This window comes from Lactiplantibacillus sp. B652 (assembly GCF_023806745.1).
In the GTDB taxonomy this organism is placed as follows: domain Bacteria; phylum Bacillota; class Bacilli; order Lactobacillales; family Lactobacillaceae; genus Lactiplantibacillus; species Lactiplantibacillus pentosus.
This window is the reverse complement of the sequence record NZ_JAMSKY010000003.1, coordinates 173,015-230,685: the sequence shown is the minus strand read 5'-3', so window position 1 is coordinate 230,685 and position 57,671 is coordinate 173,015. Positions and strand designations below refer to the sequence as shown.

Annotated in this window: 47 protein-coding genes (1 of these 47 cut by a window edge); 4 read left to right on the top strand and 43 right to left on the bottom strand. The window is 47.6% G+C overall.

Annotated features, from left to right (window positions below; all coding sequences use genetic code 11):
• Window positions 1-710 carry the 3' portion of a pyruvate, water dikinase regulatory protein gene (locus MZO40_RS05875; protein WP_252133155.1) on the top strand. 109 nt of this gene lie to the left of the window's left edge, so only the last 710 of its 819 coding nucleotides appear in the window; its start codon lies beyond the left edge, outside the window; its stop codon occupies window positions 708-710.
• Between the two features lie 80 nt (window positions 711-790).
• On the opposite strand, the gene MZO40_RS05870 is transcribed toward MZO40_RS05875, so the two are convergent.
• The 7 genes from MZO40_RS05870 to hisS form a co-directional block, all read right to left on the bottom strand.
• The gene (locus MZO40_RS05870) at window positions 791-1,510 is read right to left on the bottom strand and encodes an SDR family oxidoreductase (protein WP_105961710.1); all 720 of its coding nucleotides are present in this window, start codon (window positions 1,508-1,510) and stop codon (window positions 791-793) included.
• Between the two features lie 67 nt (window positions 1,511-1,577).
• Window positions 1,578-2,474 (bottom strand): deoxyribonuclease IV, encoded by an 897-nt coding sequence (locus MZO40_RS05865; protein ID WP_082230229.1) that lies wholly within the window; start codon window positions 2,472-2,474, stop codon window positions 1,578-1,580.
• A 123-nt stretch (window positions 2,475-2,597) separates the two neighbouring features.
• Window positions 2,598-3,752, bottom strand: coding sequence for a CDP-glycerol glycerophosphotransferase family protein (locus MZO40_RS05860; RefSeq protein ID WP_105961709.1), 1,155 nt, complete (start codon window positions 3,750-3,752; stop codon window positions 2,598-2,600).
• Between the two features lie 469 nt (window positions 3,753-4,221).
• On the bottom strand, window positions 4,222-5,097 hold the full coding sequence (locus tag MZO40_RS05855; RefSeq protein ID WP_003638919.1) for a YitT family protein: 876 nt from the start codon (window positions 5,095-5,097) through the stop codon (window positions 4,222-4,224).
• Window positions 5,098-5,302: 205 nt separating this feature from the next.
• Window positions 5,303-5,833, bottom strand: coding sequence for a peptide-methionine (S)-S-oxide reductase MsrA (gene msrA / locus MZO40_RS05850; RefSeq protein WP_050338519.1), 531 nt, complete (start codon window positions 5,831-5,833; stop codon window positions 5,303-5,305).
• Window positions 5,834-5,916: 83 nt separating this feature from the next.
• Window positions 5,917-7,722, bottom strand: coding sequence for an aspartate--tRNA ligase (aspS, locus tag MZO40_RS05845; protein ID WP_003638921.1), 1,806 nt, complete (start codon window positions 7,720-7,722; stop codon window positions 5,917-5,919).
• Between the two features lie 46 nt (window positions 7,723-7,768).
• Entirely contained in the window at window positions 7,769-9,049 is a 1,281-nt protein-coding gene (gene hisS, locus MZO40_RS05840) for a histidine--tRNA ligase (protein WP_050338517.1), read from the bottom strand.
• A gap of 391 nt (window positions 9,050-9,440) precedes the next feature.
• Between hisS and MZO40_RS05835 the strand changes: the two genes are divergently transcribed.
• Together MZO40_RS05835 and MZO40_RS05830 are read left to right on the top strand one after the other, a co-directional pair.
• Window positions 9,441-10,289 (top strand): N-acetylmuramoyl-L-alanine amidase, encoded by an 849-nt coding sequence (locus MZO40_RS05835; RefSeq protein ID WP_101873389.1) that lies wholly within the window; start codon window positions 9,441-9,443, stop codon window positions 10,287-10,289.
• 1,361 nt (window positions 10,290-11,650) lie between these two features.
• Entirely contained in the window at window positions 11,651-12,493 is an 843-nt protein-coding gene (locus MZO40_RS05830; protein WP_105960978.1) for a fructosamine kinase family protein, read from the top strand.
• A 159-nt stretch (window positions 12,494-12,652) separates the two neighbouring features.
• Here MZO40_RS05830 and MZO40_RS05825 read toward each other — a convergent pair whose 3' ends face one another.
• The 8 genes from MZO40_RS05825 to MZO40_RS05790 form a co-directional block, all read right to left on the bottom strand.
• Entirely contained in the window at window positions 12,653-13,276 is a 624-nt protein-coding gene (locus tag MZO40_RS05825; RefSeq protein WP_252133154.1) for an HAD family hydrolase, read from the bottom strand.
• Between the two features lie 72 nt (window positions 13,277-13,348).
• Complete coding sequence (gene dtd / locus MZO40_RS05820) at window positions 13,349-13,795, bottom strand: D-aminoacyl-tRNA deacylase (RefSeq protein ID WP_050338513.1); 447 nt, start codon at window positions 13,793-13,795, stop codon at window positions 13,349-13,351.
• Between the two features lie 9 nt (window positions 13,796-13,804).
• Window positions 13,805-16,072, bottom strand: coding sequence for a bifunctional (p)ppGpp synthetase/guanosine-3',5'-bis(diphosphate) 3'-pyrophosphohydrolase (locus MZO40_RS05815; RefSeq protein ID WP_050338512.1), 2,268 nt, complete (start codon window positions 16,070-16,072; stop codon window positions 13,805-13,807).
• Window positions 16,073-16,152: 80 nt separating this feature from the next.
• Window positions 16,153-16,488, bottom strand: a complete 336-nt coding sequence (locus tag MZO40_RS05810; protein WP_003638928.1) for a hypothetical protein — start codon at window positions 16,486-16,488, stop codon at window positions 16,153-16,155.
• Window positions 16,489-16,558: 70 nt separating this feature from the next.
• Window positions 16,559-17,311 (bottom strand): 16S rRNA (uracil(1498)-N(3))-methyltransferase, encoded by a 753-nt coding sequence (locus MZO40_RS05805; protein ID WP_088771175.1) that lies wholly within the window; start codon window positions 17,309-17,311, stop codon window positions 16,559-16,561.
• A gap of 12 nt (window positions 17,312-17,323) precedes the next feature.
• Complete coding sequence (gene prmA, locus MZO40_RS05800; RefSeq protein WP_050338510.1) at window positions 17,324-18,274, bottom strand: 50S ribosomal protein L11 methyltransferase; 951 nt, start codon at window positions 18,272-18,274, stop codon at window positions 17,324-17,326.
• 294 nt (window positions 18,275-18,568) lie between these two features.
• On the bottom strand, window positions 18,569-19,183 hold the full coding sequence (locus tag MZO40_RS05795) for a DNA-3-methyladenine glycosylase (RefSeq protein ID WP_105961305.1): 615 nt from the start codon (window positions 19,181-19,183) through the stop codon (window positions 18,569-18,571).
• Between the two features lie 187 nt (window positions 19,184-19,370).
• Complete coding sequence (locus MZO40_RS05790; protein ID WP_003638932.1) at window positions 19,371-19,661, bottom strand: hypothetical protein; 291 nt, start codon at window positions 19,659-19,661, stop codon at window positions 19,371-19,373.
• A gap of 257 nt (window positions 19,662-19,918) precedes the next feature.
• Here MZO40_RS05790 and MZO40_RS05785 point away from each other — a divergent pair, with 257 nt between their 5' ends.
• Window positions 19,919-20,209 carry a hypothetical protein gene (locus tag MZO40_RS05785; protein ID WP_050338509.1) on the top strand — a complete coding sequence of 97 codons (291 nt, stop codon included), beginning with the start codon at window positions 19,919-19,921 and terminating at the stop codon, window positions 20,207-20,209.
• Between the two features lie 284 nt (window positions 20,210-20,493).
• On the opposite strand, the gene lepA is transcribed toward MZO40_RS05785, so the two are convergent.
• From lepA to MZO40_RS05645, 28 genes are all read right to left on the bottom strand, one after another.
• Entirely contained in the window at window positions 20,494-22,329 is a 1,836-nt protein-coding gene (gene lepA / locus MZO40_RS05780; RefSeq protein ID WP_003638935.1) for a translation elongation factor 4, read from the bottom strand.
• A 281-nt stretch (window positions 22,330-22,610) separates the two neighbouring features.
• Window positions 22,611-23,888, bottom strand: coding sequence for a D-alanyl-lipoteichoic acid biosynthesis protein DltD (dltD, locus tag MZO40_RS05775; protein ID WP_105960985.1), 1,278 nt, complete (start codon window positions 23,886-23,888; stop codon window positions 22,611-22,613).
• Window positions 23,885-24,127, bottom strand: coding sequence for a D-alanine--poly(phosphoribitol) ligase subunit DltC (gene dltC / locus MZO40_RS05770; RefSeq protein WP_082230227.1), 243 nt, complete (start codon window positions 24,125-24,127; stop codon window positions 23,885-23,887). Before dltC ends, dltD begins: the two co-directional genes overlap by 4 nt.
• Window positions 24,128-24,151: 24 nt before the next feature.
• The gene (gene dltB / locus MZO40_RS05765) at window positions 24,152-25,366 is read right to left on the bottom strand and encodes a D-alanyl-lipoteichoic acid biosynthesis protein DltB (protein WP_003638938.1); all 1,215 of its coding nucleotides are present in this window, start codon (window positions 25,364-25,366) and stop codon (window positions 24,152-24,154) included.
• Window positions 25,363-26,889: a D-alanine--poly(phosphoribitol) ligase subunit DltA gene (dltA, locus tag MZO40_RS05760; protein WP_105960984.1), complete on the bottom strand. Its 1,527-nt coding sequence runs from the start codon at window positions 26,887-26,889 to the stop codon at window positions 25,363-25,365. The genes dltB and dltA overlap by 4 nt, the downstream gene beginning before the upstream one ends.
• A gap of 40 nt (window positions 26,890-26,929) precedes the next feature.
• On the bottom strand, window positions 26,930-27,079 hold the full coding sequence (locus tag MZO40_RS05755; protein WP_003638940.1) for a teichoic acid D-Ala incorporation-associated protein DltX: 150 nt from the start codon (window positions 27,077-27,079) through the stop codon (window positions 26,930-26,932).
• Window positions 27,080-27,110: 31 nt separating this feature from the next.
• The gene (locus MZO40_RS05750; protein ID WP_252133153.1) at window positions 27,111-28,286 is read right to left on the bottom strand and encodes a serine hydrolase domain-containing protein; all 1,176 of its coding nucleotides are present in this window, start codon (window positions 28,284-28,286) and stop codon (window positions 27,111-27,113) included.
• 436 nt (window positions 28,287-28,722) lie between these two features.
• Window positions 28,723-29,865: a molecular chaperone DnaJ gene (gene dnaJ / locus MZO40_RS05745; RefSeq protein ID WP_003638942.1), complete on the bottom strand. Its 1,143-nt coding sequence runs from the start codon at window positions 29,863-29,865 to the stop codon at window positions 28,723-28,725.
• 101 nt (window positions 29,866-29,966) lie between these two features.
• On the bottom strand, window positions 29,967-31,835 hold the full coding sequence (dnaK, locus tag MZO40_RS05740; protein ID WP_105960982.1) for a molecular chaperone DnaK: 1,869 nt from the start codon (window positions 31,833-31,835) through the stop codon (window positions 29,967-29,969).
• A 40-nt stretch (window positions 31,836-31,875) separates the two neighbouring features.
• The gene (gene grpE, locus MZO40_RS05735) at window positions 31,876-32,484 is read right to left on the bottom strand and encodes a nucleotide exchange factor GrpE (RefSeq protein WP_122217889.1); all 609 of its coding nucleotides are present in this window, start codon (window positions 32,482-32,484) and stop codon (window positions 31,876-31,878) included.
• 20 nt (window positions 32,485-32,504) lie between these two features.
• Complete coding sequence (gene hrcA, locus MZO40_RS05730; protein WP_003638945.1) at window positions 32,505-33,548, bottom strand: heat-inducible transcriptional repressor HrcA; 1,044 nt, start codon at window positions 33,546-33,548, stop codon at window positions 32,505-32,507.
• Window positions 33,549-33,979: 431 nt separating this feature from the next.
• Window positions 33,980-34,690 carry an acetolactate decarboxylase gene (gene budA, locus MZO40_RS05725; RefSeq protein WP_252133152.1) on the bottom strand — a complete coding sequence of 237 codons (711 nt, stop codon included), beginning with the start codon at window positions 34,688-34,690 and terminating at the stop codon, window positions 33,980-33,982.
• A 3-nt stretch (window positions 34,691-34,693) separates the two neighbouring features.
• Window positions 34,694-35,692, bottom strand: coding sequence for a riboflavin biosynthesis protein RibF (gene ribF / locus MZO40_RS05720; RefSeq protein WP_105960980.1), 999 nt, complete (start codon window positions 35,690-35,692; stop codon window positions 34,694-34,696).
• A 12-nt stretch (window positions 35,693-35,704) separates the two neighbouring features.
• Window positions 35,705-36,628 (bottom strand): tRNA pseudouridine(55) synthase TruB, encoded by a 924-nt coding sequence (truB, locus tag MZO40_RS05715; RefSeq protein ID WP_105960979.1) that lies wholly within the window; start codon window positions 36,626-36,628, stop codon window positions 35,705-35,707.
• A 1,401-nt stretch (window positions 36,629-38,029) separates the two neighbouring features.
• Window positions 38,030-38,554, bottom strand: coding sequence for a shikimate kinase (locus MZO40_RS05710; RefSeq protein WP_105920094.1), 525 nt, complete (start codon window positions 38,552-38,554; stop codon window positions 38,030-38,032).
• Between the two features lie 6 nt (window positions 38,555-38,560).
• A complete protein-coding gene (locus MZO40_RS05705) occupies window positions 38,561-39,658 on the bottom strand; it encodes a prephenate dehydrogenase (RefSeq protein WP_105961146.1) in 1,098 nt (365 codons plus the stop codon).
• Window positions 39,655-40,959: a 3-phosphoshikimate 1-carboxyvinyltransferase gene (gene aroA / locus MZO40_RS05700; protein ID WP_105920010.1), complete on the bottom strand. Its 1,305-nt coding sequence runs from the start codon at window positions 40,957-40,959 to the stop codon at window positions 39,655-39,657. Before aroA ends, MZO40_RS05705 begins: the two co-directional genes overlap by 4 nt.
• Window positions 40,960-40,971: 12 nt before the next feature.
• A complete protein-coding gene (locus MZO40_RS05695) occupies window positions 40,972-41,499 on the bottom strand; it encodes an amino acid biosynthesis protein (protein WP_088771166.1) in 528 nt (175 codons plus the stop codon).
• 9 nt (window positions 41,500-41,508) lie between these two features.
• On the bottom strand, window positions 41,509-42,678 hold the full coding sequence (gene aroC, locus MZO40_RS05690; protein WP_105961147.1) for a chorismate synthase: 1,170 nt from the start codon (window positions 42,676-42,678) through the stop codon (window positions 41,509-41,511).
• Complete coding sequence (locus tag MZO40_RS05685; protein WP_105961148.1) at window positions 42,671-44,128, bottom strand: MFS transporter; 1,458 nt, start codon at window positions 44,126-44,128, stop codon at window positions 42,671-42,673. Before MZO40_RS05685 ends, aroC begins: the two co-directional genes overlap by 8 nt.
• Before the next feature lie 1,275 nt (window positions 44,129-45,403).
• Window positions 45,404-45,757, bottom strand: coding sequence for a 30S ribosome-binding factor RbfA (gene rbfA / locus MZO40_RS05680; protein WP_003638955.1), 354 nt, complete (start codon window positions 45,755-45,757; stop codon window positions 45,404-45,406).
• 22 nt (window positions 45,758-45,779) lie between these two features.
• Window positions 45,780-48,371, bottom strand: coding sequence for a translation initiation factor IF-2 (infB, locus tag MZO40_RS05675; protein WP_101873376.1), 2,592 nt, complete (start codon window positions 48,369-48,371; stop codon window positions 45,780-45,782).
• Window positions 48,372-48,385: 14 nt separating this feature from the next.
• Complete coding sequence (locus tag MZO40_RS05670; RefSeq protein WP_003638957.1) at window positions 48,386-48,691, bottom strand: ribosomal L7Ae/L30e/S12e/Gadd45 family protein; 306 nt, start codon at window positions 48,689-48,691, stop codon at window positions 48,386-48,388.
• Entirely contained in the window at window positions 48,681-48,980 is a 300-nt protein-coding gene (rnpM, locus tag MZO40_RS05665) for an RNase P modulator RnpM (RefSeq protein ID WP_003638958.1), read from the bottom strand. Before rnpM ends, MZO40_RS05670 begins: the two co-directional genes overlap by 11 nt.
• 41 nt (window positions 48,981-49,021) lie before the next feature.
• On the bottom strand, window positions 49,022-50,284 hold the full coding sequence (gene nusA / locus MZO40_RS05660; protein WP_088771162.1) for a transcription termination factor NusA: 1,263 nt from the start codon (window positions 50,282-50,284) through the stop codon (window positions 49,022-49,024).
• Window positions 50,285-50,304: 20 nt separating this feature from the next.
• Window positions 50,305-50,781 carry a ribosome maturation factor RimP gene (rimP, locus tag MZO40_RS05655; protein ID WP_050338489.1) on the bottom strand — a complete coding sequence of 159 codons (477 nt, stop codon included), beginning with the start codon at window positions 50,779-50,781 and terminating at the stop codon, window positions 50,305-50,307.
• Window positions 50,782-51,256: 475 nt separating this feature from the next.
• Entirely contained in the window at window positions 51,257-55,570 is a 4,314-nt protein-coding gene (locus tag MZO40_RS05650) for a PolC-type DNA polymerase III (RefSeq protein ID WP_105922300.1), read from the bottom strand.
• 376 nt (window positions 55,571-55,946) lie between these two features.
• Window positions 55,947-57,656 (bottom strand): proline--tRNA ligase, encoded by a 1,710-nt coding sequence (locus MZO40_RS05645; RefSeq protein WP_105961149.1) that lies wholly within the window; start codon window positions 57,654-57,656, stop codon window positions 55,947-55,949.
• Window positions 57,657-57,671: the final 15 nt, after the last annotated feature.

Here is a 57,671-nt window from a genome sequence, read left to right as displayed (position 1 = left end):
GTTTTCCATTTGTCCGGACCGACTCGCTACTACAAACGGTGCTCGCCCAAGCACTCAAGGAACATGCAGCTATCTTCCACACCTTCGTGGACCGGCGCTTGAGCCAAGTCGTTAACCACTACTGCGAAGCACATGACTTGCCCTACTATGACGTCATCACGCCCGCGCTAGACACGTTCTCACAAATCACACACGTTCAGCCGTCGAATCATCCTGGGACGGTCCACGCGCTCAACACGAATTATTTTGACCGGATCAACGCGATTGAATTTGCCGTGACCTATGATGATGGTAAGAATCCGAGTGGCTTTCTGGAAGCCGACGTGGTCTTATTAGGGGTTTCACGGACTTCTAAGACACCACTATCACTCTACTTGGCCAACCGCAAATTAAAAGTCGCCAACTTACCGCTCGTGCCACAAGCCCAAATTCCCGACGAAATCTGGAAAGTGGATCCGAAGAAGATTTTCGGCTTGACTAACGATCCCGATAAATTAAATGATATTCGGCGTCAGCGGATGGTCCAATACGGCTTGAATCCCGATACGATGTATTCTAATACCGATAAAATCAAAGCTGAATTGGACTACGCCGATAAAATCTTCAAAAAGATTGGTTGCCTCGTAATCAACGTTGCCAACAAGTCGATTGAAGAGACCGCTACCTTGATTACTGAAAGTCTAAACACTGATGGCACTGGTGAAAATTAGACTTGGTTAATACAAAACCGTTGCCTTCATCATTTGAAGGTAACGGTTTTTTCGTGCCATCAATTAAGCGGCACACCACGCTAAAGCAAGTCGACGCCACCATCAACATGTAAGACTTGGCCCGTCACAAACTGGTTCTGCATCAAATACACATAGGCGGAAGCGACTTCAGCTGGCGTGGCCACCCGTTTCAAAGGATTGCCCTGACTAGCCGCGGCAGTCTGAGCCGATAACTGGTCAGCTGATAATCCACGCCAAAGCCCGGTCGGCGTCCATGTTGGTGCCACGGCGTTAACGCGGTGGTCTGGGCCCATCTCAACGGCTAACCCAGCCACCAGCGTATTGATGGCCTGATTCCCAACAATGGCGCCAGAAGCGTTATCCGGTCGACCACCCGCCCCAGAAGTCATGATGAGACTGCCATGCAGCGCCAAGTGCTGGCTAGCCAACTGGGCCAGTTGTAAATTTGCGAAGAACTTGTCTTCAATCGTTTTACGAATTGCCGCGACTGAATTATCTAAGAAGCCGCCACCCATGGCCCCACCAAGCATGGAAACGATATGGTCAAACTGTAATTGTGCAGTGAAGAACGCCGTCAATTGGTCGTGATCCTGTGCATCCAAAGCAGTTCCTGTCACGCGGTCCGGTGCTGCCAACGTCGTACAAGCAGCTTGAACATGCTCAGCTGCATGCCCAATCAGATGAACTTGCGCACCCGCTTGCAGCGCTTGCCGCGCGATTTCTAATCCAAACCCAGACGTTCCGCCGACGATTAAGACGCGTTGTTTGTTAAGTGTCATGATTAATTTCCTCCTAAATGAAAATAAAAACGATAATCGCAATCGATTATCGTTCAATTCTGATTAATTAACGTTGTGCTTCAATATCTTCAATCAAATGGGCATTAAATTGGCCCGCCCGAAGCATCGCGATTTCATATTTATACGGCGGTAGCTGATGTTTCTTATCTTCACCGACATACGGTGTTTCCAAAATCTTGCTGACTGCTTCCAGTTGTGGATGATGGGCGACATAATTGAGCGCATCAAATCCGATCGTCCCCATCCCAATATTCGTATGGCGGTCTTTGTGCGCCCCTTGGGGATTTTTGGAATCATTCAGATGGACCACGCCCAGCCGGTCTAACCCGATGACGTGATCAAATTCATTCAAGACACCGTCAAAGTCGTCCTTGATGGCATAGCCGGCATCACTCGTGTGACAAGTATCAAACGTTACCGATAATTTTTCATTATAAGTCACGCCATCGATCATTTGCGCCAACTCTTCAAACGTCCGACCAACCTCGGTGCCCTTACCAGCCATTGTTTCCAGCGCAATTTGCACGTGTTGTTCTGGCCGAATCACGGTATTGAGTCCCTTAACGATTTGGGCGATGGCTGCGTCTGGCCCCGCACCAATGTGGGCTCCGGGATGCAAGGTCAGTTGTGTCGCGCCAACCGCATCGGCCCGTTGAATTTCTTGGTAGAGAAATTCCGTCGCAAATTCAAAATAACCGGGCTTCTTCGTGTTACCGAGATTAACAATGTACGGCGCGTGGACCACGATTTGCTGCAAATCATTGGCCGCAATCACCGGCTGTGCCTCGTCAATCTTCAACTCTTCAATCGGCTTACGCCGGGTGTTTTGAGGTGCACCCGTATAAATCATGAACGTGTTGGCCCCATAACTCACTGCTTCGTTGGCTGACCCCAGTAACATGTCGGGTGCCTTCATCGAAACGTGTGACCCTAATCTCAACATTTTCGGTCCCATCCTTTACGCTAGTTTGACGTTACTGGTCTACACCTGAACGTCGCATATACAATCATTATACACATTTTCCGCCACAAGCAGGAGCATCTGCGCTTAATTGCCCAAAGCGATTCACTGTTCGTGCGTCGTGGTATGCGGATAAAAATAAGCCAATGTTCGCTCACCGGCATGCCCGTCATTGCGCGTGTTCCATAATTGGTTAAAATTAGTCAACTGCATCGGCTGTGCCGGCGCTGCCAAGACTTGGTTCAACTCGGCCATCGTCGTCACCATTGGCCCCGGCGCCCACTCCTTGAAATCCGCTTGTAAGCCAACTTCTCGTTCATAATGTTGCCAATCAAAGACATAAAAAATCATTTTTTGGCAATTTGGTAAGAGCGCATAGTCAAAAACGACCGATGAATAATCACTAATAAGGGTGCTTGCGACCGTCAACAATTCATCCGTACTAAATTCTGGAACCAACGTCACCTGGTCAGGAAAGCGGGCTTGCAAGTCGCGCTCCTGACTGGCGAGGTGCGGATGCAATTTGATAATCAGCCGTTGATTGGCCCGCAACTGCAATTGGTCAAAATCCGTTGGCAATGCAAATTGCACCCCCGCCCGATAAGTTGGCGCATACAAAATAACTTCCTGTTGTTTAAAATCTGGGTAACGCTGATAAATAGCCGCAGCCGTCTGCTGAACCCATTTTGACTGCCGATAACGGTCTGAACGCGGATACCCGAGCACCCGCATCCGTGCCATCGGGACATGGTAACTGTCCGCAAAGACTTGCCCCATCTTGTCCGCACCGACAACGTAATCGGTAATCTGATTATAGACGGCTTGAAACCGCCGTTGGTCCCCAGCTGAACGTTTGACCGTCTGCGGGTCGCCCCACCCAAAGGTCTTCACCGCCCCAGCCGCATGCCAGAGCTGGATCATGCGCTGATTTGGCCGTCTAGTCAGACCAGCGGTAAACGCATAGTAGTTATCCAGATAAATATCGGCTGCCCGGGTCAAAACGGGTACCCCGTGCAAGGCAAAGCCGATCGAGTCTTGAAACGGCTGCGTTGCGATGCCTTCCGCTGCCAGCTGTTTAGCACCGGCTTGCGCACCCGGTAAATAATAGACCGTCACCCGCTGTGGCAATCGGTCAGCCAACTGTCGAATGAAGTCTAAATTGTCGGCAAAGCTCATCAGATAGATCACCTGATCCGTTGATTTGAAGTGTGCCAACCATGAGACGATCCGCACTAACCAAATATAAATTATTTTTTTCACGCTTGTCTTCCCTTCATTGCCATGTCAATGCATACGATACGTTTCATTCATATTGCAGCTCACGCGAAAGACCGGTATTTAAGACGTGGGAGGTTAGCTTAAATCTGTGTCCTCACCGGCCATTGTCCAGAATACTTGTAAGCCGCTGTATGACGAACCTACAACTGCAGTTTTACGCTAATTCGCTTTGTTTCCAGCGGGTCTATGCTGGCTGTTTTGAACTAAAAAATTGGCATGCTTTGAACATGATTCGTGCTAAATAACAACTAGCACAATGCGTGTGTATTATATAACAAATTGTTATTTCCAAGCTAGTCCTTTGGGCCGGTTCGAACACCTGACAACCATTGATAGCCGGCTGCTGGCACAAAAATTTACAATAAAAAAGCCGCGCATTTAGACCGTAATAACTGCTAAATGCGCGGCGCTTAACTTCATCATAGCTGATAAGTCATGTTGATACCCATGACTATGGTTTTGGCTCGTAAAAATGCCCCAAAATCTTGACAGTGTCGGAAATGCTGACAAAGGCGTGCGGGTCTGATTCCGCCATCGCCGCCTTCAGCTCACCCATTTCATAACGCGTGATAACCGTAAAGAGAATCGTCTTATCATCGTGTTGATAGGCCCCTTCAGCGTTATGGACGATGGTCACCCCGCGACGAATGCGGTTTTGAACACTATCGATCACCGTTTTCGGTCGACTGGTAATAATCATCACCTGCATCTTTTGTTGGCGAGTATAAGTCATATCCATGACGCGGCCGTTGACAAACAAGCCCAATGCGGAGTAGAACGCGTATGGCCACCCGTAAACAAAGCCGGCCGCGATGACGATAATCGAGTTGAAGGCCATGTTGATGGTCCCGATGCTACGCCCAGTTTTGCGACGTAACACGATTCCAATAATATCTAGCCCACCGGTCGAAATCCCGTTTTTGAGCGCCGTCCCAGTCCCAAAACCGTTGACCGCACCCCCGAAAATCGCACAAATAATCGGGTCATGGGTTAAGCCAACTGGGGCAATCAGTTTAATCATAATACTGGACAACGTTACGGCTAAGAACGTATATAGCGTGAATTTATGTCCAATTGAACGCCATGCGATAATGAACATCGGCACGTTCAAAATAAACAGTAATGCCGCGGTCGAGACCTGAATCGGAAGAAACTTAGTCATTAAACTATTGATTAATTGAGCCAACCCGGTAATCCCTGATGAATAAATATGCCCGGGCGTCCAGAAATAGTTCATGGCGATTGAAACTAAAATGGCGTAAATAAAAGCCGTCGACGCTTTGACCACGTCGCGATGATGCTTGGATAACTGCTGAAAATCATCCATGAATAGTGTGCGCTCCTTTACGTTTTTGCTTCCGTTATTGTAACACGCCTAACCGCGGACGACCGGCCTTTTGCAGTATTCTGCTAGAAGTCTCACGTTTCTCAGTGAAATCACATTATCAAGGTCGACGCACGTTAAATCAACTTCTGATCATGTCCACTGACTGGGACCTCATTGCGCGTCAAAAGTCCCGTTTTGTCCGTAACTAATCCACTTTTGGTGCATCCGCCCATTGCTTGGCAATAAAATCAGCGCGGCCGCCAGCTTCTTGTTCGGCATACACGACCGGATTATTTTTGTAAAAACGCTGGTGACGAGCTTCAGCCGGATAAAATGGCTGGGCGTCTTCAATACTAGTCACGATTGGCTTATCGAACCGTTCACTGGCTTGTAATGCCCGTTTAGACGCTTCCGCGATTTCGCGCTGCTCAGGACTATTGACGAAGATGACTGGCCGATAATTATCACCACGGTCTTGGAACTGGCCCATTGCATCCGTGGGGTCCGTTTGATGCCAATAAATGGTCACAAGGTCCGCATAACTGATAACTGCCGGATCAAAGGTAATTTTGACCGCTTCAGTATGCCCGGTCGTGTGTGATTTGACTTGCTCGTATGTCGGATTTTTCGTGTGTCCGCCGGTATAACCCGAGACGACACTTTCAATGCCAGGCTGACTGTCGAACGGTTGGACCATGCACCAAAAACATCCGCCCGCAAAAATTGCTGTTTCCATGAGAATCCCTCCAACTAAATATTAATATAAATCTAACACTAATCAAAAAGAACGTCCATTACTGAACGTCCTTTCCATCATGATTATTCAACTGAATCGTCGTCATCATCATCCGTCACAGGATGCGTAATCGTCAAATCCAAGTCGGTCAATTGTTGATCAGCAACTCGTGCTGGTGCGCTAGTCATTGGTTCAGAAGCTTTCGAGTTCTTAGGGAACGCGATCACTTCACGAATGTTATCCTTACCAGCAAGCAGCATGGCGAACCGGTCTAATCCGATTGCCAAACCGCCATGAGGTGGAAAGCCCATGTCAAGCGCATCTAGCAAGAAGCCAAATTGTTCTTTGGCCCGTTCTGGCGTGAAGTCCAATGCCCGGAACATCTTTTCTTGGAGTTCACGAGTGTGGATACGGATTGAGCCGCCACCTAATTCATAACCATTTAAAATAATGTCATATGATTGTGCGTGAGCTTGGTGTGGGTCTTCGCCCTCATCCAAGTAGTGCACATCTTCTTCATTTGGCATCGTGAATGGATGGTGGGCTGGAACCCAACGTTCGATGCCTTCATCATATTCGAACAATGGCCAGTCAACGACCCACAAGTAGGCGTATTGATTTTCGTCAATCAAATCAAGTTCCTTGGCGATGGCCTTCCGGAGATAGCCGAGCGTGTCAGAAACCACTTTGAAACTGTCAGCAGCAAATAGCAACAAGTCGCCCGCTTTGGCCCCGGCAGCAGTCGTGATTGCTTCAAAGTCCCCGTCATTCTTAAAGAACTTCGCCACTGGACCGCTGAAGCCGTCGTCAGTGACCTTCATCCAGGCTAAGCCCTTTGCGCCAAAGCGTTTGACATAGTCCGTATAGGCATCGATCTGCTTACGTGAATAATGGTCAGCCCCGCCAGGAACGGCAATCGCCTTGACCATACCACCATTTTCAAGTGCATTATCAAAGACCTTGAAACCAGCCTTAGCGACCGCTGTGCTCATGTCTTTTAATTCCATACCGAACCGCACGTCTGGCTTTTCAGAACCAAACCGGTCCATGGCTTCTTGCCAAGTGAGGCGGGTAAATGGCGTCTTGATGTCGATGCCTTTGACCTGCTTCATGACTTGTTTGATCAAGCCTTCGGTGTATGACTGGATCTCTTCAGCGCTCAAGAAAGACGTTTCCATATCGATCTGGGTGAATTCTGGTTGGCGGTCACCACGTAAGTCTTCGTCCCGGAAACAACGGGCAATTTGATAGTAGCGGTCAAAACCGGCACCCATCAATAATTGCTTAAATAACTGGGGTGATTGTGGTAAGGCATAGAAATGGCCTTGGTGCACCCGTGATGGCACTAAGTAGTCCCGGGCCCCTTCAGGCGTTGACTTAGTCAAGAATGGCGTTTCAATGTCGTAAAAGCCATTGGCGTCAAAGTAACTGTGGACCGCTTGGGTAATGCCATTACGAATCTTCAAGCTCCGTTGCATTTCAGGCCGGCGTAAGTCTAAGTAGCGATATTTCAACCGTAATTCATCCGACACATTGATGTCATCTTGAATATAAAATGGCGGTGTCTTGGCCTTGTTCAAAATCTTAGCGTCGTGGACTTCAACTTCCACCTTACCTGATTTCATCCGGTCAGTCACAGCTTTGGCGTCCCGATTAACCACCGTTCCTTGGACTTCGATCACGTATTCGCCCCGTAATTCATCAGCAACTGCTAATGCATCCGCTGAGAATTCCTGACTGAACACTAATTGAACAATGCCTTCACGGTCCCGTAAATCAATAAAAATCAGATTACCAAGGTCGCGCCGCTTTTGGACCCAACCTTGTAAGGTGACCGTTTGGCCTAAATAATCTTCATTAATAAGGCCTGCATATGTGGTTCGTTTCATAACATGCTTCCTCCTTCTTCTCTTTCGGCAAACTTGCCGTCTCTCATTACTTATCTAAAACTTGGTGCGCATCTTGATAAATATCGGCCATTGCAACCTTGGTCTCATCACCAGTTGCCATTGCCTTTAAATTAACGGCTTGTTCGGCTAATTCAGCTTCACCAACCGTCATCGTGTAACGGGCATTCAAGCGATCAGCACTCTTAAACTGTGCTTTTGGCTTGCGGTCCAAGTAATCCCGTTCAGCCTTGTAACCAGCGGCCCGTAACGCCTGAACGAGTTTCAAAGTCGTGGCGCTGGCTTCGTCGCCGATACCAACGACGTAAACATCCAGTTGGTCATCAGTTGGGACTTCAATGTTTTCGGCGTCCATCAACACTAACAGCCGTTCGACACCTAAACCAAAGCCAACACCTGAGACTTCAGGGCCACCGAGTTCCTTAACTAACCCGTTGTACCGGCCACCAGCACAAATCGTCGTGTAACCTTTGCCGAGTGCTTTGGAATGCGTCATGATTTCAAAAATCGTGTGGTTGTAATAATCCAACCCGCGGACCATCGTTGCGTCAATTTCGTATGGAATGTCGAGCGCATCCAAGTACGTCTTGGTCTGATCAAAGTGCTCCTGAGCTTCAGGCGTCAAATAATCTAGGATCGATGGCGCATCGGCCACGAACTGTTGATCTTCTGGTGCCTTACTATCCAGTACCCGCAATGGATTCTTGTGGAGCCGTTCCTTAGAATCATCACTCAATTCGTCAAAGTGTGGTTCCAAGTAATCGATCAGTGCTTGGCGGTAGTCATCACGCGTCTGTTGGTCTCCCAGCGTATTGATAACTAATTTTAAGTCGTTGAGGCCAAACTTCTTGAGCAAGTTGAATCCCATTGCAATCACTTCAACGTCTAGCGCGGCGCTTTCACTCCCAAAGGCTTCGACCCCGAGTTGATGGAATTCACGTAACCGACCAGATTGTGGCCGTTCATAGCGGAACATTGGTCCCATATAATAGACTTTATAAGGTTTTAAAACTTGTGGCCCATATAATTTGTTTTCGACAAATGCACGGACCACGCCGGCCGTACCTTCTGGCCGTAACGTAATGTGCCGATCACCCTTATCGTGAAAATCATACATTTCCTTAGTCACGATATCTGATGTGTCGCCAGCTGAACGTGAGAAGACTTCAAAGTTTTCAAACATTGGTGTGCGAATTTCTTTAAACTGATAAGTTTTGAAGACGGCGCGGGCCGTTGCTTCAACGTATTGCCATTTTTCACTATCGCCAGGCAAAATGTCGGCGGTGCCTTTAGGCCGTTGATATCTCATTAATTGGTTCCTCCCTTTGATTGCAATCGACAAAAAAAGCGCCCTTGATTATTTACCAAGGGCGCAATTGCGCGGTACCACCTTTATTGAGTACTAATTGATAACGTCTGTAATCACAGGCGGAACGCTGCCGTTCACCTCAAAAGCGTCTCCTCATTGCTCACTATCCGGAATTCTCAGCACTACCGGTCTCTGGTTAAAGTGTGGCACAATGCTCTTACTTTCTCTGCGGTCGATTGATTAATATATGGTTAAAGTTACACGAAATTCGCTTAAAAGTCAACGACTCTCGTTAAATTTCTGCCAAGTTTTCGTCGCGTGCTGATTTTTTTGGTATACTATTTGCAGCACTTTAAATTGCAATTATCTTAAATTTAGTTGGTGACAATCCATGCAAGTTCTTAAACAATTTTGGCGTCAAATTACCGTGACCGTGATTTTTATTGGCCTGGTAATTGGATTCGTGATCTTACTAGCGACCAACAATACGGCCACCGTTAATATCGCGAACGTCAATATCCGGAATGGTCCCGGGATGAGTTATGCCATCGAAGATACCACGGCCAAAGGGACAAAAGTCCACATTATGAAACGCAAGAATAATTGGTTATACGTTCGCTATGCTGATCATAAATTTGGCTGGATCGCCAGCTGGCTCGTCAATGAACACAACAGTCAGTTAGCGAAGACCACTAAGATTTCGGACGCCACCATCGTTTTAGACCCCGGCCACGGTGGTTCCGATTCCGGCGCCCTCTCCAATAAGGGCAAGATGGAAAAAACGTATACGCTACGGGTCGCTAAAGCAGTGGCTAAAAAGCTACGGGCAGCTGGTGCCCACGTCGTCCTGACACGTGATAGTGATAAATACGTTGGTCTCAGCGCGCGTCCGGCCATCGCCAACAAGTTGCATGCAGATGCCTTCATTAGTTTCCACTTTGATAGTTCACCGGAAAAAAATACCGCATCTGGGATTACGACTTATTACTATCACAAGTCCACCTCGCTGGCATTAGCCAAGGCGTTAAATAGTAAAGTTGAAGGTCTGCCGCTCCCAAGTAAAGGGACTGAATTCGGTGACTTCTTAGTTATCCGTGATAACTCGCGACCATCCGTCTTGATGGAACTCGGCTATATCAATGATAAATCCGACTTCAAGACGATCAGTTCTAAGAAGTATCCACAAGAAGTCGCACACGCCGTCTATGCTGGTCTCAGTACTTACTTTGCGAACCAATAATCTTAGTCACAGTTAGTCACAGCTTGCCTTATAGACGTGACCAGCATTACTGCACACTTCAAGCCGCTTCAAGAATCCATGTTGATTCTTGAAGCGGCTTTTTAATGTTTCTCAATAGGACTTGGTACTAACAAATTGGTACCGTTGCTCAGGTCGTCCCTCTTTAAACGACACAATTAGTCCACTTCAATTGTGCTTCACAACCTACTGCGTTACAGTAATCATAAACAGACCATCAGCGAACGTGTTATGCTGATTGCGAATTAGCATTAAGAATGATTGAAACGTGCCAATTTCTAAGTTCAAGTGCTGCCAGCTGAGACCCGCTGGAAAAAGTGCGACTTAGCGTAAACTTGCTGTTGTGGAGACGTCCTAGGCCGGCTTCCAGGCATTCTGGGCAATGGCCGTAACGTGGTGGACGCAGATTTAAGCCGACAGCCCACGTCTTAAATACTGGTCTTTCACGCTGGCTGCGATATGGACGAAACGTGTTCGGGTCAGACAGTGACTTCCGGTTAGCTACGCCAGAACGCCAAGCGGAAGTTCGCCGCTTAACGCTCTAGCTAGGCTAATCCTCAGTCCCAACCCGTCTGAACCTCACACTCTGAAAATACTTGGCCTTGCCCAGAACACCTTCCAGCCTGGATAGTATTCGAAAGGCGGACATGTGCGTACCCAACCTTTTGTACGATTAGTCGTTGGTTCCGTTGTACACAGTCATCTTGATATTTAAGTGTCAGACAGTTTGCTAATAATCGCTAAACTTTCTTACCCATATTTTAATGCTTCGGATACACGGCTTCATTGAACTTGTCAGGACTTTTGTTAGTCGTCTGAGATAACAAAGTCTTGAATTTTAAGCGGCGGCATTTTTATCGACTGATTTGGCTAGTTGCCATTGAAATTTGTGGCATTGAGATGAGTAAATAATATTCAGGCAATCGTCTCAATAATTAAACGCTATAAGTCTTTACCGATACCAACTAAAAGTTTGCCTGAAGGACCAGTCATCTAATAATCAGTGGTCAATTGTACCCAGATAGGCGGTCGTTCATCTGCCATTCGAGCGGGTTCCCGACCGGAGGGGCTGGCTGACAATGTTCAAGGGCGAAGTTCTTCTTGTCCGGGCGGGTTTCCCGAGCTAGAAGAAGACTCGTATTTGAAATTGCGCAGTGATCTTCTGCGTGAGTTCAAATCGATGTCCGCCCTGTTCCAGCGTTGTCAGCCAGCCCCGGAGGTCGGACTAAGACAATCACCGGCAGACGAACAACAATCTGCCCAATCGGCACGTTTCAATCATGATTCATGACAAATAATTAGCATGATATGTTCAGCTTGAGCTTTGTTAGGAGGTTCTTTTGATGCAATTAACAACAAAATGGTTAGCGCAACTGCCCGTGTCCGAGATCACCCGCGCCATTCCAGTCAGTGGTGGTGATATTAACGCCGCGTTTCGAATCGAGACGGCGGACCAGTCGTATTTTTTGAAGGTCCAACCACAGCGCGATGAACGCTTTTTTGCCCATGAAATCGCTGGGTTACGTTTACTAGGTGCCGTCATCACTACCCCACAAGTGATTGCCACCGGGACGATTGACGGTGATGGCTATCTAGTACTCAGTTGGTTAGACTCTGGTACTGGTAGTCAGTACGCCCTCGGTCAAGCCGTTGCGGCCGTTCACCAGCAACATCAAGCACAGTTTGGTCTCGACCATGACTTTACATTTGGAAAGCTCCCCAAAATTAATCATTGGCAGTCCGATTGGGCCACTTTTTACACGGAACAACGCTTAGATGTATTAGTCAAGTTGGCTTCACAGAACCACTTGTGGTCTACAAATCGTGAACACCATTATCAACGGCTCCGCCAAGAACTACTAGCAGACCCTTACATGCATCAAGTTCAGCCGAGCCTATTACACGGTGATTTATGGTCCGGCAATTATCTGTTTACGTCGACAGGCACCCCGGCGTTGATTGACCCAGATGTCTTTTATGGTGACCGTGAGATGGATCTCGCAATGACGACCATTTTCGGTGGTTTCGACGAAGATTTTTATCGTGGCTATCAAGCAGCCTATCCATTAGCCCCTGGGAGTCAGCAGCGACTGCCACGCTACCAGCTGTACTACTTGCTCGCACACCTCAACTTGTTTGGTGAGACCTATGGACCGGCCGTGGACCACATTCTAGACCAATACTAGCTGTAGCGTGATTCAACTTGCCTACACTGCCATCACCATCAACCGACACGAGCATCATCTCAACAGGAAAAGCCCCGTCACTAGCACCACATGTGAAATGTCGCTAGTAACGAGGCTTTTATATTGTCTTATTCAACTGATCTACAAAATAGGCGCAATTTAGCGGACCAGCGGTAACAGTTCATTCAAATCAGTAACTTGAGCCTCAGGCGCACTAGTCACATGGATCAGCCGGTCAATATCAAACAAGTAGCCGGCAATACCAGCGTTGTGGCCCGCATCAATATCCAAATTACGATCACCCACCATGACTGCTTGGTGGCGGTCAACCTGGTGCTTATCTAATAAATAATTCAGCGCAGCGGGATCTGGTTTACGTGGAAACGGCTGCGCGGCAGTGACGGCATCCGTAAAATACTGCGCCAATCCTGCTTCTTGTAGGTAAACTTGGGCCTGTTCATTCCGATGGGTCATCAAATAGTTATGACCACCGACTGCGACGACGCGTTCCAGGACGGCCTGAGCACCATCAAACGCGGCCGGATGTTGTTGCAGTTGCGGTTCAAAACGTTGATAACCCGCCCGCAGTTCATGCCAGTCCCAGCCATATTGGTTGGCCACGGTCCGTTCAGCATAACCGACGGACTGTTGCCGCATTAGTTGATAAGTTGCTTCAGCGGTAATCGTGCCCCCTAATTCAGTCACTGCCCGCTGAAAGGCTTTGACCATTGCCGGGTACGTATCCAGCAAAGTTCCGTCTAAGTCCCATAAAAATTCGCGCATGATTCTCCTCCTAAAGTTAATTGGGTGACGCAAAAAGCCGAAAGTACCGTAATTGGTCTTTCAGCTTAATGGTTAGCGTTGGTCCGTATCGTAACAAATCGTCACGGGACCATCATTCGTTAATGACACTTGCATATCGGCACCGAATTCCCCAGTTGCCACTTGAACCCCGCCGGCAGCAAGTTGTTGATTGAATGTATCATACAATTTGCTAGCAGTATCAGGATCACCAGCATCCGTAAAACTCGGGCGATTGCCGTGGCGCGTGTCCGCATAGAGCGTAAATTGCGAAATCGATAAAATGGCGCCACCAACTTGTTGGACATTTAGGTTCAGCTTACCCGCATCATCACTAAAAATCCGCAAGTTCAAAATTTTGTGGGTCAGATAGTCGAGTTCGGCCTGGCCGTCACCATCTTCAAATCCCACTAATAGCACTAGGCCGTGGTCAATGGCGCCTTTAACCTGGCCATCAATCGTGACTTGAGCTTGTCGTGCGCGTTGAACAACTACTCGCATTGTAACCTCCTAAAACATCTTCCGTTCGACGACGTAAACATCTTGAACATTTTTTAGGCTATCCACGATTCGTTGCAAGTGTTCAAGATTTCGAACGCCCAACGAAACGCTAATAATCACCATCTTGTTATGGTCAACTTTCCCATTGACGTTCGTTAAGAACTTGGTGTGATTATTGATAACCTTCAAAACATCATTCAACATGCCATTGCGGTTATAGCCTTGAATTTCGAGGTCGGAATTATAATTAGTCCGATCACCCTCAGGATTCTCCCATTCCACGTCAATCAAGCGCTCACCATTTGCTTCGGCGCTCTTGACGTTAGGACAGTCGACCCGGTGAACGGAGACCCCGCGACCCTTGGTAATATAACCGACGATGTCATCACCCGGAATTGGCGAACAACAGTGGCTCAGGCGAACCAGCAAGTTGTCGACACCCTGGATAATGACCCCGCCTGAAGAAGAAACTTTTTGACGTTTACGTTCTTGTTTCTCCTGTTCTTCATGCTGCTGATCTTTCGACTTCTTCTTGGTCGAAGATTCGGTTGAATCAGCCAGGATGGCTTCTTCTCGTTCGCGTTGACGGGTTGCTTCCCTTTCTTTACGCACATCGCTCGTTAAACGATTAGCAATCCCCACAGGTTGAATGTCCCCAAAACCCAGGGCAGCAAATAAGTCGTCTTCGCCCGAATAATGCATTTTCTGTGCGACCGCGGTCATCTTTTCCTTGGTCATGACTTCTTTGGGGTTGAATTCTAAATCACGTAGCTGCTTTTCGAGCATCTCGCGACCTGAAATAATATTTTCTTCCCGATCAGCATTCCGGAAGAATTGCTTGATTTTATTACGGGCCCGGCGCGTATAAACTAACTTCTGCCAGTCACGACTAGGACCAGTCGAACTAGTCGACGTTAAAATATCAACAATGTCACCGTTCTTGATCTGATAATCCAACGGCACGATTTTACCATTGACCTTGGCACCAGTCGTATGATTGCCGACTTCGGTGTGAATCGAATAAGCCATATCGAGTGGTCCAGCACCCTTTGGTAATTCAGTCACATCACCCTTAGGCGTAAACGCGTAGACCCGGTCACTGAAGAGGTCGCCTTTAACGCCTTCCATAAAGTCGGCGGCGTCCTTACTTTCGTCCTGTAATTCGATAATTTCCTTAACCAGGTTCAACTTATTACCAGATTGTGTTTCTTGAACCTCGTCACGTTTACCTTCCTTATAAGCCCAGTGTGCCGCAACCCCATATTCAGCCACACGGTGCATTTCAAAGGTCCGGATTTGGATTTCCAACGGTTTGCCTTCTGGACCGACAACTGTCGTATGCAGCGATTGGTACATGTTGGCTTTGGGCATCGCAATGTAGTCCTTAAAACGACCAGGCATGGGTTTCCACTGCGTATGAATCGCCCCAAGCACCGCATAACAGTCCTTGATGGAATCAACGACCACCCGAATCGCCAACAAATCATAAAGTTGACTAAATTGCTTGTGCTTGTCACGCATCTTTTTATAAATCGAATAGATATGCTTCGGCCGGCCATAAATCTCCGCCTCAGGCAATTCCAAATCATGGAGCGCCTTTTGAATATCCTGAATGGCGATCTCAATGTATTTTTCGCGGTCTTCGCGCCGTGAATTCATCAGATGAACGATTCGATAGTACTGTTGAGGGTTCAAGTATCTTAGGGAAATATCTTCTAGTTCCCATTTAATCGTACTAATCCCTAAGCGGTCTGCGATTGGCGCGTAAATTTCCAAGGTTTCATTGGCGATTCGCCGCTGCTTATCAGGACGTAAATGTTGCAATGTCCGCATATTGTGTAACCGGTCTGCCAATTTGACGATCATCACACGAATATCCTTGGACATCGCAAGCAACAGTTTCCGGTGATTTTCAGCCAGCTGTTCCTTATTCGACTTGTAACGAATCTTACCAAGCTTCGTGACGCCATCGACAATCACGGCAACATCATGGCCGAACAATTCTTCGACGTCACCTAACGTTACACCGGTGTCTTCAACGACATCGTGCAAGAAACCCGACGCCACCGTTTCTGGATCCATTTTTAACTCGGCTAAAATTCCAGCAACCTGAATCGGGTGCATAATATACGGCTCACCTGATTGGCGATACTGATCCTTATGCACGTAGGTTGCAAAATCACACGCACGTTTAACCAGTGCCACGTGATCACTATTCATATACTCTTGGACCATGTCCAGGACATCCTGAGCAGTCCATGTAGGCTGTTTGGGCATTTTATCACCACGACTTCCACAAAGATTCTATTTGATAAAAGGCACGCGAGGTTCCCACCCAACGTGCCTTGACAACCGTTTTAACGCAAACTTGCGCGGGGACCAGTTAACCCGTATGCTAAGTAGGATATGCCTAAATCAACTAATGCTAAATAATAGACATAGGTTGGGAAAAACAAGTACAGCCCAACAAAGCAGCCGACTGGAAATAACCAGACGAGCCAACCAGTACGTGCGGTACGGCGAATTTGCCAACCCACCATGGCAGCTAACAGGAAATCGACGACAAAGAGTAGCCAAACGATTTGATGAAAACGACTGACACTTAAGAGTTTCAGTAACCATGGTAATACGATTCCAACGACAAGCGCAATCAGCCAATACTGGCCATTAAACTTACGAAACTTTTCCGTCAAACTAACTCCCTCGCTTACGCTTTATTGCCAAATGACTATGATTATTAATTGTACACCACCGACCATAAAATTACACTAGTTCGCACCAAAAAGAAACACTACTTAACAAGTAAAGTGGCGCAGTTTCGGCACGCATGATCCGTGGTCCTAATCCAACTGGGGTCACCCCGGCCGCTTCTAACTGCGCAACTTCTTGCGGTGCTAGGCCACCTTCAGGCCCAAAAATCGCCAGTAGTCGCTGCGGCGCCGTCATGTGCTTCAAGGTTTGGACCAACCGGCTGCTTTCGCCCTGCTTGGCGGACTCTTCCCAGGCAACAACGCCCTGGTCATAAGTCACGTGGGCCAGCACGCTCGTTAGGTCAGCTTCATATTGAACAGTCGGGATCATGGTTCGATGCGATTGTTCAGCCGCACCCTGGGCAATTTTCGCCAGCCGGGCTAATTTGCGTTCGCGTTTATTCGGCGCCCACTTGGCAACCGTCCACAAACTATCAAAAAACACGAAGGCGCTCGCGCCGAGCTCAGTTCCCCGCTGCACGATCTGCTCGGGTTTATCGCCCTTCGACAGGCCACAGGCAATCGTGACTGGTACCGGTAATTCAACCTGAGGCGTTGTCACTGCGGTAATCTTAGCGACCGCCGTTTGGCCAGTGGTACTTTGCAACGTCGCAATCACGACTTGATGTGCGTCAGTCACAAATTCAGCCGCGTCGCCGGGTTGTGCCCGCATGACTTTAACCCAATGCTTGACGGTATCGCCGTCAATCGTGAAGGTCTGACCAACGCGCGCGTCGATTGGGGCGTTTAAAAAATATCGTTGCATGTCCAGTCCTCGCTAATCTTCATCCGTTGGCAGATAAGCCACAATACCGTGCCAGTCGCCCATCTGCGTGTGTTGTGCAATTTGGAAACCAGCATCCGTCAACGCTGTTAGGACCGTTTGGAACTTATCATCAATAATTCCAGAGGTAATGAAATAACCGCCCCGTTTTAAGTTCTGACGAGCTTGTGGCACCAGTGGAATGATGATTTCAGCTAAAATATTTGCGACAATAATATCTGCTTGTGTGTCGATGCCAGCCAACAAGTCATTGGCGGCAACCTTCACGTCTTTGGCAACTGGATTCAAATCAAGATTGGTTTGTGCGGAAGCAACAGCGACGTCATCTAAGTCATAAGCTTCGACAGCGCCGACTCCCATGGCCTTGGCCGCGATACTTAACACGCCAGAACCCGTACCGACATCAATCAAGTGCTCACCACCGTTAATGACGGTCTCTAGGGCTTGCAGGCAGAGCTTAGTGGTCGGATGAGTCCCCGTTCCAAACGCCCGACCAGGATCGAGCCGTAAGACGAGTTCGCCGGATTGTGCAGGTTGATAGTCTTCCCAGCTCGGCACGATCGTCAAATACCGCGTCACCCGTACAGGATGGTAATATTTTTTCCACGCCGTTGCCCAGTCTTCATCAGACAGCGCCGTCATGCTTACCTCGTTGGGAGCCGGATTTAGGCCAAAATCGCTCAACTGGCTCACGCGTTGTTTGATCGTTGGCAGAATTTCAGGCACGAACACCGTCTCGGGATAATAGGCCGAAACCTGTGCGCCGCTGGTGACATGGGGAATGGTATCCAGGTCGATAATTTCACCATACCGATCGGGTTTTAAATTCTGATAATCCAAAGCGTCATCAATTTTGACACCACTGGCTCCAGCTTCCATCAAAATATTCGAAACCGCCTCAACGGCTTCGTTGGAAGTACTAACGGTTACTTCAGTCCATTTCATAAATGACGTGCTCCTTTTGTGTGATTTCATTTTAGTGAATTACGGTGATGCGTTTTAGGTTGAATATTTGCACACTTTGCGACTAATTTTGAATTAAAGGCAATGGCGCGCCTGTTTTGATTACTTTGGCGAGAGCGTCTGGATGTCCCAGAAAATAGATTTGATTGCATCGCACAAACTTCAGCTCAAGCCACAATCTTGGGTCACTCACTCAAACGGCCAAGACTCCCTAAACAGCCGCATTTCCCATCAGCAACAATTATATAACAAGCACAAACCGTTTGACAATCGGGCTTACTGCCAGCCATGGGTGTGTGAGTCAATCGTTTTCCGGCCAATTTTAGACACAAACGGATTGCCAGCAACGTAGAACCGCAACGGCGCACTGGTCCATTCCGCCTTATTAACGATGCCAATTCGGGGTGACTTAATAATTTGACGTGGCTGCCGGACATGGTCTAAATCTAGCGAGAGCGTCGCCTTTTGCAACGGCTGGCCGTTCAACGTTTTATCCAAACCTAGTGCCTGCATCAATTTCCCTGGTCCGTTGGTCAAATTAGCCAGTGGAACGGGCCGATTGTGTTGCATCTGCTCGACGCCGCTAGCTGGTTCAATTCCCCGAATCAGCACACATTCGGGCGTGCCAGCTACTTGGGTCACGAGATTCAGCAAATACAACGCGCGCATTTGATAAATGTAAATCGTCCCTGCTGGTTGCCACAGGACGCGGTTACGGGCCGTCTGGTGATTTTGATAAGCGTGCGCCCCGGCATCGTTGGCGCCCAAATACGCCTCAGTCTCGGTAATCCACGCCGTTAACGGTCCACTCGCGGTTTGCAGACGCAACTGCTTACCGAGTAAAGCGGCCGCGATTTCTGTCGTTGGCCGCGAACTTAAAAAAGATTGCATTCGGTTTGTCATCATCATTAATTGCGGGGACACGCTGTCGGTTATGCTGGGCCTTCATGACCTAGCGAGCCAGTTGCAAATCAGCGACATGGGTGGTCTCCCGTCGTTCTCCTTTCCAGTAAATATTGGCCATTATATCGAAAACGGGGCTGGTGCTAAATTACACCAGTCCCGTCTTCAAGTTAACTTAGTCATCATTCGTGGCTTTTTTCGTTAAATGCTTGTTCAAATACTTGATCATATCCGCTTCGTGCTTAAAAATTCGTGGATGCTTTTGTTTATGCAGACGGACGGCGATCTCGTTAATCTTAACGCGCCCAGTCCAAGTATGGCTGTACTTAACGACCACCCGATTATTACGATGATCCTTACCGAATTTCAACACGTAAACGCTGTCTGGCACCATCAGCGGTCTAATATATGTTTTATCGTAGTCATAATGTATTGATCGCAGAAACTGTTTCGTGCGTTTTAACATGTCGTCGATCTCTCCTTCACAACGTGAAATTGATTAAATAATAAATTAATTAATTAATTGTCGCTACGTTTTATTTCTAACCTTAATTATAGCAGACTTTAAACAGACAGTGTATCAATTTGCGGTTGGTTTGGCAAGAAAACCGCCTAAAATCCTAATATTTTCTCAAAGCGTGGTCGCTTGGTTTTCGGTGCTTCAGGGATATGGTAAAATATTAATAAATCAGTCAGGTTATCAATATTGAGGGGGATTTACTGATGGTACTAATTGAAAGAATTTATCGGCGCGGGCACGAACCGTTGACCAGTGTCGACCAAATCGAAAAATTTGAAACCAGCGACGGCTACGTCACACCTAACGAAGTATTAGCACGCGAAATTGGTGCAGATAGCGAAAACTGTTTCTATAAAAATCAAGAAGGCAAACGTAAAAAAGTCGTCGCCACTAAAGATGATCAAGGTGTCTGGCATATGCAAACCATCGGGACAACCGATCCGACCACGGACGGTCTATTACAGTTGCCACACATGCAAGATATTTGGGGTTAGCATTATTTGCTAATTAAATCTAACATTTGGATTAGCCGCTGGCAGGTTTTGAATTGCTGGCGGTTTTTGTTTGTGTTCGTGATACCTCCCTGCCAAATTTCACGAATTTTTCTTCTGATTTTGCCTCAGTCTTCATGACAAATTAACTCGTATTATGCGTAACCCCCGATAAATAATAGACATTTATTCTGATTATGTCTATTTCACTAAACAATCCAGTCTCAATGTTGGCAAAATGTTGGCAAATCCCCAAAATAAAAGAGCTCCGCCGCGGCGGAACCCTATCAGTTCGGCTTTTCTTCCTCGTCGGTTTTCAAAACTGCCATGAACGCTTCTTGTGGGATTTCAACTTTCCCCACGGCTTTCATGCGTTTCTTACCGGCTTTTTGCTTCTCAAGTAACTTCATCCGCCGGGTACGGTCACCACCATAGAGATGGGCGGTAACGTCCTTACGGTAAGCTTTGATGTTCGTCCGCGCAATCACCTTAGAGCCGATGGTTGCTTGTACTGGAATTTCAAAGTTTTGGCGCGGAATGATGGTTTTTAGCTTTGATGCGATTTCACGACCACGCGCTGGTGCAAAGTCGCGGTGCGCGATAAAGCTTAACGCATCGACTTGGTCCCCGTTCAGTAAGATGTCGATTTTGACTAAGTCACTGGCACGGTAGCCATCTAAATCGTAATCTAACGAAGCGTAACCACGAGTGTTGGATTTCAACTTATCGAAGAAGTCAAAGATAATTTCCGATAGTGGAATATGGTAGACCACGTTGACCCGGTTGCTATCCAGATATTCCATCGTATCAAATTCGCCCCGCTTGCGTTGGGCCAGTTCCATGACCGCACCAACGTAATCGTTAGGCACCATGATCTGGGCTTTGACGTAAGGTTCGCGAATTTCCTTGATGGCAGACGCTTCCGGCATTTCGGCAGGGTTTTCAACCTGTTTTTCTGTGCCATCCGTCATTAAGACGTGGTACGTTACGGAAGGCGCCGTCGTAATCAGTTCAAGGTTGAATTCCCGCTCGAGCCGTTCCTGAATCACATCCATGTGTAACAGTCCCAAGAAACCACAACGAAACCCGAAACCTAACGCTTGCGATGATTCAGCCTCAAATTCGAGTGCCGCATCATTTAATTTTAACTTTTCCAAAGCTTCGCGTAAGTCCGTAAACTTGGCGTTATCAGTTGGGTAAATCCCGGCGTACACCATTGGATTCATTTCCCGGTAACCGGCGAGCGGCTTTTCGGCCGGCCGTTTGGCATTCGTCACCGTATCCCCGACCCGGGTGTCTTGGATATCCTTGATACTGGCGGTAATGTAACCAACATCCCCGGCCATCAGATAATCGCGAGCTAATGGTTTGGGCGAGTTGACACCGACTTCAGTCACTTCGTATTCACTACCACTGTTCATCAAGCGAATTCGGTCACCAGGCCGAACAATACCTTCATGAATTCGAACGCTTAAAACCACGCCACGGTAGTCGTCATACACTGAGTCAAAAACCAAGGCCTTCAACGGTGCGTCTAAATCACCCTGGGGCGCTGGAATTTTATGCACGATCTGTTCCAGTAAGTCTTCAATTCCGATCCCCGCTTTAGCTGAAGCCAAAACGGCATCTTCAGCATCGATTCCAATATCATCCTCAATTTCTTTACGGACCTTTTCCGGTTCCGCTGAAGGCAAGTCAATCTTGTTGATGACTGGCACGATTTCCAAGTCATCATCAATGGCAAGGTAGACGTTGGCCAAGGTTTGGGCCTCGACCCCTTGCGCTGCGTCGACGACTAACACTGCGCCTTCGCAGGCCGCCAAACTTCGCGAAACTTCATACGTAAAATCGACGTGTCCTGGCGTATCGATTAGATGAAAGATATAGGTCTCCCCATCTTTAGCCTGGTAGTGCAATTCCACTGCATTTAATTTGATCGTAATCCCACGTTCACGTTCCAAGTCCATTGAATCCAGCACTTGGTCCTGCATTTCACGTTTGGAAATCGTATCCGTTAATTCCAAGATTCGGTCCGCCAACGTTGATTTGCCGTGATCAATATGGGCGACGATCGAAAAATTCCGAATATGTTGTTGTCGATCTTTCATTGTCGCTTTATCCATTGATTTTCCTACTTTCTTCCTAAGTCCTAATCCTATCAATTATACCAAGTAACCGTCACAATCACAATTTTTCTATTGCCGTGACCGTCATCCACGACCGTTTGCGACGCTCACTGGCACCGTCAGTGCAAATCAGCCGCCATCCCAGCTACTGGTTTTACGACTGCTGTCGACATCGTCCCGGCCTCGTTTGGTCATCATCACATGGACTCAACCGACAAAAGCGCCGCTGCAATCCGACTCAGTGAGTCCTTGCAGCGGCGCTTTTCAGTTACGACAGCTTATTTGAAACTGTTGATTTGACTGGGCTTAAGTTCCTGCCACTTGTTTGAATAGAAGTTGTCATTAATGTGATAATGAACGGGTTTCGTCTTCTTGGTCAGGAACGGATCAACTTTTTGGTCGACCGCTAACCAGCCCCGCCAACCAAGATGAATGGTATCAGTCATGAAGTAATCTTGATTGCCATCCTGAGTCAGGTCCAAGATGTTATTAAACCCTTGGCTGCGAAGTTGATACTGAATCTTTTGATCAAACTGCCCAATCATCTTCATGGACAGGCCCGTGTATGAGGCCCAGCGCTGATTAATCGGTGGAATGATGAACAAGACATCAGTATGCGTCTTCGCGAACTGATTCAAGACTAATTGGAAATCGGCAAATTCTGGTGACTTCGTGTAATTCAAGTGACGCTGTGAATCCTTAAGTCGCTTGTAGTTACGTTTGAGCTTAGTGTTCCAGAATTGATTACTAATTTCCAAATCATTAGAAGTCGTTTGTGCCGCCCCAATCTTTCCAGCTAACTGGTCCAATTGGTTAAAGTTATACGTCGATGGCAGCTTCTTGGCTTGCACATTGACCGTATTCAAGTTCTTACCTGAAATTCCAAAGCGTGAGAAGAATTCATCCTCACTACCGAGCACCCGAGCCTTATAATTGATATAAGCCATTTGGGCACTGGTTGGCTTGAACCCAGCGGCCACGCGGGCTAAGGCGCCTTCCAAAACTCGGTCCGATGAACCAGACGGCATTTGTAGCAGACGCTGTGCCGCATAACGATCCATTTCGGAATTATGCTCATCCTGCAGCCAGTCGATGGTCTGCAATGGTGAGTAGTAGTACGTAAAGGCATCTTTTCGCGTACCTTGTGGGACAAACCATTGTGGCGAAATTACAAAGACAGCCTTCTTATTTGTAATCTGCTTTTTCACGGACTGCATCGCGAAATACTGGGTCAGTGACTGGGTCCCCCGGGCACCGAGCAAGAATGGCCGGTAACTCCGGTGATACTTTTCTGCCAGTACGGACGGATGCATGGGATCAAATCGCGACCATTCCGATGAACCGAAGAATGGCACATAACCATCACTCAAGGCTTGGCGCTTCACTAATCGACCCTTTAAAACGTTGGACGAAAGTGAGACGGCGGCCGTTTTTTCGGTTTCCTTGGAGATATGATTTAATCCGAATGAGAACGGTGAAAGCAGTACGGCCAATAATAAGACAGCTGCCAAAATAATTGGCCCAAAAATCTTAAAAAGGCGTGTGGAGACCTTCATTGCAAGTTCTCAACCTTTGATACGATTTTAGCCGGTGTGTCCCATTCTGACCGTTGAAATTCAGAGACCGGCACTTCGATACCTAATTGATTTTGAAGTTCCAATAATAATTGAACAGAACCCATTGAGTCCAGGATTCCTTCATCAAACAAGTTGACGTCCATATTGCTTGAAACGTCTTCCCCCGTTAAATCCGCTAAAATTGATAAAACTGTTGCTTTTGTATCATCCATAGTTATTACGCTCCCTTAAGTGTACTTAATTTATGGCCGGCCGCCGAAGAATAACGTGTTCAGGAATCCTGAGAAGATCAAGAAACTGAAACAAACGACGTTGAACGTGAGAAAAATCGCGAAGTATTCGGTGAACTTGTTGGATGGCAACTGCGCTTGATGCTTCTTCTTGTAGCGCAACCAAGCATCGTTGATGACCATCGCAAAGCCATGGAATAGCCCATAGACGATGTAGTACCACGTTTCCCCGTGCCAAAACCCCATGATCAACATATTAATGACATAACAAACATTGGCCGTCGTGATCCGACTCTTGAAGACTTTGTGCTTCATCATAAAGAAGACGAGGCGCATGTAGATAAAGTCGCGGAACCAGAAGGACAACGTCATGTGCCAACGATTCCAGAAGTCCTTGATATTTTTCGACTTGAACGGCTGATTAAAGTTCATTGGCGTTTCAACACCCATCAGGTAGCTGACCCCAACGGCGAATAAACTGTAGCCGGCAAAGTCGAAGAACAAGTCCATACTGTAGACATACATCACACCGACTAGCGCCCAGGATAACCCGTGAGCTTGCAGTGCAGCATGTTCGACAACTGGTAGCATCCGCGTCCCAAAAATATAAGCCAAGATAAACTTATACAGGAATCCTAAGAAAATGTAGCGAATCCCCTTTTCGACTAATCCCAAGTACTTTTCACGGTTCGGCACACTGTCATAATCTTTGACAAACCGCCGATACCGATCAATTGGCCCGGAAGAAATCGTTGGGAAGAACAGTAGGAACTGCCCAAACAGGACGGGATGGAACTCCTTAATCACACCATCACGTGTTTCCATGATCATCTGAACGACTTTGAACGTCAGATAGGAAATCCCCAAGAAACCGATGATGGAATTCGCACCGTGGGCGACCGCTGGCGTGATTTTGACGACGGCTAGTGGAATAATCGCTAAAATCACACTGACGACGAACACCCACCCTTTATTCGGTGAATCTGGTCGTTGTCGATACTTGGAATACAACCAGACCAGGGCGATTTGATAAATCAGATATACAATTAGCGCAATCCCAGTACGCCACTTGACCCCACCAAACGTTAACATCAAGAAAACGAAGGAAATCAGTGACTCGTACCAGTGTGAACGCCGACCATATAACAAACCGATCATTAACGGCACCAACGCGATAAAGAGCAGCACAAAGTACGTTGGGTTACCGTACGGGTCAAATGAAATCATTCTGGGTTAACCTCTTTAATAATCGACTTGACATCAATCTTACCGTTAGGCGTTAATGGCAAGCTCGTTTGATAGACGAACCGTTGTGGAATCATGTATTCCATCATCATTCCTTGTAGGTCCTTCTTGATCGCGGTCGTCAACGCAAAGTCACTTTCAAAGTCATTTGGCTTTGGCACGACATAGGCAATCATTTGGGTCACTTTGTGCTCTTTATCATATTTTGGTACGGCCACAGCTTGTTTGATGTGACGTTGTTGTGCTAAGAAGTGGTCGACTTCTTCTAATTCGATCCGGTAACCGTGCATTTTAATCTGAAAATCGACCCGACCGCGGTAACGGAATAGCCCATCCGCGTCCATCGTGCCAATATCACCAGAATGGTAAGCGCGTTGCCCGTCCAATTCAAAGAACGCTTTGGCCGTCTTCTCAGGATTGTTCAAATATCCCTTAGAAACGGATGGCCCGGCAATAATCAGCTCACCTTCCGTTCCGTTTGGTACTGGCTCGCCATTATCATCAACGACCAACATCTGCGTATCTGCCTTCGCATAACCAATTGGTAACCGGTCGTACTTGGCGAGTGCTTGGTCGGTGATTTCGATTTGGGTGACGGCGACACAGGTTTCCGTTGGCCCATAAGTGTTAAAAATCCGGGCATCTGGGAACCGCTTCTTTAAGGCCGCCGCTGTCTTGTGGGTCAATTCCTCACCACAGAATAAGAAGTGCGTCAAACTTGGTAAATTCTCGGCGTTAAACTGTGGTTCCAACAAGCAGATATCCATGAAGGAAGGCGTTGAGACCCAGACATTGATCGGCAACGTTGGTAGCGCGGCAAATAACTGTTTGAAGTCATCAGTCACGGCTTTTGGCAACGCGTATAACGTGCCCCCTAAAGCCAATGTTGGATAGACATCCATCACTGACAAGTCAAAGGAATACGGTGGTTGTGATAAGGAATTCGGTTGGTCTGGTAACCCAAAGTCGTCGCTTAACATCCAATCCACGTAGCTGACCAGATTGTCGTGACTGATCTGAACCCCTTTCGGCATCCCCGTCGTTCCGGACGTAAAGATAATGTAGTAATTATCATCGCCACTAACGACGTGGTTCGCCTGATAATCGACCGGCGTTGCGAAGATCGCGTCCAATTGGTCTGGCGTAATCACCGGTGTCGTCCCAACCCCCGTTGGTAAATCGACCACCGCAATGACGGCTGCTGGTTTGGCAATCTCATTAATCATCGTGAGCCGTTCATTTGGTGAATGCGTATCGATTGGAATATACGCCCGGCCGGATTTGACCACGCCCAGGAAGGTCGCAATCATTTCAAAAGTCTGACCACCAAAGACAATGATTGGATCCTTAGCTGGTAAATCTAGCGTATCAAGATGCGCCGCCAGAGCATCAGAGTATGCCTTTAGTTCAGCATACGTGTGTGTGGTCCCCTGCACGTCATAGACCACTTTGTCGGGTTGTGTCCGTGCATAATCATCGATGGTTGTAATGATATTCTTAATCATAATTAAAACTCCCCCCAAACAATACTGTTACGGTACCTAATTAAAATTCGTTGTAAATAAATTTCGCTTGGTTGATTCCGCTATACCCATACAGATAAACCAAGGCAAGCATGACAGCAAAATAGAAGACTGTAAGTGCAATGAATTGAACAACCGGCCGTTGAAACCAAGCTTTCAACTTTGCAAACATGCTTTCACCTCCCCTAATATCACGAAATACGTTATTTGATACTACCATTCATTAAATCGGCAAAAATTTTATTGGCTGCAGGCTGAATTGGTGCAGCTTTCCGATAATAATTGCTCATTAAGACGACCCCAGTCTTGCCATCCGGTGACAAGAAGACGCTCGATTCATAACCATAGCCCAGTCCGTGCGACCGGATCCCATTGCTAATGTTATAAACCCCGCCACCATATTCACCAGTTGCAGTCCGGGTGTGTAAAATTGCCACATCCTTTTTAGGAAGCAATTTTCCTTTCAAAATCGCGCTTTCGACCGTAAATAAGTCGTGAACGCTCATATAAACTTGTCCTGTGCCTAACTCATTGGCCATCTGTGCCTTAGTTTCTGGCATTGTTTCTTGATAATCTGGAACCGTTTGATCAGCCGGTCCGCGGTATCCGGTCGTGGCATGTTGGCCCTGACCATGAATCAGAAAACCAGTCGATTGTAAGTCCAACTTATCAATAAACCGTTCCGTGAAGAAATGTTGATAACTTTCCCCCGTGACTTGACGAATAATACCCGCCAACAGTAAGAAATTGACCGATGAGTAATTCGAGATGCCATTCTTGTCCGGATAATAGTAGACATTATGTTTCGCGTAATCAATGACTTTATTCTCCGGCAAGTACTCCTTTGACCCGTTCTTAAGTCGAAATCCCGTGGTCATATCCAACATCTGCCGAATCGTCGTTTGACGACCATGCTTGAGTGTTGGATAGTACATCGAAATCGGGTCAGTCAACTTAATTTTCCCCGCTTTGACGAGCTGCATAATACCAACGGCCGTCATCGATTTTTGAATCGATAAAATCTGATACTTAGAATCGACTTGATTACGTTCGTTTTTCGCTTTGTTCGCGTAACCAAAAGCCCGTTGGTAAATGACGTGGTCGTTCTTGACGACCAAGGCTGAACCAACAAAATGGCTTAGATTGAGTATTTTAGTAATCTGTTGATTCGTATCCTGGTTGTTTGAAAACGAGATCTGATTAACCTTCTGACTCAAGATACTGTCTTTCAAGGCTGCTTTTTTGTTACGCGCCTTTTTGGTTTGTTGTTTCTTAGCAATTGCGGCCTGTCGCTCGGTATGATAGACATAGTAGCCACCCCCAGCACCAACAATCAGCAGTCCAAGCAAAACTGTGACTAAAAGTTTGCTTCGCTTCACAATGATGAACCTCCCCATTAGCTATCAATTACGAACTGATTGGTGATATTAGCGCTATTTGCTAATAGGACGCTAAGTTCAAATATCAGTGTACCAACCGAACAGGTGCTTGTACGGGCGATACCTCAAAAAGAACAAAAACCTGCATTTGCGTGTCTGAACATGACATATTTGTAACGGTTTTGTAACATCAACGTTAGGCCCCCACACGTTAACGACGTATTACTTCACCTCCTTGACTAATTCTAGCACTCACGATTCACGAGATGACAGGATAATGTAACCGTTTGAGCAAAAACCGCGCTACTGAAAAGTTAGTTAATAAACAGAGTGGTCTCACTTTACAAGGCCACGAAAAAAAGCAGTCGGTCACCTTTCATTTTCATGAAAGATGATCGACTGCTACTTGTACGATTCTGGAATGAATTGACTGGCGTTAAACACCACGTAACTTATCGAAGAGTGAACTCTTGCCGTTACCAGCGACCGTTTTACCGCTGGCTTTGGCGAAGCTCTTCAACGCTTCTTTTTGGCCTTTGTTCAAATGGCTAGGCGTTTCAATGTTGACCGTGACCCGTTCGTCACCGTTCCCATTACCACGTAGACGTGGGGCACCCTTGCCACGAAGCCGGAAAGTCGTTCCCGTCTGAGTTCCAGCCGGAATCTTCAACTTAACGTCCCCGTGAACCGTCTTGACTTGAACTTCATCACCCAAGGCCGCTTGAACAAAGTCGATTGGCAACTTGAAGTAGATGGTCGCGCCATCCCGTTCAAAATCCTTGCTAGGTTCAACTCTAAAGATGATGAACAGATCCCCGTATGGACCACCGTTTGTCCCGGCTTCACCTTGGTTTTGAAGACGCATCTGTTGGCCTTCTTCAACCCCGGCTGGGACCGTCACTTTGATGGAATGGCTTTGTTCAGTATGGCCAGTCCCACCACAAGTGGCACACTTGTCCTTGATTTCCTTACCAGTCCCATGACAAACGTCACAGACTTGTTGGCTCATCATCCGACCAAGTGGGGTATTCGTCTGAACTTGAATGTACCCAGCACCATGACACTTCGAACAAGTTACTGGCGAAGTCCCTGGCTTAGCACCGGTACCTTCACAAGTCTTACATTGTTCTTCGCGATTATAAGTGATCGTGGTCTTCTTACCGAAGATGGCATCTTCAAACTTCAGTGACATCTCATATTGTAAGTCGCGTCCCTGTTGCGGACCAGCTGGATTAGCTCGCCGTGAGCCACCAGCGCCGCCACCGAAAAACGAACTGAAAATATCTTCGAAGCCACCGCCACCGAAGCCGCCAAAGTCTTGACCACCAAAACCACCGGCACCACCGCCGAAGCCTTGTTGGCCACCAGTTGACCCAAATTGATCATACTGAGCCCGTTTTTGGGCGTCACCGAGTGTTTCGTACGCTTCGTTGACTGCTTTGAATTTTTCTTCCGCGCCAGGTTCATGGTTCAAATCAGGATGATACTTCTTCGAAAGCTTCCGATACGCTTTCTTGATTTCGTCCTGACTGGCATCCTTTTCAACACCCAGAACCTTATATAAGTCTTGCTCTGCCATTGTAACCTCCTAATGAACCTTAAATTAAGTCTCATTAATACTAGCATATTTGAACTAAAAAGGCCAAAGCCACGTGGCCTTGGCCTTTTGTTCTGACGATTTTACTTCTTGTCCTTGTCTTTATCCAAGTCTTCAAAGTCACCGTCAACCGTGTTGTCATCACCGCTCTTGGCTGAATCTGTGTTACCAGCGGCACTGCCGTCAGCACCAGCTTGACTACCCTGAGCTTCTTGAGCTTGTTGATACAACTTAACGGATAAGTCCTGAACGATCTTGTTCAAATCATCCTTCTTGGCCTTCATTTCGTCAATGTTGTTATCGTCTTGTGCCTTCTTCAAAGCATCGCGAGCATCTTGTGCCTTCTTAACTTCGTCTTCAGAAACTTTACCTTCAAGTTCCTTCAAAGTCTTGTCAGTCGTAAAGATCAATTGGTCAACTTCGTTCTTCAAGTCAACTTCTTCTTTACGCTTCTTGTCGGCATCTTCGTTTTCCTTGGCTTCCTTGACCATTTGATCGATTTCGTCGTCAGAAAGACCCGATGAACTCTTGATGGTAATCTTTTGTTCTTTGTTCGTACCCATATCCTTAGCAGAAACGTTCACGATACCGTTCTTATCAATATCGAACTTAACTTCGATTTGAGGAACCCCACGAGGTGCAGCCGGAATATCCGTTAATTGGAACCGACCGAGTGTCTTGTTGTCAGCTGCCATTGGCCGTTCACCTTGTAAGACATGAATGTCAACAGCTGGTTGGTTATCGGCTGCCGTACTGAAGACTTGGGACTTGCTAGTTGGAATCGTTGTGTTACGATCGATCAACTTAGTGAAGACCCCACCCATGGTTTCAATACCAAGTGAAAGTGGCGTTACATCAAGTAAAACAACGTCCTTAACATCACCGGTAATCACACCACCTTGAACTGCGGCACCTAAAGCAACCGCTTCGTCAGGGTTGATGGAGTGGTTAGATTCCTTGCCAGTCCACTTTTCAACGGCTTCTTGAACGGCTGGAATCCGAGTAGAACCACCATTTAAGATAACAACGTCTAAGTCGCTAGCGGATAAATCAGCATCCTTCAACGCATTTTCAACTGGGATCCGTGTCTTTTCAACCAAGTCAGAAGTCAATTCGTTGAATTTGGCACGCGTTAGCGTGGTTTCCAAATGCAATGGGCCACTGGCACCAGCGGAAATGAATGGTAAGCTGATTTGTGCTTCAGAAACCCCCGAGAGGTCCTTTTTCGCTTTTTCAGCAGCATCCTTTAACCGTTGTAAAGCCATCTTGTCTTGTGACAAGTCGACACCGTTGTCAGCTTTGAAGTTGGCAATTAACCAGTCGATGATCTTTTGGTCAAAGTCGTCACCACCAAGGTGAGTATCACCATTCGTTGATAACACTTCGAAGACCCCATCGCCTAATTCCAAGATGGAGACATCAAAGGTCCCACCACCAAGGTCATAAACTAAGATTTTTTCATCTTTGTCGGTCTTATCCAAACCATATGCCAAAGCAGCGGCAGTTGGTTCGTTAATAATCCGTTCAATGTTTAAACCGGCAATCTTACCAGCATCCTTAGTGGCTTGCCGTTGTGCATCGTTAAAGTAAGCAGGTACCGTAACGACCGCTTTTTCAACTGTGTCGCCAAGGTAATCTTCAGCAAAGCTCTTGATGTATTGTAAGATCATCGCTGAAATTTGTTGTGGGGTGTAGTCTTTACCTTCGATAGAAACTTTGTAGCCTGCTTCACCCATGTGACGCTTGATTGAAGCAACCGTATTTGGGTTGGTGATTGCTTGCCGCTTAGCAACTTCACCAACTTGAGTTTCGCCATCTTTGAAAGCAACTACTGATGGCACCGTCCGGCCACCTTCAGGAGTCGTGATAATTTTAGGTTCTGTACCTTCAAGAACCGCTACCGCAGAGTTAGTAGTCCCGAGGTCAATCCCGATAATTTTATTACTTGCCATAAATTAACAAACCTCTTTTAAATTAATTTTATTTTTTGATTTATTGTGCCACAACGACCATCGCTGGACGGAGGGTCCGATCTTTTAACAGGTAACCCCGTTGTAAGACTTGAACCACAGTATCAGCTGGGTGATCATCATCGACCGGCACTGTTTGAACAGCTTGGTGAACGTTCGGATCAAACTTTTCACCCGCAGCCGCAACTTCAGTGACCCCGTGTTTCTTCAAAGCATCTTGTAGATGACCATAGACCATCTCAACACCCTTCTTCAACTGTTGGGCCGCTTCATCGTCCGCTTCAGTTGCCAACGCCCGTTCCAGATTATCTAGAACTGGTAAAACGTCTTTTGCGAGAGCCTGACCGTCATACTTGAGCAACGCCGCTTGTTCTTTCTTGTTGCGGTTTTGCATGTTAACGATTTCGGCCTGTGCGCGTAGTAATTGATCGTCTTTATCAGTTAACTGCGCTTTTAAATCAGCAATTTGCTGCGCTTGTGGGTCAACTTGAGTGGCTTTTGCAGTTTGCTCGGCTTGCTCAGTTGCACTCGTTGCTGCCTTTGCAGTTTCACTGGCAGTTGAAGTTGTCGCTGAATCAGTGGACGTCGACTGAGTCTCCTCAGACGTCGCACGCGTTGATTTTTTTGCCAATGTTTTCATCTCCCTGTCCGTCACTCGTCAAAGTACCGGTAGTAATCTAATAATTTGCGGGCCAGTTCACGCTGGAACGCGCCCATCAGTCCAATCATCCGCGAGTACGGCATTGCAGTCGGTCCAAGCAGTGCAATGACCCCTTGACCGTGCTGATCAACATCGTAAGTCGCCGTGATTAAACTGTAGTTCTTCAGCAAATCGTTGGTGATCTCATTACCGATACGCACTTGAATGTGCTGACCAGGTGGGCCAATCACATTAGCTAAGCGATCCGTTTGATCCAGTAACGAGTACAATGACCTTAATTCCTTAGGGCTCTGCTGGTCGGTATAGTTGAATAGATTCAACTTACCGCCAACATAGAAGCGCTCAGAAGCTGCCTTGGACAACACACTGCCAAAGATATCTAAGAACCCATCTGGATCTTGCAAGTACTGTGCAAGCTTCATTGGAATCTCATGATTCAATTGACGGAGGACGTCTTGTAACGGCAGGCCAACCAGTTGATCATCGATAAAGCGAACGACTGGCTCGAGCTCATCTCCCGAAATATCATTAGGAATCGTAAACGTCTGGTTCTCGACATCACCGTTATTCGTCACCAGAATAGCCATGACCTGGTGATTACCTAATGGCACCAATCGAAATCCACTTAAGCGACTGTCCTTTAACTCTGGTCGCAACGTAAAAGTCGTGTAACTCGTGAGCTGTGATAAAATATCCGCTGACTGAGCCACGATTTCATCAATCTTATGAAACTCGCCACCTAGCGAATGTTGAATCACCTTCAAGTCTTGGCTATCAACCTTTTCGGGTTTCAAAATATGATCAACATAGTAGCGATACCCTTTGATCGATGGAATCCGACCTGAAGACAAATGCGTTTTGACGATTAACCCTAAGTCTTCCAAATGCGCCATTTCATTACGAATCGTTGCCGAACTGACCTTCATCGGTAGTTCTTGAACCAACGTTTTGGAGCCGACTGGATTACCGCCCTCGGTATAGTCACGGACAATTGCCGTTAAAATTAGGCTTTGTCGTTCAGTTAACGTGATCATCACCTCTTTTTAGCACTTAACTTAATGGAGTGCTAACACAATTACTAATATAACAACCCCCCCGACGAAAGTCAAGGAAAGACAAAGTATTTCTGGAAAAGAATGTCACTGATTTCATTTCAGAAACCATTGCCATGTAAAGGCTGGCTTCACCTTGATCAGCTTTAGCACTCCTAACCTTCGAGTGCTAATATACACCCTTTAATTAGGCAATGCAAGCGGGATGCCTGTATCGTGTTTGCTAGTTTGTCGGTCCCGAGTTGACGGTCTTAAACGCACCGCTTGTCTCGGTCGTTCAAGCATTATCAGCAATTTTAAATTAGCAAGCCAACCTTCAAACAAAGCGCCAACTAAAAAACTCCCAGAAATGATTCATTTCCGAGAGTTGAGCTTGATTCCAACCAAGCAACCAAGCGCCGTCGTTGACTAATCTAGCGTTCCGCTTTATTGATGGCGTGGTCGATCGTTTCATTATCAAATTGTTCTTGTAGATAAGCTTCATTATCAATTGGCAAGTGCACGTGGAAATCAGCAAAATGTTGCACTTTCAACGTCGCTTGCGCAATTTCAAAGCCCAGTAAGTGGCCGCCTAATTGGTGGTCAGCACTGAGAAAGTGCAAATGGAAGCCACCTACCGTCGCACCCTGGAACAAGTGTGGTGCATAGTAGCCAATGATCGTGCCATCGACGTTTTCACCGGTAAATTCTGGTTGGGTCGCCGTTGCTTCAACCAATGTCTTGTAAGGCGGTTCCTGCCGTGGCGCAACCCGGGTCTTGACCTTAGCAAACGTCCCGTCGACACGAATCGCAGCAAAGACGTTGGTCAACCGGTAATCACAAATCACTTGTTGTTCAAAGTCAGCTTGCTTCAGGTCAGCAAGTTGTGCACTGATCGTTGGCTTTTCAAAGTGCACCGATGCAAATGGCAAGGTCTCATCAGCCGCAATCTCGCGAATCTGACCGTCTTCACGCGCCTGATAAGCATGGCCATCCAAAATAATGACCTCTCCGTTCAACCCGTCCAACGTCCCGATGCCCGTGTCTCCATGCGTTAAGAGTTCACCAGCCGTAATCGTGCCATCAAATAAACCAGGAACGAGTAAACCGAGTGTGCCGTGTTGAAAAATTGTGCTTGTATCCATCATCTATGCCTCCAATGAATTTGATTGTGCTGTCACTTGTAACCGTGGTGTTGCTTGGAATGGGTGTGCGTCGTAATAATCACGCGTCGCTTGTTCGTCATGTTTTAACTGCTCGACAAGCGCATCCGCGCCAGAAAATTTGATTTCCCCGCGCATTCGGTGACCCCACCGAACGGTCAAATGCTGACCGTATAAGTCACCATGAAAATCGAGCAAATAAATTTCAACGGTAATCGGCCGATGATCGCCGAACGTGACGTTGCGCCCAACTGAGGCCATCCCCATCACCCATTGACTGCCCGTTTTGACCATCGTCGCATAAATGCCGATTCCCGGCACTCTGGTATTCGAATCATGCGCCACGTTGGCAGTCGGAAATCCAAGCGTCCTTCCACGGGCTTCACCATGGACGACCTCACCGGCAGTTTCATATTGATAGCCTAATAAACGGTTGGCGACGTCAATTTGGCCGTCATCCAATGCCTGTCGAATGCGTGTAGAGCTGATTTTTTCAGCATCCAATTCCGCTTTGGGCACTTCGATAATGTTAAACCGGTCGCGGCCATAGTCGTTGAGCCGTTGCATATTCGCGATATCAGCCGGACCATACGTGTAATCAAAGCCTGCGACGACGGTGGTGGCGTGTAGCCCCACAATCAGCTGGTCAACGAACGTTTGCGGTGGCATGGCACCGACCGTTGCATCAAAATGCAGCACGTATAAAATGTCGACGCCTAGTTCAGCCATCAGCGTGGTCTTTTGGTCGATCGTGGTCAAATATCGCACCTGTTGCGGATCCGTGTGCTGAAAAACGACCGAGGGATGCTGGTCAAACGTCATCACTGCGAGCTTGGCCCCCTGAGTTTGGGCGGCTTGACGCGCAGTTGCGACAACTTGTTGATGTCCGCGGTGAACGCCGTCAAAAAAGCCGAGCGCCAAGACAATTGGCCCAGCGGGAATTTGGCTCGCCGCCACGGGGTACTTTAAATTAATCACCTGCATGACAAAAACTCCTTAATTGACCGCAAACATTTTAAACGGCTTGTACCGCTGTTCGTCCGGTCGATAACTATATAGACATTTTAGGCTGTTTTGGTAAACTAACGCAACCATCGTGTTCGCATCTGGTGCGGATTGTTGCCCCTCAGCGGCTGAAATCGGGGCACCGTTCTTCACGCGCTGCCACTGTTCATCAGTCAAAGTCACCCGTGGGTATTGACTGAGTGCTTTGTCGATAGGTGCTAGCAATTCGCCAGCTGTCCCGGCATCTGCATGCGCCGCAATTTCTTCAAAAGTCACCGTTTCATCAAGGGTAAAACCGCCGCTCTTGAGGCGCGTCAGGTCACTCATGACGGCTGGAACCCCGAGTGCCCGGCCCACATCAACGGCTAACGTGCGGACGTAGGTCCCTTTACTGCAGGCGACCGTGAAATAAATCGTCTGCGTCTTGGCTTCTGAATCATAAGTTGCGGGCTGGCGTTGTTTGAAGCTGGTAATCGTCACGTGCCGTTGCGGCCGTTCGACTGTCTCACCATGCCGGGCATAATCATAGAGCCGCCGTCCATTAACTTTGACCGCCGAAAACATGGGCGGGATCTGCGTGATCTCCCCCGTCATTTGGGCGAGTGCGTCATCGATCGCGGCATCAGAAAACGGGGCATCGACAGCTTGACGAGCGATTTCATCACCATCTAAGTCTTCAGTCGTTGTGGCGAAGCCCAGTGTAATACTGCCCTGATATTCTTTACCAGAAGCCACTAGAAATTGCACGACCTTGGTCGCATTCCCGATACAAATCGGCAAGACACCGTCCACATTTGGATCCAGCGTCCCAGAGTGACCAACTTTGCGGGTTTGATACAACCGCCGAATTTTTGCAACGCAGTCAAAACTAGTCATTCCGCGTGGTTTATATAATGGTAGAATCCCGTTTAACATAAAAAACTCCTCTAATAATCGTTCACTTAATCGTTTCGGTTAGATTAATGGTATTTCGTTCTCATCCGGATTAATCACTGTTCTCGCTAAGTCAGCTGCTGACCTACCATCGCTAATGTGGTCATGGCACCACGAAAAGCAGATTAATCGACATTTTTCAGTATACCACATCCACCCAATATGTAAGCGGATTAATACGTGAATTCATCGTCTCCACTGATTAGCCTTTACTAGCTACTGTCCGACCTAGTTGCTCACTCACCGCACAAAAACCGCGCTGGTTTAGAGCAAGCGCGGTTATGATGTGATTGATATTATGCATTTAATGGCAATGATACATTGTGAGCTGGCACTAAAGATGGTTAAAAGATCCCAATTCTTAAGTTCAAAAGCAGCCAGCTGAGGCCCGCTGGAAACGGCTCGAGTTTACGTAAACTTTCAGCGATAGAAACGTCCTATACCGGCCTCCAGGCATTTCTGACAACGCTGGAACGCGATGGACACAGATTTAAGCCGAGAACCCACGTCTTAAATACTGGTCTTTCACGTTAGCTGCAGTATGGATGAAACGTGTTCGGGTCAGACTGGGACTTCCGGTTAGCTACGCCAGAGACCAAGCGGAAATTCACCGCTTAACGCTCTAGCTAGGCTAATCCTCAGTCCCAACCCGTCTGAACCTCACACTCTGAAAAACGCTGAGCATTGTCAGAAATACCTTCCAGCCTGGATGGTATTCGAAAGGCAGATATGTGTGGACCCAACCTTTTAATGGAATGGTCGTTGACACTTAATAACAGCCATTTTGATATTCGCCGGTAAGACAAATTTCACTAATTTTCATTAATATTCAAACTGACTTATCCGTGCTGTAAAACGATGAACCATCAGCATAGCTGAACATTAACGGAACTTTCTTTGTCGACGCAACCGTTAAAACCTCAAATTCTACACTGATGGCAATTTTATCGTCTGATTTTTAGCCTAATTTCCATTGAATCAAGTGATAATCTTCAGACTTACTGGTAAATGAGCACCACAAATTATCATCAATGTTGTTGTTCAAAGTTCGCATGAAGGGCCCGTCTTTTAATATTCAATGGTCAATTGCACCCAGATAAGTGGTCGTTCATCTGCCATTCGAGCGGTTTCCCGACTGTAGGGGCTGGCTGACAATGCTCAAGGGCGAAATTCTTCTTGTCCGGGCGGGTTTCCCGGGCTAGAAGAAGACTCGTATTTGAAATTGCGCAGTGGGTTTCTGCGTGAGTTCAAATCGATGTCCGCCCTGTTCCAGCGTTGTCAGCCGGCCCCGGAAGTCGGACTAGGAAGCGCATCGGATGACGAACAGTAATCCAACTAAATGGCACGTTTTAACCATTATTCATGACGCACAATCCGTGATACTTATTCAGCCTGCCGTACCGCACGCTGATCGCTGAGCCAGCCCTGAATCTGGTCAGCAATTTGCGCGGGCGTCAATTGGTCGGTGGCGATCGTTAAGTCGGCGACATCGGCATATAACGCTTGGCGACGCCGTTTGAGCGCGAGTAGGCTTGTCTGGTCTAATTGATTGACTAGTGGCCGCCCGGAATCTTGTTGGACCCGCTGAATAATCGTGTCATCATTTGCAGTTAACCAAATGACGGGTACCGTACTTTGTTTTAGACTAACCGCATTCATCGCAATCGTCGGTGTACCGCCACCGGTTGAAAGCACCCCGGTTGCTTGAAGCGCACGCAACAGGGTTTGGTGTTCTAACTGTCGGAAGTAGGCCTCACCCTGTTCAGCAAAAATCGTCGTAATTGGCCGCCCCGCTTGTTGGACGATCAAGTCATCCAAATCCGCGTGGGCAGTTGCTAGACTGCGCGCTAGAATCCGGCCGACCGTTGTCTTGCCACTACCCATAAATCCAATTAAAATTGCTTGTATCATTAATTAATTCCTCCTCACGATCTGGTATCCGGCTGTCGTTAATAAAGTTGCCGCCTCATTTTGTGCAACGGCATCGTTGAACGTCAGCTGTAAAACGCCGTCGATTTCTTCTCGAATTTCTAAAATATGAATATTCACCAAGCTCAACTTTGCAGCTGCCAAACGTTGAGTGACATCCGCAATCGTCCCAACCTGGTCAGGCACGTTTAAAAACAGGTCATAAAAGTTAGGTAGCCCACCCAGTTGTTCTGGTCCAAGCCGGTCACGGGTGACTTTGGCCGTCGCAAAAAACTCATGAACACGAGTCGCATCTTGATGAGTGATGGCCGTCTTAATGTCACTCAATTGGTCAATATAACCCTGCAATTCACTGGTTACAAGTTCAGCATTAGTGGCCAAAATCGCCGTCCACATCGTCGGATCAGAACTGGCAATTCTGGTAATGCTTTTAAAGCCACCGGCAGCGAGTCGCAAGCCTAATGGTGAATCGGCCAACACCTGTTGGGTCTGATTGACGAGTGCGGCGGCAACCACGTGCGGCAAATGGCTCAACTGGCCCACGATTCGGTCGTGTTGGCGCGCCGTCACCGTCAACCATTTAACCCGCGTCGCCGACAGTAACGTTTGTAATTGCGTCACGACGGTATCGGACGTGCGACCAGGAATCAAAAAGTAAAAGGCATTCTCAAACAAATCCGCGCGACCGGCCGTCACCCCTGACTTATGCGACCCTGCCATCGGGTGACCACCGATAAAGTTGATCCCCCGTTGTTGTAACGGCTGTGCGGCTTGTACAACTTGTTGTTTGGTACTACCAACATCCGTGACCAGCACGTTGGGTTTCAGTGTTAAGGTCGCGAGCGTTTTTAAGTCTGCCACGATGACATTGACCGGTCCCGCCAACAAAATGACATCCGCTTGCAGTGCGGCAGCCTGCCAATCCTTAACGGCCGCATCAATGATGCCTTGCTGTTGGGCATAGCTCAGACTGGCGACATCGCAGTCACTCCCGAGCACCCGCATTTCCGGGTGAGCTTGTTTGATTGCTAATGCCAATGAACTACCAATTAAACCAATCCCCTTGACTAAGACTGTTGTCATACACGCACCCCCTGACAAAGCTGTGCTAAATCTTCAAAAAAGGTCGGGTATGAAATGTCGACTGCTTCGGCACCTGCGAGTTGCGTCGGTTGAGGGAGCCGTAATGCCGCAATGGCCATCATCATGCCGATTCGATGATCACCATGACTATCCAAATTCTCTTTTGGTTGGTGCCAAGTTGCCCGACCATCAATCGTAAATCCATCCGGTTGGGCCGTAATCACCACGCCGAGTTTTTGCAGCTCAGTCACGATAGTCGCAATCCGGTCGGTCTCCTTGACGCGCAATTCTGCAGCGCCACTAACCGTACTGATACCATCCGCCGTGGCAGCTAACAAGGCCACTAATGGGAGTTCATCAATAATAGCTGGAATATCGGCAGCCGTCAGGTGAATCGGATGCAACTGCGCACAGGATACTTCAATGTCTCCCACTGGTTCAGTGGTTTGAGTTTGCGGCGTTACGGTAACATGGCCACCCATCCGCTGCAAAACATTCAATAGACCGGTGCGCGTTGGATTTAGTCCGACCTGGGTCAAGCGAATATGGGCTTTTGGCACGATGCTGGCGGCTGTCAGAAAAAACGCTGCCGAAGAAAAATCGCCGGGAATCTGCACCGTTTGACCCTGCAATTGTGGTTGTGGCGTTACGGTAATCGTACGTTCATCCGCCGCAGTTTCGATATGGCCACCAAATTGACGTAATAATCGTTCGGTATGGTCACGAGTCGGTAATTGTTCGACGATCGTACTGGGGCCGTCCGCTTGTAATGCCGCAAGGATCAGGGCACTTTTGACTTGCGCGCTAGCTACCTGCATGTCGGTATGACCACCGTGTAGTCGTTGCCCATTAATCCTCATTGGTAAATGTCCCGCGGTTAGCTCAATGTGAGCCCCCATCGCCTGCAAAGGTTGCCGCACACGTTCCATTGGACGACGGCTCAGTGAAGCATCCCCAATCAGTGTCGTTGCAAACGGTTGTCCGGCTAACAAACCGGCTAGTAACCGAGTGGCCGTTCCCGCATTTCCCATATCTAGCGGCTGCTTGGGTTGGGATAACCCGTGTAACCCGCGCCCAGTAATCGTAACCGTCGTCCCATCGCGGTGAATCGGGACGCCTAACGCCTGCAGTGCAGTCAGAGTGGACAGACAGTCAGCAGCGGGTAAAAAGCCGTGGAGCGTCGTTGTCCCCTGACTGATGGCCCCTAAGATCAGACCGCGATGCGATAAACTCTTATCGCCAGGAACCGCTAATGTCCCATGTAGGCCGATTTTGGGCGCTCCAGTTAATGTTTTTATCATCAATCATCATCCCTAATTAATTTGATAGACGCACCACACCATCGATGGTGTCAGGCGCGCGAGTTGGCGTTCATTGTGCGTTAATGTCACATTTTTTTCGTTGGTTAAGACGTAGGCGGCCTGATTTTCTTGATAGGCCTGATACGCTAAGTATTTACTGGCAGCAGTTTGGACTGTCACCCGCTGGACTAATCGTTTGAGCAATTGTGCTGTTGCGGCGTGCGTATAGCCAATCTGGTTGTCGGCATCTAACCGTTGGACAACCACTAAGGGATCCAGTTTGGTCATAAAACAATCGCACAATGTCAACTGATTCAGCAAGGCGTAGTGGACATCGCCCCAGCTTGCATGCAGCGTTGGCGATTTGAAGGCCGCGGGTATCACGAGTTGCGCACCCTGGTAAGCGTTCAGATTCGTCAAAATCGATTCAAAACTGGGATGGCCAACAATCGTCGCCTGCCCCTGCCAGACACGTTGGTTATAAGTCCGCGCTGCCGCGTAACTATCGGTCGCTGTGGGACCTAATGTATGAATTTCCATATTGGCGTCCTAATATTGCCGAAGTTCGTCGCGGTAGTCGGCCACCATCCGCTGTAGCCGTTGTAAGTTACTCCCATCAAACGTGGCAGTCAGCGCCCGCGCCAGTTCGATCGCCACGACACTCTCGACCACCAACGAGGCTGGCACGATGGCCGTCGTATCCGAACGTTCAACGCTAGCCTTTTGACGAACTTTAGTCGCAATGTCGACGCTTTGTAATGGGTTGTAAAGGGTTGGAATCGGCTTCATTGCGGCTTTGATCACAATTGGCATGCCATTCGTCATTCCGCCTTCAAAGCCGCCTAAATGATTGGTCAAACGGGACCAGCCGGCAGCCGTATCCCAGTCAATTTCATCCATCACTTGACTTCCGTATTGCCCAGCAGCCGTAAAGCCATCACCGATTTCGACGCCCTTCATCGCGTTGACGCCCATGACGGCAGCTGCTAACTGCCCGTCTAACTTGGTGTCCCAATTCGTGTAGCTCCCCAGGCCAGCAGGAACATTTTCTGCAACGACGCGAATCACGCCCCCAAGGGTATCACCGGCTTTCTTAGTCGCCGTGATGAGGTCATGCAGCGCTTCAACTTGATCGTTAGCTTCAATCCGCAAATCGTTTTGGCTCACTCGTGCTTGTAGTTGGCTGACAGTCAGGGTGCCATCGACTGGAATTTGTGTCGCGCCAATCTGTTGCACGTAACCAATTAGTTGAATGTCCAACTGCGCCAACAACTGTTTGCAAATCTGACCAATGGCCACCCGCATGGCCGTTTCACGAGCAGAGGACCGTTCCAACACGTTGCGCAGGTCGCGGTGCCCATATTTCATGCCACCAACCAAATCCGCATGACCGGGTCGTGGCCGTGTCACCTGTCGTAACGTATTGGTCGCAGTCGCAGGACTAAGTGGATCCATGATTGCTGACCAGTGCGCGTGGTCGCGGTTGGTGATGGTTAACGCGATCGGCGAACCTAGTGTCACACCATGTCGCACCCCACCGGTAATTTGAACCGTGTCGTGTTCGATTTGTTGGCGATTACCGCGGCCAAACCCACCCTGTCGCGCGGCTAACCCCGCATTGATGGCGTCGATATCTAATGAAAGTCCGGCGGGAATCCCGGTTAAAATGCCGCTCAATTGCGGGCCATGCGATTCTCCGGCAGTGACGTAGTTAATCATGATTAATTTCCTCCTTGTGTAAATCGTGCAAATCTGTCTGGTAAGCGCGTGAGTTGCGCATAATGGCTTGATAAATTGCTTGTAAGTACGGCGTGTGGGCCGTTTGTTTGCTCTTGGCGGCAACTTGATGTAACACCCGTTGTTCACGTTGTTGATCTAGGACGGGCAACTGCTGCTGTTGTTTTAATTCACCGATTGCCGTGACCGTATCAAACCGCTCGTTGAGTAGACGGACGATCTGTTGGTCGATGTGGTTGATTCGCTGACGTTCTTGACTCAGTGACTTCGGACTGCGAATTGCCCAGGCCGCTAATCCCACGCAACCAATGCCGGCCACACCAATCAATAAATCGAACCGCATTGCCAACGCCACGTTTTGCTGTGACAGCCAACCGGTAATCAACGGAATCGTGAAGGACGCAATACTGCCAAACGTGAAGTAAATACCGGTGACGCGTCCTTTAACTTGCGGGTAAAGCTTGATGAATAAGTTCAGTGCGACCTGCATCACACCACCAGCCGCGGTAAACCCGAATGCGAGTGCCGCAATCATTGACAGTCCAGCGATTGGACTGTAACAAATCACCAACAATGCAACTAAGGATCCGACATTCATCGCCACTAGTAATTTGGTCTCTGCCACACCGCGGCGTAATAACCAGAAAATCACGAGCACGCCGCTAATCGAACCGATGCTGTATAACGACAACAACCAATGTGCGAGTATCGCCGAAAAATGAAACGTGCGGGTCGCGAATAAGCTGATCCATTGCGTGTAAAGAATCATGATTGCCATCGACGTGTAGCCGTATCCCGCAAGCCCAATCGTGGCCAGCCAACGCCGACCATGACTGATTTGCTGACGAACGGCCAAGGCCGAAGCCGAAGCATTAGCTTGGTTACGAACGGGAAAATGCTGCCGATTAAGCAAAACGCCGTTGACGAGTAAAATGACCGCCGCTAACATGAACGACCACCCGTACCAGAGTTGCTGGGCTTCAAGGTTGGCAACCAGCAGTGGTAACAAGAATTCCCCAGCTGACATGAACGCTTTCAGTAAGACATTAGCGGAACCCTGGCGACCACCCATCTCGATAAACGTGGTATAGGTGCCCGAGTCGAGGGCTGAATTCGCCACCCCGGCTAAAATCGCCAACCCATAAGCAACCTGAATGTTGGTCACTACGGCCATCCCGAGGAAGAAAATCAGGTAACTCGCCATCCCAATGTTGACGAACACTTTACGGCCAAACCGGTCTGATAAGTTGCCCAGAATAAAGTAAGCGAATAATCGACCAATCCCAATTCCTGAAATAACGTAGGAAACTGTCGCTAACGGGGTTTGCCAATGCTGCCCTAGCGCCTGCATATTTTGCGTTAAAATAATCAAGCCAATACCATGGACAAAATAGTTCAAGTAGAGACTAATTGATAACTGTCGTTGATGCATAAACCACCACTCCTTAATGGAAATAAAAAAGGCCAGCTAGATTGAATAATCTAGCTGGCTCATCAAATTTTAATTCCAATTGATGATTATTATTCCAGCTAGACTCACAGTGTCTAGCTGGTCAAGATGAATTGACTCTGCTTAGACACGAACGTAGGTGCCGTCCGTATCTAAGGTTCCAATACGGGCGCTACCTAAAATAAGCAAAGCCATAATAATAAGCTGTCGTGTTGAATTGAGTCATTATCATCTATCCTTTCCGTTTCATTGATTGTTTATATTAAAACATTCTCATTTAGATTCGTCAACCCTAATTTCATTTTAATTTGGAATTTTGTTTCAAATATTATTCAGCTGTGGCCCGCTGGAAACAGTTTGAATACGCATTGTACGACGTCCTAATTGGCACTATAGATGATTAAAACGTGCTATTTTCTAAGTTCAAGTGCTGCCAGCTGAGGTCCGCTGGAAACAGTGCGAGTTATCGTAAACTTTCTGGGGTGGATGCTTCCTATGCCGGCTTCCAGGCATTCGAAAGGCAGACATGTGCGGACCCAATTTTTAATGTACTGATCGCTGATTCTTAGTAACCAGTCAGAATAATGATTAACGGTAAGGGTGACTTCTGATGATTTCTGGCTCGTCACTCTTGCGTTTGGATCGTCAAATCCTCGGTCTTACTTTACGTTATCAAGATTTTCTCTAGACATTGAATTGGTCGAATCTTAAATACAAACTGAAAGGTAATTCTACGTTTCAGTTCAATCGTCTATCTTAAGACGAATTGCCAATGAATCGATAATCTTCAAATCATCTCATCAGTATTTAGATGCTATAAATCATCATAGACGCGAATTCAACGTTTGAATAAAGGACCAGTCTCCTAATATTCAGTGGTCAATTGTACCCAGATAGGTGGTTGTTCATCTGTCATTCGAGCGGGTTCCCGACTGGAGGGGCCGGCTGACAATGCTCAGTAGCCAAATTATTCTTAGCTGGAAGTGGGCTTCTTCCGGCTTAGAATAAGTCTCGTATTTGAAATTGCGCAGTGGTCTTCTGCGTAAGTTCAAATCGATGTCGGCTTACGTTCCAGCAATTGTCAGCCGGCCCCGGAAGTCGGATTAGGGAGTGCATCGGCTGACGAACAGTAAACCAAACAATTGGCACGTTTTAATCATGATTCACGCCAAATTAGCGGGCACAATACATTAATTAGTTTCTAAAAAAACGCCCTCGTCACACAATAGCGACAAGGGCGTTTGGTTTGGCAAGTGGTTAGTCTTGCCGTTTTAAATTATTGATTAATTCATCGATCCGGCTACCGTATTGAACAGAGTTATCCCGTTCAAATGTTAATTCCGGCGTCTTGTAGATGCTAAGTCGTGACCCTAATTCGCTACGAATCAGGCCAGTTGCCTTAGACAAACCAGCTGCCGTCTTCTCGCCATCGGATGCTTTATCGGACAAAATACTGTAGTAGATGGTCGCCTGTTGTAAGTCACCAGTAACTGTGACGCCAGTAATCGTCACACCTGCGACCCGTGGATCACGAACCCGTTTTAATAAAATATCATTAACTTCACGTTCGATTTCCTGTTCTAGACGACCCACACGATAATGTTGTGCCATCGGTTAATCCCCCTTTGAAAGGTTATTCAATCGGAACTTCCTTCATGACGTAAGCTTCAATGACATCATTAACTTTGATATCGTTGTAGTCTTCGACCCGAAGACCAAGTTCGAAGCCTTGCTTGACTTCCTTCACATCATCCTTGAAGCGCCGTAAACTAGCTAACTTACCGTCATAAATCACGACACCATCGCGAATGACGCGAACACCGGAATCGCGGTGGATGACCCCATCAGTGACCATCCCACCACCGATAGTTCCAAGCTTAGAAACCTTGTAGATTTCACGAATTTCAGCTTGACCAGTGATTTCTTCTTCATACTTCGGTTCGAGCATCCCTTTCATCGCACTCTCGATTTCATCGATAGCGTTGTAGATGACTTGATGCAAACGAATATCAACATCGTCTGTGTCAGCTTGGGCTTTGGCTTGTGGCGTTGGCCGTACGTTGAACCCGATGATGATGGCGTTACTTGCTTCGGCTAAGGCAACGTCACTTTCGTTGATTGCCCCAACGGCCGTATGGATAATGTTGACCCGAACACCTTCAACGTCGATTTTACGTAAGCTACCAGCTAAGGCTTCAACAGAACCTTGAACGTCAGCCTTAATAATCACGTCAACTTCCTTGAGTTCCCCTTGCTTCATAGAATCAAAGAGGTTATCCAAGGTTACATGCGTCGTCTGCTTACGTTCTTCCATTAAGGCTTGTTTTGCCCGTTGTTCACCGGCGTCACGTGCTGTCTTTTCATCATCAAAGACAACGAAACGGTCGCCAGCATCTGGCACATCATTCAACCCAGTAATTTCAATTGGGGTTGAAGGAACGGCTTCTTTGATGCGCTTCCCATGGTCGTTGGTCATTGTCCGAACTTTCCCATAGGTATTGCCGACAACGATTGGATCACCGACATGCATCGTCCCTTGTTGAACAAGCAAGGTCGCAGTTGATCCTTTCCCACGGTCAAGGCTGGCTTCCAAGACAGACCCAGCCGCATTTTGCTTAGGGTTAGCCGTTAATTCAAGGACTTCAGATTGTAATAAGATCATGTCCAATAATTCGTCAAGGTTCTTACCGAACTTAGCCGAAATCTGAACGAAGATCGTGTCGCCACCCCAGTCTTCAGGAATCAACCCATATTCAGTCAATTGTTCCATGACATGGTTCGGGTTAGCACCTGGCTTATCAATCTTGTTGACTGCAACAATGATTGGCACCTTAGCAGCCTTCGCATGGTTGATGGCTTCGATGGTTTGTGGCATCACACCATCATCCGCAGCAACCACTAAGACCGTGATATCAGTAATATCAGCACCACGCGCCCGCATTTCAGTAAAGGCCGCATGCCCTGGTGTATCTAAGAAAGTGATGATCTTGCCATCGTGCTTAACTTGATAAGCCCCGATTGCTTGCGTGATCCCACCGGCTTCGCCTTCAGTAACGTGAGTATGCCGTAATTTGTCCAGCAAGGTCGTCTTACCATGGTCAACGTGTCCCATGACAGTAACCACTGGTGCCCGTGGTTCAAGGTTATCGGTATTATTCACTTCGTCATCGAAGAACTTGTCCAAGTCAGTGACATCAACTTCAACTTTTTCTTGGGCGTCAATGCCGTAATCAGTCGCTAAAATTTCAATCGTATCCTTGTCGAGTGACTGGTTTTGGTTAACCGCCACGCCCAACATGAATAACTTCTTGATAATTTCAGCTGGTTCACGGTGCAATAACTTCCCTAAATCTTGGGCGTTCATGCCGACCGTGTAAACCAGTGTTTCTGGCAACGGCTTGTCCTTACGAACTGGCGCCGGCTTGTTGTTCACTTGGCGAATCCGTTGATTCTTATTGTTATTGCGGTTGCGGTTGTTGCGGTTGTTACGACGACGGTTATTGTTGTTACCACCACGATAACGACCACCACCGTTGCCGCCACCATTGTTGTTACTATTCAAACTACCACCGAAGCGGCCGCTACCATTCCGCGCACTGTTCGTCGTCCCGTTAGAACGATTGTTGTTGGAATTGTTGCTGTTCGAACTACGGTTGTTGTTGCTGTTCCGGTTTTGGCCACCGTTATTGTTGCTACGGTTGCTAGTGTTGTTAGAACGGTTACCGCCATTGTTAGACCGGTTCGATGAATTGTTGTTAGAACGGTTGTTATTTGGCCGGTTACTGCTGTTATTAGACCGGTTAGCCCCATTGCCGCCGTTATTGCGACTATTGTTTGTCCGCGTATTATTGTTGGACCGGGTTGCGTTACCATTAGACCGGCTGCCGCCATTGTTATTGCGACTTTGACTATTATTTTGGTTATTATTACGATTATTATTCAAAGAATCACCACTCTGTAAATGACGCGAGTTGGATTGCTGCTGATTAGCAGTTCGTGTCACATTTTTGGCGACGGTATGCGTCGCCTGGCTCCGCTGTGCCGGAGCCGATTGAGACTTAGGATGGGTAACGGTCGCCGCGCCAGTTAACTGGCGGACTTCAGCGTCACCGAGGGTCGACATATGATTTTTAACCGCGAAGCCCAATTGTTGTGCTTGCGCAATCAATTGTTTGCTTGGCACGTTCAAGGTCTTCGCAAGTTCGTAAATTCGCTGTTTTCCCATAGCTTCACCCTCCTTTACTGATTCATGATCGCCACCATTTTCTTGGCAAACCCGGCGTCAGTAATGGCATAAACGGTTCGTTTATTGCCCGTCGCCGCATTCATTTCAGCTTTAGTAAAGGTATCGATCACAGGAACATCATAAGATTGGGCCTTATCATGGAACTTTTTGGCAGTCGTGGGACCGGCATCACTAGCAATAAAGACTAGCTTGGCCGTCTGATTACGAATCGCAGCTAAGGTCAAGCCTTCGCCTGCAATTTGCTTACTGGCACGCCGTGAAAGGCCCAGTAGGTTCAAACAAGCTTGGTTAGGCGTCATTTCCGAAGAGTTCCTTTCGCGCTTGTTGGTGATCCACGTAGGCCACCAATTCATCGTAAAAATCCGCTTCGACTTTGATGCCGAATGCCTTATCGAAGGTTTTTTCCTTCTTGGCACGTTGGGCAACTGCAACGTCTAACGCAATGTAAGCACCGCGTCCTGGCTTCTTACCAGTTGGATCTACGGAAACTTCATCCTGCTTGTTCTTAACGACCCGGACTAAGTCTTTTTTGGGATGCATTTCACCCGTCACAATGTCCTTTCGTAACGGCACTTTTCTTTTTTTCATAATCCCAGACCTCCTTTGATTACTTCATTACGAACCTGACCCTATTCAGCGTCACTGGCAGCTTCATCAGAGGCTGCAGCTTCTGAATCGGTGACTACTTCAGGTTCAGTTGCTTCTGAATCAGTTGCTTCAGGTTCTACGTCAGTCGCTGCTGATGGTTCAGCGGCAACATCGTCAGCCACATCATCACTGACAGGGGCATCTTCAGTCGCTGCTTGTGGTGCTGTTTCGGCAGCTGCCACATCATCAGGGTTTGCATCCATTATATCAGATGCTTCGGTTTCAGATTTGATATCGATCTTGAAGCCGGTCAACTTAGCTGCTAAACGCGCATTTTGACCACGTTTCCCAATTGCTAATGATAATTGGTAATCAGGAACGACCACGGTACAGCCGCGTTCGTTTTCAGGGTCAAAAATGACATCCAAGACTTCGGCGGGGTTCAACGCATTGGCGATGAAGACTGCCGTATCATCCGTCCATTCAACGATATCCATGTTTTCGCCATGGAGTTCGTTAACAATGGTTTGGACCCGTTGGCCTTTTGGTCCGACACAGGTCCCGACTGGATCAACGTTCGGATTGTTTGAACGAACTGCGACCTTAGCGCGATCACCCGCTTCACGAGCAATTGAGACGATTTCAACGATCCCGTCGAAAATTTCAGGCACTTCTTGTTCGAACAACCGTTTCAACAAGTCCGGCGCAGTCCGCGAAACGAACACTTGGGGACCCTTAGTGGCATTTTCCACTTTAGAAACGTAAACCTTGATTTTATCGTGAATCCGGTATACTTCACCTGGTAATTGGTCGGAGCGGCCCATAACGGCTTCCACCTTACCTAAGCTAACGTAAACGAACCGATTATCTTGGCGTTCAACTTCACCAGTGACGATTTCATTTTCGTACTGGCTGTATTCGTCATAGATGATCCCACGTTCAGCTTCACGTACCCGTTGCATGATGACCTGCTTTGCCGTTTGAGCAGCGATGCGACCAAAGTTCTTAGGTGTGACTTCAAACCGAATGTCATCACCAATTTCGTAAGCCCGGTTAATTGCTAACGCGTCTTGTAAGCTAACTTCCAGCCGTGAGTCAAAAACATCTTCAACGACTTCTTTGACCGCATATACGTGAATATTACCCTTTACTTGATCAAAGTCAACTTCAACGTTTTGCGCCTGACCGTAGTTCCGTTTGTATGCAGAAACCAAGGCAGCTTCGAGGGCTTCGATCACAACTTCTTTTTTGATGCCCTTTTCTGATTCGAGGGTGTCTAAGGCCCCTAATAATTCCTTACTCATGTGTAGACTCCTTTACTTATTTAGAACTTTACCGCTAAGCGGGCTTGTGAAATCTGATCACGATTGATCGTGACCGTCTTATGACGGGTCTTATCTAAATAATCGATTGTCACCGTGGTTGGCGTGACTTCCGTCAAATCACCTTCAAAGACCTTTTTACCATCTAATTTCTGGTATAAACCAACGTGTACATATTTTCCGATGGCATTTTGATAATCTGCTTCCTTCTTCAGCGGCCGTTCCGCACCAGGCGAAGAGACCTCTAAAAAGTAAGCTTGTGGAATTGGATCAGGTTCCATCGTATCCAACTTCTCACTTAGTTCATCACTAACCATCGCACATTCTTCAATATTAATGCCGCCTGGCTTGTCGATGTAGAGCCGCAAGTACCAGCTCTGACCTTCGCGCACAAATTCCAGGTCGACGAGTTCAAACTGGTGTGCGCTGACAATGGCTGCGGCCACTGGCTGAATGGTTTCAACAACATTATTGCTCAAGGCTGTGCCTCCTATTCAGATTAGTCCAATAAAAAGAGTGAGCATCGCTGCTCACTCGTTAACGAGTTTTAAATTACAATCATATATTAGCACAATTATGGTCAAACCGCAAGCTCACGCCTTTTATAGCCGTTAGCACTGGCAATTAATTACCCGTCGAAACCATGCCACAAAAGCACGTTAATCACTGATATGACGGCATTGCTGCGCATCATATGGCCACAAACTGCAATGTTGCCCGTTGCACGTCCAATTTGACTAAAATTTCATCAATTTTTAACTTATCGGACGCGGTGTACTCATATTTGAAATTGCACAGTGGTTTTTCGTGTGAGTTCAAATCAATGTCCGGCCTGTTCCAGCGTTGTCAGCCAGCTCTGTCAGTCGGACTAGGGTCGGCATCTGCTGACGAACAGTAATCCAACTAATCGCATGTTGTATTCATGACAAATCAACGCGCACAATCCATCTTCAATTAAAACAGAGATAATTGGTTTTCATCCGGTAAATCGTTCAGAACCCCATTTTCGGTCATGAAGTCGATCAAGCTCTTAGAAACCTTACCGCGTTTCGATAAATCTTCCTTCGATAGGAATGGTTTATCCGCCCGTGCCGCCACGATCTGCTTGGCGACATTCAGTCCAAGACCAGGCACGGCTCGGAATGGTGCAATCAGCGTGTCACCATCAATCAACCAATCGGATGCATCCGACTTGTCTAAGTCGACCATGGAGAAGTTGAAGCCACGTTCCAACATTTCGTTTGCCAGCTCGAGCACCGTCAGCAAGTTCTTTTCCTTGGCACTCGCATCCATCCCTTTATCCGTGATGGCTTTCATCGAGGCCTTGACCGCTTCCTTACCATGAGCCATCGCGACGAGGTCGAAATCATCCGCCCGCACCGAGAAGTAGGCCGTGTAGTAAATCAGTGGGAAGTAGACTTTGAAGTACGCGACCCGCAACGCCATCAAGATATAAGCCGCCGCATGCGCCCGTGGGAACATGTACTTGATTTTGAGACACGACTCGATGTACCAATCGGGAACGTCAGCATCCTTCATCGCCTGTTGCCACTCATCAGGAATCCCACGACCCTTCCGCACGTGTTCCATGATTTGGAAGGACATATCAGATTCCATCCCATAGTGAATCAAGTCGGTCATGATGTTATCACGACACCCAATAACTTCTGCCAGCGTAACCGTACCATCCTTGATCAATTCTTCCGCGTTGCCGAGCCACACGTCGGTCCCGTGGGAGAGTCCAGAGATTTGAAGCAATTCGTTAAACGTCGACGGATGGGTTTCTTCCAGCATCCCCCGGACGAAGCGCGTCCCGAATTCAGGAATACCCAGGGTCCCCGTTTTAGAGAAAATCTGGTCTTCGGTGACGCCTAAGACTTCGGGACTTGAGAAAATCTTCATGACATTCGGATCAACTGGCGGAATGCTTTCAGGTTGAATTCCCGACAAATCTTGGAGCATCCGAATCATCGTCGGGTCATCATGTCCCAGAATATCAATTTTCAAGATATTATCATGAATCGAATGGAAATCAAAGTGGGTCGTTTGCCAGGCCGCACTCTGGTCGTCAGCGGGATATTGGACTGGTGTAAAGTCATAAATATCCATATAGTCCGGCACAACAATGATACCGGCCGGATGTTGCCCAGTCGTCCGCTTGACCCCCGTCGTGCCTTTGGCTAACCGGTCGACCTCGGCTGAACGCAACGTTTGATTGGTATCACGTTCGTACGCCTTGACGTAGCCATAACCAGTCTTATCTGCGACCGTTCCAATCGTCCCGGCACGGTAAACATTTTTCTCACCGAACAAGACTTTGGTATAGTTGTGGGCAATCGGTTGGTAGTCACCGGAGAAGTTTAAATCAATATCCGGCACCTTGTTTCCGTAGAAACCAAGGAAAGTTTCGAATGGGATGTTTTGCCCATCACGAACCATGTTAGTGCCACATTCAGGACAATCCTTCGGCGGTAAATCGTAGCCAGAACCATATTCATTATTCGTATAGAAATGCGAATATTGGCAATTTGGACAACGGTAATGTGGCGGCATCGGGTTAACTTCCGTAATCCCAGATAGCGTTGCGACCAGACTAGACCCAACGGAACCACGAGACCCAACCAGGTAACCGTCCTTGTTACTCTTGAACACCAGCCGTTGGGCAATCAAGTAAATAACCGAGAACCCGTTCCCGATAATACTCTTCAACTCTTTGTCGACTCGTTTTTGGACGATTTCCGGTAATGGCTCACCGTACCAAGCATGGGCTCGATCCATGGTCAGCTTCTCGATTTCAGCTTCGGCACCCTTCATCCGCGGCGTATACAGTTTGTCCTTGACCGGACGGACGATTTCAAACCGGTCCGCAATCGCGCGTGGGGTATCGACAACGATTTCATGGGCGGTATCCGCACCGAGAAAATCAAAGTCTTTGAGCATTTCGTCTGTCGAGCGGAAATGCACATCTGGGCGTTCCGTTCGATTCAATGGATTACCCGGTTGCGAATGAATCAAGATCTTACGATAAATTTTATCTTCTGGGTTGAGATAATGAACATCGCCAGTCGCAGCGACCGGAATATTCATTTCATGACCCAGTTCGACCATGTTACCGATAATCTCTTCTAAGTGAGCCGTATCGGCAATCAAGCCACTCTCAATCAGTGCCGAGTAAGCCGCTTTTGGTTGGACCTCCAGGAAGTCATAGTAACCAGCCTTCTGACGGGCTTCTTCCTTCCCTTTTTGCATCATTGCGGTGAAGACTTCACCACTTGAGCAAGCCGAACCGACCAGAATTCCATCTCGATATTTATTCAGAATGCTTCGCGGCACCCGTGGCACCCGGTAATAGTATTCGACGTTAGATAGTGAAATGATTCGGAACAGGTTCTTCAAACCGGCTTGCGTCTGCGCATACAATGTCGCGTGGAATGGCCGCGCGTGGCGATAAGCTGCATTCTCATTCATATGATCATTTAATTGTTCGTGGAACTGGACCCCATAGCGTTCCTCGGCGTCCTTCAAAAAGATGTGGTTCAAATGTCCCGTAGATTCCGCATCATAAATCGCCCGGTGATGGTGTTCCAAGTTAACGTTGAATTTCTTGGCCAGCGTATTTAACCGGTAACCCCGTAAATTCGGGTATAGCCAGCGCGCCAGCGTTAACGTGTCAATGATTGGGTTCGTGATGGGGCCCATATGATGACGCGCGTACCCGGTATTCATGAACCCGATATCGAAAGTAACGTTATGACCAACAACGATGGCATCGCCATAAAATTCACGGAATAACTTGAAGACTTCCTCTTCGGATTTCGAACCCCGGACCATGTCATCCGTGATACTAGTCAAATTGGTCGTCGTTTCCGATAAATGAAAACCAGGGTCGATAAATTCTTCAAACTGGTCGACAACGTTTCCTTTGACCATCTTAACTGCGGACAATTCAATGACCCGGTCATAAATGGCGGACAGTCCGGTCGTTTCAGTATCAAAGATAACGTAAGTCGATTCTTTTAAATCAACGTGCGCGTCATTGTAAGCAATCGGCACCCCGTCATCGACCATGTTGGCTTCGACCCCATACAAAATTTTGATGTTATTCTTTTCACCGGCTGCAAAAGCTTCCGGAAAGGCCTGGGCGCCCGAATGGTCAGTGATAGCGATTGCTGGATGGCCCCACTTGGCCGCCTGTTTGACGTAATCGCTGACGCTGTTGGTCGCATCCATCTGACTCATGTTGGAGTGTAGATGTAGTTCCACCCGTTTATCATCCGCTGGCGCCGTATCTTGACGACTGGCGTGCGACGTCTCGTTAATGTCGTAGGCGTTGATCGTCAAATCCCGCATGAAACTATCTTCTTGGACGGAACCGCGAACACGGACCCACATTCCAGTGTGTAGCGCTGCAAATTGGGCCTCGTCGTCTGCATTCCGAGAGAACTTCTTAACAACCATCGACGAGCTATAATCGGTTACTTTTAAAATCAATAACTGTCGTTGTGAACGCAGCGTCCGGACTTCCATGTCGAAAACGTAACCTTCAACGATGACAGACCGCTCTTCTTCCGTAATTTGAACCATTTGTTTTGCTGGTTCTTGCGGATTGATTTGCTTTCCTAATTGCACTGGGCCATCGATTGGCGCCGGAGAATCAGCCTGCTTCTGCCGCTTTTCATTGGCTTTCTTAATGGCCGCTTCGGCCTTTTTGGCCAGTTCTTGATCCGACTTGGCCTTCTGTTCGTGGAATTCCTTGATTTTTGCTTGCGACGCACTTTCGTCAATCATCGTGTGGATCGAGAACTTTGGAAACCCGAGTCGATGATACGTCGATTCAATCGGCCCCAAAGCTTGATTGGTCAAGAAATTTTGAATCACTTCATTTTCAGCTAATAGAATAACGCGACCATCTTCATAGGTCGGTACGTTGCTATTGCACAGAGACTGAACAAGTGACGACTTAATCCCACTATGTTGAACGATCCACTCCCAATACTCTGCTAGTTCGCGACCGTTGACTTCGGTATCATCCGTTACGATTTTATACGTCACCCGGGCAATGTCCTTGAACGCAATTTGGAGTTTATTTTGAAACGTCATAAATTGCGAGTAAGGCAGCACGTGTTGAAAATGCAAATGAAATTCCCAAACTTTGGAAGCTTGATGCACGGTCAACTTATCGATCGCCGCGGCCTCGAATTCAGGACCTGTCGGCATCTCAATTTGTTCGAGGAGTTTCTCGAACATTTCTTGTTGGTTTAAACTCACCAGTGGTCCTCCTCTTATCTCATTTAAACGTTCTTGATTAGTTAACGCCTATTTCGGTGCTGATGTGAACGGCTGTCTGAGTCTGACTACGAGCTAATCAGCATCACTTCTGAAGCATCATCAAAGTCCAAAGTGAAGCCAGTTACTGCAATCACACGACTCAGAGAACCTAAGTACTATCACATTTATCACCAATTCAGTGAAGGTGTGACCCGTTCACATGAAACGTTACTATTTTATCACAGTCTGCGGCTCGCGCCACGTGATTGGTTGGCAAAAGAAAAATCATCTAGTTCTCGTAAATCCCAACTAGATGATTTCTTCCAATAACTAACAAAAATGACTAGCGCGTTACATGACGCACGCTACCGTGTAATTAGTCAATATTTTCAAGTAAGACGGCTAAATTATTAGCGATCTCTTCTTGTTTAACTTCAAGCGTCTCACCAGTCTGGCGAAGTTTGATTTCAACGATGCCTTCACTGGCCTTCTTCCCAATGGTGATCCGCGCTGGAATCCCCATCAAGTCAGAATCTGCAAACTTAACCCCAGGCCGTTCCTTCCGGTCATCATACAAGACCTTGTAGCCAGCAGCTTCCAGTTGTGCTTCAACTTGGTCAGCAACTTCGACTTGTTCGGCCTTCTTAGGGTTGACTGGAATGACGTGGACGTCAAATGGTGCAATCGCTTTTGGCCAGATCAAACCATTATCATCGGCGCGTTGTTCCGCAATCGCTGAGAGTAACCGGGAGACCCCGATACCGTAGCAGCCCATGATAACTGGAATGTTGCGACCGTTAGCATCTAAGACTTCGGCATGCAAGTCCTTAGAGTAACGCGTCCCCAACTTAAAGATGTGACCGATCTCGATACCCTTAGTGAACTTCAAGACACCAGCACCATCTGGTGAGAGTTCGCCTTCTTGAACGAAACGAATGTCAACGTAATCTTCAGCATGGAAATCCCGTTCTGGATTAACATTAGTGAAGTGGTGACCATCTGAGTTGGCACCGACCGTGATGTTGACCATGTCCTTAACGTACTGGTCAGCCACGATTTTAACGTCGTCACTGACGTTAACAGGGCCAAGTGAACCAAAGCTAGCACCCAAGTATTCTTGTGCTTGCTCTGGCGTCGCCATATCTAAGAAGTCAGCATCAAGGTAGTTTTTCAGCTTGATATCATTGACTTCATGGTCACCACGAACTAAAGCCAGCACTGGCTGGTCGTCAGCGATAAACAGAATACTCTTGACCAGTTGATCTGCTTCAACCTTCAAGAAGTCGGCTAACTCATCAATCGTGCCCACACCGGGGGTATCGATTTCTTCCATGTCTTTGAGTGACGCATGCGACTTCTTAGGTACGTACAAACTCCGGGCCATTTCAAGGTTCGCTGCGTAGTCACTGGCATCAGAGTAAACGATCGTATCTTCACCAACTGGGGCGATTGCTGAGTATTCACGTGAATCCTTACCACCCATCGCGCCACCGTCACCGATAATCGAGCGGAACTTCAATCCGCAACGTTCGAAGATGTTTTGATAAGCTTGCGCCATATCTTGGAACGTGTCATCCAGTGAAGATTCATCGGCGTGGAAGGAATAAGCATCCTTCATAATAAATTCACGCCCACGCAACAAGCCATAACGTGGCCGATCTTCATCACGATACTTTGCTTGGATTTGGTATAACGTCAATGGCAACCGCTTGTAGGACTTGACTTCATCACGAATCAGAGACGTGAACGTTTCTTCATGGGTTGGTCCCAAGATGAATTCACGATCATGCCGATTCTTCAGTTTGAATAATTCAGGCCCATAAGTTTCATACCGGCCCGTGGCTTTCCATAACTCGGCAGGAATCACAGCTGGTACCAGCATTTCTGCTGCATCGATCTTTTCCATTTCTTGACGAATAATTTGTTCAATATTCGTTAATACCCGGTAGGCTAATGGCAAGTAAGCATACATTCCGGCCGAAATCTGGCGAATGTAGCCCGCCCGCAGCATCATCTGATGACTTAAGGCTTCAGCGTCATTTGGCACTTCCTTAAGTGTTGGGATTAACAGTTTCGATTGTTTCATCTACAAATCTTCTCC

What these genes read in the sequence shown, in the direction of transcription:
- ribF (WP_105960980.1), bottom strand. Translation starts at nt 35,692, where the DNA reads ATGCAGGTGATTAATTTAAAGTACCCCGTGGCGGCGAGCCAAATTCCC.
- aspS (WP_003638921.1), bottom strand. Translation starts at nt 7,722, where the DNA reads ATGAAACGAACCACATATGCAGGCCTTATTAATGAAGATTATTTAGGC.
- MZO40_RS05855 (WP_003638919.1), bottom strand. Translation starts at nt 5,097, where the DNA reads ATGGATGATTTTCAGCAGTTATCCAAGCATCATCGCGACGTGGTCAAA.
- dltD (WP_105960985.1), bottom strand. Translation starts at nt 23,888, where the DNA reads ATGAAGGTCTCCACACGCCTTTTTAAGATTTTTGGGCCAATTATTTTG.
- MZO40_RS05790 (WP_003638932.1), bottom strand. Translation starts at nt 19,661, where the DNA reads ATGTTAAAACGCACGAAACAGTTTCTGCGATCAATACATTATGACTAC.
- hrcA (WP_003638945.1), bottom strand. Translation starts at nt 33,548, where the DNA reads ATGATCACGTTAACTGAACGACAAAGCCTAATTTTAACGGCAATTGTC.
- prmA (WP_050338510.1), bottom strand. Translation starts at nt 18,274, where the DNA reads ATGAAATGGACTGAAGTAACCGTTAGTACTTCCAACGAAGCCGTTGAG.
- dnaJ (WP_003638942.1), bottom strand. Translation starts at nt 29,865, where the DNA reads ATGGCAGAGCAAGACTTATATAAGGTTCTGGGTGTTGAAAAGGATGCC.
- dnaK (WP_105960982.1), bottom strand. Translation starts at nt 31,835, where the DNA reads ATGGCAAGTAATAAAATTATCGGGATTGACCTCGGGACTACTAACTCT.
- MZO40_RS05815 (WP_050338512.1), bottom strand. Translation starts at nt 16,072, where the DNA reads ATGCCCAAACAGCCTACATGGACTGCTCAGGATGTCCTGGACATGGTC.
- MZO40_RS05795 (WP_105961305.1), bottom strand. Translation starts at nt 19,183, where the DNA reads ATGCAATCTTTTTTAAGTTCGCGGCCAACGACAGAAATCGCGGCCGCT.
- rnpM (WP_003638958.1), bottom strand. Translation starts at nt 48,980, where the DNA reads ATGAAAAAAAGAAAAGTGCCGTTACGAAAGGACATTGTGACGGGTGAA.
- MZO40_RS05670 (WP_003638957.1), bottom strand. Translation starts at nt 48,691, where the DNA reads ATGACGCCTAACCAAGCTTGTTTGAACCTACTGGGCCTTTCACGGCGT.
- MZO40_RS05870 (WP_105961710.1), bottom strand. Translation starts at nt 1,510, where the DNA reads ATGACACTTAACAAACAACGCGTCTTAATCGTCGGCGGAACGTCTGGG.
- MZO40_RS05865 (WP_082230229.1), bottom strand. Translation starts at nt 2,474, where the DNA reads ATGTTGAGATTAGGGTCACACGTTTCGATGAAGGCACCCGACATGTTA.
- budA (WP_252133152.1), bottom strand. Translation starts at nt 34,690, where the DNA reads ATGGATACAAGCACAATTTTTCAACACGGCACACTCGGTTTACTCGTT.
- dltA (WP_105960984.1), bottom strand. Translation starts at nt 26,889, where the DNA reads ATGATTAAGAATATCATTACAACCATCGATGATTATGCACGGACACAA.
- MZO40_RS05835 (WP_101873389.1), top strand. Translation starts at nt 9,441, where the DNA reads ATGCAAGTTCTTAAACAATTTTGGCGTCAAATTACCGTGACCGTGATT.
- MZO40_RS05695 (WP_088771166.1), bottom strand. Translation starts at nt 41,499, where the DNA reads ATGGAAATTCATACATTAGGTCCCACAGCGACCGATAGTTACGCGGCA.
- aroC (WP_105961147.1), bottom strand. Translation starts at nt 42,678, where the DNA reads ATGATTAACTACGTCACTGCCGGAGAATCGCATGGCCCGCAATTGAGC.
- msrA (WP_050338519.1), bottom strand. Translation starts at nt 5,833, where the DNA reads ATGGAAACAGCAATTTTTGCGGGCGGATGTTTTTGGTGCATGGTCCAA.
- rbfA (WP_003638955.1), bottom strand. Translation starts at nt 45,757, where the DNA reads ATGGCACAACATTATCGTGTGGGTCGTCTAGAACAGGAAATCGAACGT.
- MZO40_RS05755 (WP_003638940.1), bottom strand. Translation starts at nt 27,079, where the DNA reads ATGTTTGCAAAGTTGAAAGCTTGGTTTCAACGGCCGGTTGTTCAATTC.
- hisS (WP_050338517.1), bottom strand. Translation starts at nt 9,049, where the DNA reads ATGAGATATCAACGGCCTAAAGGCACCGCCGACATTTTGCCTGGCGAT.
- MZO40_RS05805 (WP_088771175.1), bottom strand. Translation starts at nt 17,311, where the DNA reads ATGCAACGATATTTTTTAAACGCCCCAATCGACGCGCGCGTTGGTCAG.
- MZO40_RS05785 (WP_050338509.1), top strand. Translation starts at nt 19,919, where the DNA reads ATGGTACTAATTGAAAGAATTTATCGGCGCGGGCACGAACCGTTGACC.
- dtd (WP_050338513.1), bottom strand. Translation starts at nt 13,795, where the DNA reads ATGCGAGTAGTTGTTCAACGCGCACGACAAGCTCAAGTCACGATTGAT.
- dltB (WP_003638938.1), bottom strand. Translation starts at nt 25,366, where the DNA reads ATGATTTCATTTGACCCGTACGGTAACCCAACGTACTTTGTGCTGCTC.
- aroA (WP_105920010.1), bottom strand. Translation starts at nt 40,959, where the DNA reads ATGATAAAAACATTAACTGGAGCGCCCAAAATCGGCCTACATGGGACA.
- infB (WP_101873376.1), bottom strand. Translation starts at nt 48,371, where the DNA reads ATGGGAAAACAGCGAATTTACGAACTTGCGAAGACCTTGAACGTGCCA.
- MZO40_RS05705 (WP_105961146.1), bottom strand. Translation starts at nt 39,658, where the DNA reads ATGACAACAGTCTTAGTCAAGGGGATTGGTTTAATTGGTAGTTCATTG.
- MZO40_RS05685 (WP_105961148.1), bottom strand. Translation starts at nt 44,128, where the DNA reads ATGCATCAACGACAGTTATCAATTAGTCTCTACTTGAACTATTTTGTC.
- MZO40_RS05825 (WP_252133154.1), bottom strand. Translation starts at nt 13,276, where the DNA reads ATGCGCGAATTTTTATGGGACTTAGACGGAACTTTGCTGGATACGTAC.
- nusA (WP_088771162.1), bottom strand. Translation starts at nt 50,284, where the DNA reads ATGAGTAAGGAATTATTAGGGGCCTTAGACACCCTCGAATCAGAAAAG.
- MZO40_RS05830 (WP_105960978.1), top strand. Translation starts at nt 11,651, where the DNA reads ATGCAATTAACAACAAAATGGTTAGCGCAACTGCCCGTGTCCGAGATC.
- MZO40_RS05645 (WP_105961149.1), bottom strand. Translation starts at nt 57,656, where the DNA reads ATGAAACAATCGAAACTGTTAATCCCAACACTTAAGGAAGTGCCAAAT.
- lepA (WP_003638935.1), bottom strand. Translation starts at nt 22,329, where the DNA reads ATGGATAAAGCGACAATGAAAGATCGACAACAACATATTCGGAATTTT.
- truB (WP_105960979.1), bottom strand. Translation starts at nt 36,628, where the DNA reads ATGTTAAACGGGATTCTACCATTATATAAACCACGCGGAATGACTAGT.